Below are 57671 nucleotides of genomic sequence, written 5' to 3'. Positions count from 1 at the left end.
CGGCGCGCGCACGCTCTTGCAGGTGGTCGATCATTGCGCCGTCTACCTGCTGATCGCCGGAACGTATACGCCGCTGTGCCTGCTCGGCCTCGGCGGCGTCGCGGGCTGGTCGATCTGCGGGTTCGTGTGGCTGCTGGCACTCTTCGGCGTCCTGCTCAAGCTGTTCTTCGGCGGCCGCATGATGCTGTTGTCCACCGCCACCTACCTAGCCATGGGCTGGGTCGGCGTCCTTGCCGCGCGTCCGTTCCTCCATGCGCTGTCACCGGAGGCGGTGGCGTACGTCGTGGCGGGGGGGCTGGCCTACACGGCGGGCACCATCTTCTTCGCGTCCCAGCGCATCCCGTATGCGCATGCCCTCTGGCATGTGTTCGTCTTGCTGGGCAGCGCTTTGCACTACGTCGCGATCGCTTCGCAGGTCGTCTGACGGGGGCGGTCTGCGCTTTTTGCTTGCCCTGACCAACCAGAGCGGCGTTTGCGGCTGAGCGGGCAGTTGATATCTCCGGTTCTGCGGGACCATGCAGACTCAGGAAGCGAAGAGCCCTGCCGCCAAGCGCCGGCGTCGGCGGCTGGCGCCGGACGTCCGGCGCGCCCAGCTCATGGAATGTGCGCTGCGCGTGTTCGCCAGGCGCGGTCTTGGCGAGGCGCGGCACGCGGAGATCGCCGATGAAGCCGGCGTGGCCGTTCCCACCGTCTTCTTCTACTTCCCGACCCGCGAAGCGCTCGTCGATGCCGTGCTGCAGGAGGTCGACCGCTTCCTCATCGACATGGCGCTGAAGATCCACGCCAGCGATGCGCCGGCCGACAAGGTGATGCTGGACCACATCGTCGCCTTCACCGACTCGGTCGAGACCCATCCCGACCATGCGCGGGTGTGGCTCGACTGGAGCACCGCGATTCGCGACGTGGTTTGGCCGCGGTATCTGGACTTCCAGGACCGCATGTTCGACATCATCACCACCACGCTGCAACGCGGCCAGCTCCAGGGCGACATCTCGCGCCAGTTCGACGCGGCCGATCAGGCGCGTCTCCTGGTGGGGTCGGCGCACATGCTCGCGCAGATGAAGTTCGCCGGTCAGCCGCGCGAGAAGCTCGAGCAGTTCTTCCGCACACTGGTCGGCGCCGTTCTCGGCCCCGCTTCGTCCTGATGCGGCCGGGTCGCTTCGCGTCGCGCTCGGGTTGCGCGTCCGAGCGCAACGGCGCGCGCGCGCCTGAGCCGTGCCCCATTGCTGATTCCCGCGCCTGATCCCGCCCCGCTTCTCCGGCCTCCCGGTGCCTGACGCGTTCGTCTCCCCGCTGGCTCCGTGCACGCACCGGCCGACGTGTCCGGGATGCCCGCGCTATGGAGAAGGCGGCATCGCGCCGGCTTCGCTCGCGCTTCTTCGTGAAATTGCCGGCGCGCACCGCGCCGCTCTCGACGACGTCGTCGAAGGCGCCGCCAGTGCCTTTCGCGTGCGTGCACGGCTGGCGGTGCGTGGACGCCCCGCGTCTCCGAAGATGGGCATCTTCCAGGAGGGAACGCACCGCATTGCCGACATCCCGTCGTGCGTCGTGCATCATCCGCGCATCAACGAGGCCGCGGCTGCGGTGCGTCGCGCCATTCGCCGCTGCGGCATCGCTCCCTACGCCGAAGGACCGCATCGCGGGCTGCTGCGCTACGTTCAGGTCGTCGTCGAGCGCGGCAGCGGGCGCGTACAGATCACGCTGGTCGCCAATGACGATGCGCCGGCATCCCTGTGCGCGATGGCCGATGAGCTCGTGACCGATCTGGGCGCCCTCGTGCACGGCATCTGGTGGAACGGCAACACCGAGCGCACCAATGTCATCTTCGGTCCGCGCTGGCATCACGTTCACGGTCGCGAGGCCGTTTGCGAGCGCATCGGCGGAGCCGACGTGTTCTTTCCTCCGGGCGCGTTCGGCCAGAGCAATCTGGACGTCGCCGACCGCATCGTCGCCGACGTGCACGCGCTCGTGCCCGATGGCGAAGTCGTCGGCGAGCTGTACGCCGGTTGCGGAAGCTTCGGTCTGGGGCTGCTGCAGCGCTCGGTGCAGGTTCGCTTCAATGAGAGCAGCGAGCACGGTCTGCTCGGGCTGAGGATGGGGCTGAATGCGCTGGAGCCGGGCGTCGCCGCACGCGCCGCCATCTTCGGCGGCGATGCGGGCGAGCAGGCCCGCATGATCGATGGTGCACGCGTCGTCATCGTCGATCCGCCGCGCAAGGGACTGCACGCGGATGTCGTCGACGCGCTCTCGGCCGCACGCCCTGCGCTTCTGCTGTACGTGAGCTGCGATCTCGCCTCGCTGGCGCGCGACGCGCAGGCGCTGCAGTCCCGAGCCGGGCTGCACCTTCGACGCCTGCGTCCCTACGCCTTGTTCCCTTATACGGCGCACGTCGAGACCCTTGCGGTCTTTGCCGGCGACGCGGCTCGGGACGATGTGGCGCGCGAGCGCTGAGCGGGACATCGCGAGGCGAGACGCTGGGCTAGACAAGGGCCGTCAGCGGCGTGCGACACCATCGCTGAAGAATTCTTCATCATCTTCGCCGTAGACCTGCCTGTGGCAGTGGGGCATGGTGGCTTCTTCACGCCGGGAGGCTGTCATGCGACACACCTGCACATCGATCGCCGCCGCCGGCCCTTTTCGGAACGCTGCGGCTCTGGTGGCCGCGGCAGTCCTCGCGGTTGCTCCCGCGGTGGCCGGCGCGGCTTCGGCCATTGGCAAGGAATATCCGATCGGCGACCGTGCGGTGCCTGACCGCGGCTGGTGGGAGGGCTGCATCGCATCCGATGGCACCGGCAGCGCCCTCGTCGTCTTCGCCAGCGATGGTCCCGGCCCGGAGCCGGTCGAGTTTGAGCTGGCTCTGCAGCGATACGACGCCGAGGGTGACGAGACGGGCGCGCCGATCCCGCTCAGCGAAGAGCCGATTTCGCCTTCCAGCTATCGCCTCGAGTGCAGCCCCGACGGCTGGATCGTCGCGCAGTGGCGCGATGCCGGAGGCTGCTCGATGCACCGCACCGTCGCGCCCGACGACACGATTCCGGCGCGGCCTGCGGTCGCCGTCCCCGACGACTGCCGGATCCGCGCCAGCTTCGCCATCGACGACGATGGCGGCGTGATCGCCGCCTGGCCTCAGGCTCTGCCGAGCCTCGGCACGCACATTCGGGCGCGCGGGTTCGACGGGCAGGGACAGCCGCTCGCGGAAGGATTCGTGATCAGCGAGCTGGAAGCGGGGTGGCGGCTGCAGCCGAAGGTTGCCATCGACGCCGACGGCCGCGCGATGGTGACGTGGCTGGGGCAGCGCGCGAGCCCGCACCATGCCGAGCCGGTCTTCGGGCGATTCGTGCGCAGGAACGGCAGCGCCAAGGGCTCGATCCTGCAGATCACGAGCTTCGAGTTCGGCAACAATGAGGACGTCGCCATCGCTTCCGCCGGCGGCGGCGTGTTCGAGGTGACGTGGACGAACGTTCTGCAGGGCGGCCGTATCGCCAGGAAGGTTTCGGCGAGCCTGGATGCATCTTCGGTGCTCGCGCCCGAAGCCGGCGCCGGTGAAGCGGCCACGGCGCCGAAGGACGCGCCGGCCTTCGGTGCGCCTCGCTTCGTCGACAGCCATTTCGCCGACCACGGCCCTCGCGGCGTCACCGCCATCACCGACGACATCGTGCGCGGCGCCGGACAGAGCTGGCTCGTGTCGGGCCGCGCACGCGCGTACTGGCGCAGCGCCGACGACAGCCGTTCGTGGACCGGGCCGTCGCTGGCGGCCGAACCGGGGCGCACGCAGGCGTTCGCGTCCAATGGCGCCGGCGCCGCGGTGTGGCTGCAGGTGCGGCAGAACGGCATCTGGATCTCGCGCTCGACCACCGACGCGGTCACCTGGAGCGAGCCGTTGCATCTGCCCTCTCCGGCGCAGGCCAGCGGCTGGAGCCCGCGAGCGGCCGACGTGGCCACGGCCGGCGGGACGTGGGTCGCCGCCGTAGCGTCGTATGGCGGCGTGGCCATCATGCGCTCCTTCGACCACGGCAAGAGCTGGAGCGCGCCCAAGATCATCGGCGACGCCGGCGAGAGCGGCAGCAATGGCTTCGACCTGTCCACCGACGGGAACGGTACGTGGATCGTCGCGCTTGCCGACACCGGGATTCGCTTCCTTCGCTCGACCGACGACGGCAAGAGCTGGAGCGTGCTGCCGCTGGCGGCGTCCGACAGCTTCTGTGTGGCGGGGTGCGGCAACGCCTGGCGCCATTCGCGGATCGGGCTGACGGCCAGCGATGACGTCTGGATGGCCGTGTTCAGCTCCGCGCGCGTCAAGAGCGCCATCCACGGCCACGACGGGGACATCTTCGCGGTGCGTTCCACCGACGGCGGCGCGACCTGGTCGCAGCCGATGCGCGTCAACGCCTACGCCAGGCAGGATGCGTCTCCCGATTCGGCGCCCTCGGTGGCGACCGACGGAAGCGGACGCTGGACGGTCGCATGGACCTCGCATCATCCCGTCGGCGATGGCGACGACCTGGACGCCGACATCGTCGTTGCCACCTCGACCGACGACGGCGCGAGCTGGAGCGCGCCGGCGCCGCTGCGCGAGGAAATGACGACGGATGGGGCTGCGGACTCGGACGTCCTGTTGGCGCAGCACGCAGGCACGTGGCTGAGCGTGTGGCAGCGGCGTCCGTTCACGCCCTCGGCCGGCAGCTTCGAGGAGCACCTTGTCGTGGCTGCGGCCGACGCGACCTGCGCCAACGAGCAGCTGGACGTCGGCGAGAGCTGCGACGACGGCAACTCCGTCAGCGGCGACGGCTGCGACTCCGATTGCACGACCACCGGATGCGGCAACGGCATCGTCAGCGACGGCGAGGAGTGCGATGACGGCAATCGCAACGACGCCGACGAATGCGTGGCCGGCTGCCGGCGCCCGCGCTGCGGCGACGGAATCGTTTCGCCCTTCGAAAGCTGCGACGACGGCAACCAGGTCGACACCGACGAATGTCCGAACACCTGCGGCGCCATGGCTTTCTGCGGCGACGGCAGCCTCTGGCATGGGCACGAGGAATGCGACAGCGGCGGCGTCTCCACCGCGACCTGCACGCCCGACTGCAAGCTGGCGCGCTGCGGCGACGGCCATCTGGCTCCTCGCATCGAAGCCTGCGACGACGGCAACAGCGTCGACGACGACGCCTGTCCCACCGACTGCTCGGAGGCCACGTGCGGCGACGGGACGACCAGCCTCGGCTTCGAAGAGTGCGACCGCGAGGATGCCATGTATGCGGGCGTGTGCACGGACGACTGCCGGCTGATCACGCTCTGCGGGGATGCCAACGGAGATCGGCAGGTGACGGCGGCCGACGCTCGACAGATCCTGGCCACGGCGGTCGGACTTCCCAGAAGCTGCCCGCGACGCGCCTGCGACATGGACGGCAGCGGAAGCATTCTCGTCAGCGACGCGCAGATCGATCTGCGCAAGGCCGTCGGGCTGCCGGTCGGAGAGAAGTGCTCGATCGGCACCGGCGACATCGTGTTCTGGATCGACGAGACGCGGCCGATCGGTTCGTTCCAGATCGCGGTCGAGTATGCCGGCACCGGCGGAGATTTCGCCGGCTCAGGAGGCCAGGTCCAGTGCAGGGCCCTGATCGGGGAGCCGGCCATGATCTCGGCCTTCAACGACGACGAGGAGATCGGGGTGCTCCACGCCGGCTTCGTGTCCCTGGACACCTTCAGCGGCCGCACGGACCTGTTTTCCTGCCGCTTCGACATGCCGGAGGAGCGCGCAGGCGTCCACTTCCTGATCCGCGTGATCGACGTGGCAGGGCCGGACTTCGAGCAGCTGACGCCGGTGCCGCTGATGGGTTACCGGGTCGAGTGAACGCCGCCGCAGCGGGCGCTCACAATACGCCGGCGTCGTAGACGGTTTCTCCGCCGAGCAGCGTTCGCAGCACGCGAGTGGACGCGATCTGGTCGGTCGGGCACGCCGCCTCGTCCGTGATGTCGCGGTCGACGATGAGCAGGTCGGCGTGGCTGCCCGGCGCCAGCGTGCCGATGCCGTCCCAGCCAAGCACCCGCGCCGCATCACGCGTCCACATCCGCACGGCCTCGATGCGGTCCACCTTGTGATCGTCGTCGTCGTTGCGCCGGCCGCTTCCCCAGAACTCGTGCGTCTGCGCCAGCGCGATGTGCTCGAAGATGTTCTTGGGTCCCCAGTCGCTGCCGGCCGAGACCAGCAGTCCGGCGCGCAGCAGGCGCTTGAGCGGAATCAGGTCGCGCCAGACGTGCGCGCCGATGCGGCGCTCGAACAGGTCGCCCTTGCCGCACGAGAACGACATCGATGTCGTCACGCAGAAGCCGAGTGCGGCGTAGCGCCGCGCGTGCTCGGGCGTGCAGAGGTAGTTGTGCTGCAGGATCCAGCGGCGGTGGGCGATCGGCGTGGTCGCGGCGAACGCTTCGGCGCGCGCCAGGAAGTCGTCGTGGTCGGCGTAGCCGGCGCCGATGAAGTTGAATCGCACGTCGTGCGCCGCGCAGTATTCCATCGCCAGCGTCTCGCGATGCGCCGGCACGAACTCGCGGCCGCGCGTCAGCTCGCCGTATGGGCCGATGTACGGCTCGCGCATGCGCAGGAAGCCGGGCGACAGCGGCCCGCCGCGCGACAGCGTCACGCCGTCGTGGCGCAGCAGGTCGTCGTCACGGGAGGTCATCGCTGCGGCGGCGGCGAGGTTGGCGAGAAACTCCTCGTCGCCGATCGGTCCGTGCCACGGCATCGCGTACTGCTGCGACTCGAGCGACGTCATCACGCGCATGCGAAGCTGGTCGCTGTCGCGCAGCATCCGGAAGACGCCGATCTCGGCCTCGCCCATGACGTGGCCTTCGTAGATCGCGGTCACGCCCATGCGGTGATAGTCGGCCACGCCCTGCAGCGTCGCGGGGAAGGCGATTTCCGGGTTCAGCAGCGGCAGCCTGCCGAGCAACTCGTCCATGAACGGATCGCCGGTGTAGTAGGTGTTGACCGGGCCGCTCAGGCGTCCGGTCGGATCGCCGTGCGCATCCTTCTCGATCCAGACGTTGCTGATGCGGTCGGGCGTGGAGCGGTCGAGCAGGCCGAGAAGCGCCAGCGCCGCGGTGTTGAAGACGCAGATGTTGGGTGTCGTCGGCCCCCACGCCTGCAGCCACACCGGGTTGTCGGGTGCGGCCTTGTCGAGGACGTGGCGGTCGGGAAGCACGTGCTCGGCAAGATCGCGCCAGGAGCGGCGAAGAAAGTAGTGCGGCTCGCCCACGGGCGTGGCCATGATCCATTCACCGGCCGCCGTCGTGGCGGCGCGCTCGCGGATGCGCCGGGCGATGTCGTCGTGCGACACCGCGTCCCACAGCCTGACAAGCGGGTATTCGAGGACGCTGAAGTGGAACAGGTGCGGGTGCGTGTCGATGAAGCCCGGCAGCAGCGTGGCGCCGGCAAGATCGACGACGCCGGCCCCGGCCCCGGCCGCGCTCCGCATGTCCTCGTCGCTGCCGATGGCCAGGATGCGGCCGTCGTGCACGACCAGCGCCTGCGCCGCCGGCTCGCGGTCGATCATCGAATGGATGCGGCCACCGCGAAACAGCACCGTCTCGCTCACGAGCGTTCTCCTTTTTCGGCCGGCAACAGCGGCGCCAGTTCTGCGAGCTACGGCGGCACGGGTTCTGTCGGCTACAGCGGCGCCGGCGTGAAGCCGCCGCAGACGTCGGCAACGTGGCGCGCGAGCTCGATCGTGGTCTTGTCCTCCAGATACGGGCCCACGATCTGCAGCCCCACCGGCAGGCCGTTGGTCGTGCGGCCGGCGGGAACCGCCGTGGCCGGCAGCAGCGCGGCGGTGGCCGGTGCGATCCAGGCGAACAGGTCCGTGTACGGATGCGTGCGGCCGTTGATCTGGATGGTGCGCGCAATGAACGGGTCGCTGTGATCGTGGGGAATGGCCGGCACCTGGTTGACCGGCATCAGCAGCGCGTCATAGCGCAGGAACAGATCCGCGAAGGCCACGCGCATGTGCTCGCGCACTTCGTTGGCGCCGAGCCAGTCGCGATGCCGGGCCGTGCCGTAGCGCGCCATCAGTGCCACCGGATCGCCGGCGGTGGCGGGGAACGTCGTGGCCAGGCGCGACATCTCTTCGAACACTTCGGGCGGGAAGCCGGCCAGCAGGATCGGCCACAGGAGCTGCTGGTAGACGTCGACGATCTCGCGCAGCGGGACTGTCGGGCGCGCCTTCTCGTCGATCTGCGCACCCGCCTTACGAAGCAGCTGCACCGCCGTCTCGAGCACGGCCTTCACCTCCGGATCGACGGGGTAGTCGGCATCGTCGAGCCACGCCGCGATGCGGAAGTCGGAGAGCCTGCGATGTCGCGGCGCCGGCAGCTCGAGCTTCCACGCCCTGGCGTCCTGCGGTGATGGACGCGCCATGACATCGAGCAGCAGCGAGAGGTCGTCGGCCGAGCGCGCGATCGGTCCCATCACCGCCAGGTCGACGCCGGCCAGCGCGCCCGGCGGGCCGGGAATGTGCCCGCGCTGCGAGATGATGTCGTGGGTGGGCTTGTGCCCGAGCACGCCGCACCAGTGCGACGGCACGCGAATGGAGCCTCCGATGTCGCTGCCGATCTCGAAGGAGGTGAAGCCCGCGACGACCGCGGCCGCGCTGCCGCCGCTGGAGCCGCCGGGCGTGCGCTCGGGGTTCCACGGATTGCGCGTGACGCCGAAGACGGGGTTGTAGCTCTGCCAGTCGCCGGCCAGCACCGGCGCATTGGTCTTGCCGAAGACGATGGCGCCCGCCTGCACGACGCTTTCGACGACGTCGGCGTTGCTGGTGGGCACGTGGTCGGACAGCGGTGGGTAGCCGGCGGTCGTGCGGATCCCTCTGGTCTCGAGCGTATCCTTGACCGTGAGCGGAAGGCCGTGCAGCGGTCCCCAGCTCTCGCCGCGCGCAGTCGCTTCGTCGGCCGCCTTCGCCCTTGCGCGCGCGCCATCGGCGTCGAGCGTGACGACGATGTTGTAGGCCGGATTGAGCCGCTCGATGCGCTGCAGATAGGCGTCGAGCAGCTCGGTGGAGGATACCTCGCGCCGCGCGATCGCGGAGGCGAGAGCGGTAGCCGACGAATGCACGAGTTCGCTCATCGGCGCGACCTTAACGATCCGGCCCCGGGGCTGCAAAGCAACGGAGCCGGCCGTGGTTCCGGCGACCCGCCCGTCGCGAGCACCATGTGCTCGACTGGTGAGAGCGGAGCACCTGCGCGGCGTCGCGTTCCAATTCCGGCGAAGACCGACGGCGGCGATCGGCGGTCAGCGCAGGAACGCGTTCGCGAAAGCCTCCAGCCCCTGCGTCAGCCCTTCCTTGTCGAAGGCGGGCGGGGCAAGGATCAGACGCTGCACGCCGAGGTCTTCCTGTCGTTTGACGAAGTCGGCATCGGGAGAGAGCATCGCCGCCGTCACTTCGATGGCGTCGGCGTCGCGGCCGACGCGCTCGCACTCGCTGCGCATGACGCCGAGCAGATGCGTCAGTCCCTTCTCGCCGCCGCGGCCGGGGAAGAAGCCGTTGCCGTAGCGCGCCGCGCGCTTGGCGGCCAAATCGGTATGCCCGCCGATGACGATGGGGATGCCGTCCTTCTGCACCGGCTTCGGGTTCGACTCCACGTTCTTCCACGAGAAGTACTTGCCGCTGAAGCTCGAAGCGCCGGGCGACCACAGGCTGCGCATCGCGTCCACCGATTCGCGCGTGCGGCTGGCGCGGTCCTCGAACGGAATGCCGAGCGCGTTGAACTCTTCTTCCAGCCAGCCGACGCCGATGCCGAGAATCATGCGCCCGCCCGACAGCACGTCGATGGAAGCGGCCTCCTTGGCGACGTACGCCGGATGCCGCTGTGGCAGGATGAGCACGCCCGTTGCCAGCCTGATCTTCTTCGTCAGCGCCGCCGCGTAGGCCAGCGAAATGAACGGGTCGGGAATCGGCGCATCCTCGGGCGCCGGCATCCTGCCGTCGGGCGAGTACGGATACGTCGACTCGTAACCGCGCGGCACGAGCACATGTTCGACCGTCCACAGCGACTCGATGCCGACGGCCTCGGCCGTGGTGACGAGGTGGGCGAAGGTGTCGGGGTGGGCGAAGGGCCCGGCGTTGACGAACATCAGACCGTACTTCATCAGAGCTAGCTCCTTTCGTCTCAGGTGGCGGACACGCGCGGAGGCATCCGCTGCGTTGGACGTCGGGGCGCGATGCTCAGCGGGCCTCCAGCCCGCCTCCGCTCGCTCCTCCGCCGTGCCCCGCTGCGCGCGGTCCGACGCGACGTCGCGCAGGGGTGCTTCAGACCGCGCGAAAAGGAAAGGCACAGGTCGCTTCGCGACTGTCTACTACATCGTCATGTGGAGCGGAGCCGCTGATGGAGGGACCCGTTGCGAAAAGTAGATGCGGATGGATCAGCCGGGACGCCACGGCGGCGACCCCGAAGGGCAGCCGACGCCACCCGTCGATCCACCACCCCTGATCAACGCCCCAACGGACCGCGCGCAACGGTCTGGATGCGAGGCGGGTGCCGGTAGAGCGAGCGCAGGCGTACTTCCTGTACGGCGGAGCGAGCGATCCGGCACCCAACGAAGCAGCCAGGCCGTTCCGCGCGTGTCCGAGATGATCTACCAGCGGGCCTTGCTGCCGCGGGTATCGACATGCACGAACGGCCCATGCGCGGCGTTGGCCTTGTAGACGGCCAGGCCGCCATGCATGTGCGAGGGAGAGCCCGGCTCGAGCACCGTCTCGACCAGCTCGTAGAGGATCTTCGCGTCGGCGTTGTCGATGCGGCCGTCGCGGTTGATGTCGTCCATGTTGCCGTCGCCGTCGTTGTCCACGAAGACGTCGGCGGCATCGCCGTAGGCGTGGCGGCTGTAGCTGGTCTCGTTGCCGATGGTCGAGTTGTAGTGAGGCGTGCGGTAGCCGCTCATCACGTGCAGCGTGTCCGCCTTGATGCCCTTGCGCTCCATCTCCTCGAGCAGGCGCTCGAGCTTGACGAGCAGCGCCGTCTGCAGGGCCAGGTACTTCGGAAAGGGGCCCTGCTGCTTGCACAGGAACTGGCCGAGCTTGAAGTGCGGCGACACCTGGGCGTCCACGTTCTCGGCCGTCACCTGCACGAAGCCGCGCGGCGGGAGGTAGGCCGGGTTGCCCTTGAGCGGCTCGCGCTCGTAGCGGCCGATCCGATAGCTGCCCATGCTGTCCTCGCCCGCATACGGCTGCAGCACAAAAGCTCGCACCTCGACCGATTCCCCCGCCGTCTTGTCGGTGACGCGGATGCGGTGCGAGCCCGGACGCGAAGGCGCCGTCCAGTGCCAGGAATGAGGGCCGGTGCGGGCCAGCGAGCCGGCGCTGGCGTTGGCGGCGAAGCTGGATTTGGCGTCGGCGTCGGCCGTCTCCACGGCCAGGGTCTGGCCGGGCAGAACGAAGGCCGACATGATGCGGTAGGGCGATTCGACGCCCGCGATGCGCAGGGCGAACTTGGCGCGCGTCTTGTCGGACTGCGTCACCACGCGAGGCGCCTCGTAGGCATCGTTCGCCGCGACGTCGGCCGCCGATGCCTCGGCTGCCGCGGTCGCCGCGGTGCACATGGGAGAGGCATCGCAGATCGGATCCGACCGCCGAGCGGAGTGGCCCGACGAACAGCTGGTAAGAAGCGTGATGGCGAACAGAGCCGCCAGAATCCCCCGGTCCCCCTTGCTCATGGACATGTCTAATAGCATCGGAACAAGCGTTTTGCGCGCGCCACTGTGTATAAAATCACGTACCTCCACCATCATGCGGGGCAGTCGCTCGTCCCTCGTCGATTGCGCGGAACGGCGTAGGCCCGCGTCTGGGTGTCGAACATGAGCACTGCATTGATCACAGGAGCATCCGCCGGGATCGGACGCGAGCTCGCGCTCGTGTTCGGCGAGAATGGATACGACCTCATCGTGGTCGCGCGAACGCGAGCCCGGCTCGAGTCGGTTGCCGATGAGGTGCGGTCGCGGTTCGGGCGCAGGGTCGACATCCTCTGCGCGGACCTCGCATCACCCGGGGCAGCCGCATTCGTCCACGAGCAGGCGGCGGCGCTCGAGCATCCGGTCGACGTCCTCGTCAACAATGCCGGCATAGCCGTGCCGCGGCCGTTCGTCGAGGCCGACCGCGCGGACCTCTCCATGATGGTGCAGCTGAACGTGGTCGCGCTGACGGAGCTGATCCGGGCATTCCTTCCGGACATGGTCGCGCGCGGCGCCGGCCGCATCCTCAACATCGCCTCGATAGCGGCATTCCAGCCCACGCCGATGCTCAGCGCATACGGTGCGACCAAGGCCTTCGTCCTCTCGCTCACCGAAGGCCTTTCGCAGGAGCTCGCCGGCTCCGGCGTGACCGTGACCGCCAACTGTCCGGGCTTCGTCGACACCGACCTCGTCAGGAACGCGGCGCATTCGCTCGGGACCCCCAACCTCGTTCCATCTTTTCTGCTGCTCGATCCCGCGGCGGTTGCGCGCGAAGCCTTCGACGCCTGCATGAAGGGCGAAGTGATTCGCGTCAGCGGATGGACCTACGAGCTGCTCGTGCAGCTGGGGCGCCTGTACCCGCGCTGGCTCGTTCGCAACGTTGCGGGGCTGGTCGCGCGGCAGTACATGAGCGGAGCGCCCTGAAGCGGCGCAACGCCTCATCCTGTCGCGGCAGGTTCACCCGATGGTGCGGGCGCGTGCGTCCCAACGGCTGGCGGGCATGTGCGCACCTCCGCCATTGCTCGGATGCAGCAACAAAAAGGTCGGGAGAAAGGCCCCGCCAGAGCGGTCGTTCGTGTTGCTGACGCGTCTCGGCGTTGTAGCCTCCATGGTACAGGCTGCATGAACGACGATCTGATCGGCATTGTGCGAAATCTCGCGACCGTCACGGTCTTCCCTGCCTTCCTGGTCAGGCGATTGCTGACCGACGGCCAACGCCACAGCCACAATGGAGGTGCGTCCACGATGAAAGTTCGCGACATCATGACGACCGACGTCCGAGCTTGTCTGCCCGAGGAGCCGCTGAGCGCGGCGGTGCGCATCATGTGGGACTGCGATTGCGGCATCGTGCCCGTGGTGGACCGCAGCGGCCGCGTCGTCGGCGCCATCACCGATCGCGACATCTGCATCGCGTGCTGGTCGCGCGATTCCAAGCCCAGCGACCTCATCATCTCCGACACCATGACGCGCGAGGTGCAGTGCTGCGGCCCCGACGACACCGTCAGCGAGGCCGAGCGGGCCATCCGCGCCTGTCAGGTGCGGCGGCTGCCGGTGGTCGACGACAACGGGCACCTGCAGGGCATCATCTCGCTGGCCGACATCACGCGCGCCGCGGAGCGCCAGCTCGGCGGTGGACATCAAGCGGGCGAGCTGCGGCCCGAGGAAGTCGTCGAGGCCATCGCGGCCGTCTCGCGCCCGCATCACGGCGGCCTTGCCGCCGCAACGATAGCGGCAAGCACGGCCCAGGCGCGCACGGCGCAGCAAAGGCCGGTGGAGTAGGAGCCATGACTTCTGAGCATCCCGAGCTCGACCGCATCACCCTCGAAGAGCTGGAGGAAGAGCTTCTGCAGGCGCGGCACGACCTGTTCGTCGAGCACGGCAGCGGCGAGCTGGAGCTGAATTCGATCGAGGCCGAGCGCGAGATCGAATGGGAGGAGCTGGCGCAGGAGGAACATGCGGCCGACGTCCGCACGCGCCTGAGCGAGCAGCAGTACTCGCAGCTGCGTCAGGTCGACGGTGCGCTCGAGCGCATGAGCCGCGGCACCTACGGGATGTGTCTGGACTGCCGACAGCCGATCGCCGTCGAGCGACTTCGCGCGCAGCCGTCGACGCCGTATTGCGCCGACTGCGCGGCAGCCAACGAGGTTCGAAGCCAGCAGCCGCCGCAGGGGCACCCGCAGGACCGCTCGCAGGATCATCCGCAGGACGTTCCCGAAGTCGCCGCCGAAACCGACGATCACGTCGCGGGCGCTCCGCTGCCGCCGGAGCTGGCGGCGCTCGACGATGTCGAGGTCGCGCAGACGATTCGCGAGGCATTCCGCAACGAGGTCGGTGACGAGCTCGACGACGTGCGCATCCTCTGCCGCGACGGGGTCGTCATCCTGGCGGGCGAGGTGCCCAACGAATCGATGCCGCAGATCGCCAGACGCATCGTCGAAGACGAGGTGGGCTACGAGGTGATCGATCGGCTCCTCATTACCGAGTTCGCCGGCGAGCCGGGCCCGACGACGTCGCGCCGACGCCGGCCGCACCAGATCCCGGACGGCACCATCGACAAGGAAGACTTCGAAAGCGACATCTCCGAGGACATCCTGGAGGTCGAGGAAGAGGGACTCACGTTCGTCCCTCCTACGCGGCCGGTGCCCGAACGGTGACGCTGTCGACAATATTTTCAGCATGATGCCGTCGAACCTCTGACCGCATCGACGGGCGAGGGCGCTTCTCGTCCCGTCCGCATGCCTCAGGAGGAGATGACGATGGCCACACCTCAGAACCAGTCGGCGCGGCGCGATGAGCATCGCGGCATGCGTGCTGGAGAGTCTCCATCCGACGCAGGACAGGTACGCGATCCGGCTCCGCAGAAGGAGCCGATGCCGCCGTTTCCCGAGCAGCACCAGGACAAGCCGGGCGTCGAGGCGCGGCTCGAGCCGCGGCCGCGTTATCACGCGCCGCACTACCGAGGCTCGGGGAAGCTGCAGGACAAGGTCGCCCTGATCACCGGCGGCGACTCGGGCATCGGGCGATCGGTGGCCGTGCTGTTCGCGCGCGAAGGCGCCGACGTCGCGATCGTCTACGCCTCCGCCGAGGCCATGGGCGGCAGCGACGGGCAGGGCTCGCCCGAGCAGGTCGACGCCGAGGAGACGCGTCAGGCCGTGCAGGCCGAAGGGCGGCGCGCGGTGCTGATTCCCGGCGACGTTTCCGATCCTGCGTTCTGCAAGGAAGCCGTCGAGCGCACGGTGCAGGAGCTGGGCAAGCTCGACATCCTGGTCAACAACGCCGCCTACCAGCAGAACCAGCCCACGCTCGAGCACATCACCGACGAGCAGTGGGACCGCACGTTCAAGACCAACATCTACGGCTACTTCTACATGGCGCGCGCGGCGATCCCGTATCTTCGCCGCGGCAGCGCCATCGTCAATTGCGGCTCGATCACCGGTTTGGAAGGAAGCAAGAAGCTGCTCGACTACTCCTCGACCAAAGGCGCGATCCACGCCTTCACGAAGTCGCTGGCGCAGAACCTCATCGAGAAGGGCATTCGCGTAAATTGCGTTGCGCCGGGGCCGGTCTGGACGCCGCTGAATCCGTCCGACAAGGACGCCAAGCAGGTTGCGCATTTCGGCCAGGACGTGCCGATGAAACGGCCGGCGCAGCCCGAGGAGATCGCGCCGGCGTTCGTCTTCCTGAGCTCCGCCGTCGACTCCAGCTACATCACCGGAGAGGTCCTCACGCTGCTCGGTGGCGAGACAACGGCCGGCTGAGCCAAGGCTCGCGGCAAAGGCAGGTACATGACATGCGACACGAAACTCAACCCATCCAGACCATCGATCCCGTTTCCGCAGACGCCGGCGTCAACACCCGCACGCTCGCGCACATGATCGCCATCATTGGCGGCGTCGTGTTCCTGCTCATCACGGTGCTGGGGTTCGTGCAGCCCGGGTTCCTGGGCGCACACCTCAGCATGACGCACAACCTCATCCACCTGGTCTCGGGCGCCACCTCGCTCTATTTCGGCCTGTACGGAACGATCTCGGGCGCCAGGCTGTTCTGTTTCGTGTTCGCGGTCGTCTATGGCGGCCTCGCCCTTGCCGGTTTTGCGCTCGGCGGCGCCGGCGAGCATTCCTTCGCCGACATCCATCACGGCGGCGACTCGCTCCTGCTGCGCGTGCTGCCCGGCAATCTCGAGCTCGGGCTGCACGATCATTTGATTCACGTCGTCATTGCCGCGATGTATCTGGCGGCTGGAATATGGACCAGCACGAAAGGAGCCTCCACTGAGCCACCACGGTCCTGATCCTTTTGGCGCGTGTGCAACCCTGAGCGTCGGCGGCAGGGAACACACCTATTATCGACTGACGGCACTCGACGAACGCGGGATCGGACGCGGCGTTTCCACGCTGCCGTTCTCGATCCGCGTCCTGCTGGAGTCGCTGCTGCGCAACCTCGACGGCTTCGTCATCACCGAGGACGACGTCCGCGCCCTTGCCGGCTACGACATCGAGAACCTGCGCGCCCGCGAGCTCCCGTTCATGCCGGGGCGCGTGGTGCTGCAGGACTTCACCGGCGTGCCGTGCGTCGTCGACCTCGCCGCGATGCGGGATGCGATGAAGCGCCTGGGCGGCGATCCGAGCGAGATCAATCCGCCGGTGCCCTGCGACCTGGTCATCGACCACAGCGTCCAGGTCGACGAGTTCGGCACCAGGCAGGCGTTCCTCTACAACGCCAAGCTCGAGTTCGAGCGCAACAGCGAGCGCTACCGCTTCCTGAAGTGGGGCCAGCAGTCGCTGTCCAACTTCCGCGTGGTGCCGCCCGCCACCGGCATCGTGCATCAGGTCAACCTGGAGTACCTGGCCAAGTGCGTTCTGCTGAGCGCCGGCCGCCTTCCTCCCAAGACGGCGACCGCCGTCGATCCGGCGCCCGTCAAGGCCGAAGAGCCGTCGATCGCGTACCCGGATTCGCTGGTCGGGACCGACTCGCACACCACGATGATCAACGGTCTCGGCGTGGTGGGCTGGGGCGTGGGCGGCATCGAGGCCGAGGCGGTCATGCTCGGCCAGCCCGTTTACATGCTGACGCCCGAAGTGGTCGGCTTCCGCCTGACCGGCAAGCTGTCGGAGGGAACCACCGCCACCGATCTGGTGCTGACGGTGACCGAGATGCTGCGCGCGCTCGGCGTCGTCGAGAAGTTCGTGGAGTTCTGCGGGCCGGGCGTGGCGGGGCTGTCGATTCCCGACCGCGCCACCATCGCCAACATGGCGCCCGAATACGGCGCGACGATGGGTTTCTTTCCGATCGACCAGCGCACGCTCGACTACCTGCGCTTCACCGGACGCGACGAGCAGACCGTGGCGCTGGCCGAGGCGTACTGCAAGGAGAACTCGCTGTTCTGGACGCCGCAGATGCCCGAGCCGCGCTTCCCCTCCGTCGTCGAGCTCGACCTGTCCACGGTGCAGCCTTCGCTGGCGGGCCCCAAGCGACCGCAGGACCGCATCCTGCTCTCGGCGATGAAGGCGCAGTGGCGCAAGGATCTGGTCGACACGTTCGCGAAGAAGGCCGCCGGCGAGAGCGTCAACCTCAACACGTTCGTCGGCGAAGGCGGCCAGACCAGCGGCGCGCAGGTCAATCCCGAAGAGGCCGCGCAAGGCAGCGAGAGCGTCGAGGGCGTGCGCGTCCAGCTCTCGGAGGCCGCGCATCCACCCGACGGACAGACCGAAGTGACATTGGCGGATGGCAGCGTGGTCATCGCCGCCATCACCAGCTGCACCAACACGAGCAACCCCGACGTCATGCTCGCGGCCGGCCTGGTGGCGAAGAAGGCCAACGAGAAGGGCCTGAAGCGCAAGCCGTGGGTCAAGACCAGCCTGGCGCCCGGCTCCAAGGTGGTGACCGAATATCTCGACCGCGCCGGCGTGACCGACGACCTGGAAGCGCTCGGCTTCCACACCGTCGGCTACGGGTGCACGACGTGCATCGGCAATTCCGGACCGCTACCGCCCGAGATCGACGAGGCGATCCGGCGCGGCAACCTGGTGGCGGCCAGCGTCCTGTCGGGCAATCGCAACTTCGAAGGGCGCGTGCATCCGTCCGTGCGCGCCAACTATCTGGCCAGCCCGCCGCTGGTGGTCACCTACGCGCTGACCGGCACCGTCGACGTCGACTTTGCCTCCGAGCCCATCGGCCGCGGCATCGATGGGCAGGACGTCTACCTGCGCGACATCTGGCCGACCCAGGAAGAGGTCGCCTCCGCGCGCGACGCCAACGTCACGCCCGAGCAGTTCAAGTCCCGCTACGCCGACGTCTTCAGCGGCGACGAGACCTGGCAGGCCGTGCCCGTCAGCCGCAGCGAGCTGTATCCGTGGGACGAGAAGTCCACCTACATCCAGAACCCGCCGTTCTTCGAGAGCATGACGGTGGAAACGCCTGGCGTGCAGCCGGTGCATGGCGCGCGCGTGCTGTGCTACTTCGGCGACTCCGTCACCACCGATCACATCTCGCCCGCCGGCAACATCGCCGAGAACAGCGCCGCGGGACAGTATCTGCTCTCGCTCGGCGTCAAGAAGTCGGACTTCAACTCGTATGGAAGCCGGCGGGGGAATGATCGCGTCATGACGCGCGGCACGTTCGCGAACGTGCGCGTGCGAAACCGGCTGGCGATCGAGAACCCGGGCGCCGCCATCACGGTGGCCAAATACCGCGAGGGCGGCTGGACGCGCGACTTCACCAGGATCGGCGCCGACGAGGAGCCGTGGACCGCGCCGATCACGTTCATCTACGACGCGGCCATGAGCTACAAGCAGCAGGGCACGCCGCTGGTCGTGCTGGCCGGCAAGGACTACGGCATGGGATCGAGCCGGGACTGGGCGGCCAAGGGGCCGTTCCTTCTCGGCGTGCGCGCGGTGATCGCGCAGTCCTTCGAGCGCATCCACCGCAGCAACCTCGTGTTCATGGGCGTGCTGCCGCTGCAGTTCGAGGCTGGGCAGTCGGCGGACTCGCTGGGCCTGGACGGCACCGAAGTCATCGACATCGAGCTGCCCGATCCCATCGTGCCGCGTGGCCCGGTCAAGGTGCGCGCGCGCCGCAACGGACACGAGCAGCAGTTCAGCGTGCGATGCCGCATCGATACGAAGATCGAGATCGAGTACTACCGCAACGGCGGGATCCTGCCGACGGTGATTCGCAAGAAGCTGCAGGAGAAGGGCAGGACCCTCTAGCGCTCAGGCGAGCACGAAGCGCGTTCCGCAGATCTCGACGGCATCGGCGCCGGCCGGGAGGTTGCGGCGCGCCGCTTCCTCCACGATCGCCTGCCGGTCGTTGACGGCCACGTGCACCGCCGACACGCCGTCGCCGCGCCCGTCTTCGGCGCGAACGAACTCGACGAAGCTGCCGTCGGACAGCGTCATGCGCCGGCGCGCGAAGTCGAGCTCGTACCCGAGCACCTCGCTCCAGCGTTCGGCCACCGCCTGCGGCTCGAGAGCCTGGATGGTCACGCCCCGAATCGCGCGCACGCGCTCGGTGCGGACGCTGTCTTGCCAGCCCGGGCCCGCCCAGCGCCACGAATCGTACGGCTGCATCGCATCGATCGAGACGATCGCGCCGCCTACCGCGCGCGGGTCCAGGTGCACGGTCTGCGCGTCTTCGAGCGCGGCCTCCCAGACGACGCGAACGCCGAGGGCACCGAGACGCTCGCGCTCGGCGGCGACGTCCTCGCACTGGAAGATGACCATGTAGCCGCCATCGCCGCCGCGCCGCTGCAGGTAGCGCGCCGCCGAGGCCGATTCGTGCGTGGGCGAGACGACCTCCAGGAACGTATCGCCGATCGGCATCACGCCGTTGACCAGCGAAAATACGGCAACGCCGGGATCGCGGAAGGAAACCTCGATCCCCAGCACGGCCTGCAGCGTCTCGAGCGTCGGCTCGAGATCCCTGGCAACCAGGGCTACCTGGCGTAGGCGAAGGCTCATGGCACTGCTCCTTTCGAGTTCACGACACGCGGCCTAGACTCGGCATCGCATGGGCCTCGCCGAGACGCGCTCGGCGCGATAGCCGCACGCGGCCTTCCCATTGCCGGGGTTATCCATGATCCACAAGACACGCGCCATCGTTCAGACCGGACCGCGACAGCTCGAGATGCGCGACCTGCCCGTGCCCGACATCGACGCCGACTCGGCCATCCTTCGCCTGGAGGCATGCGGCATCTGCGGCAGCGACGTCGAGCAGTACGACGGGCTGCTGCCGGTGCGCTTCCCGCTCATTCCCGGGCACGAGCCGCTCGGCGTCATCGAGCGCATCGGCGACCGCGCCGCGCGGCGCTGGGGAGTGGACGTGGGCGACCGGGTGGCGGTGGAGACGCTGATACCGTGCGCGCACTGCCGCGACTGCCGCAGCGGCAACTACCAGCTCTGCCGCGGACGCGGGACGATGTTCGGATACGCGTATGTCCCGCTTTCGCATGCGCCGGGCCTGTGGGGCGGCTACGCCGACTACATGTACCTGGATCCCAACTCGATCCTCCACAAGATCGATACAAGCGTGCCCGTGGAGACGGCGGTGATGTTCAATCCGCTGGGCGCGGGCTTTCGCTGGGCGGTCGAGGCAGGCGGCGTCGGCCCCGGCGACACCGTGCTGATCCTGGGGCCGGGGCAGCGCGGCCTGGCCAGCGTCATCGCCTGCCGCGCCGCCGGTGCCGACAGGATCATCGTCACCGGGCTGACGCGCGACGCTCCCAAGCTCGCTCTTGCGCGCGAGTTCGGCGCCGACGCGACCATCGACGTGGAAACCGAAGACGTTCGCGTGCGCGTCAAGGAGCTGACCGACGGGCGTGGAGCGGACGTCGTCGTCGAAGTCTCGGCCAATGCGTGCGAGCCGGTGGCGGAGTCGCTGCATTACGTCGCGCCCGGCGGCCGCGTCGTGCTGGCCGGCGTGAAGGGCTTCAGGAGCGTGCCCGACTTCGTCAGCGATCTGATCGTGGTCAAGGAGATCAGCATCCGCGGCGTGCTCGGCGTGACCAGCGACGCGTATCGCAGCGCGATCCGGCTCATCGAATCCGGCCGCGTGCCGCTGGCCAGGATGCACACGCACGACTTCCCGCTGGAGAAAACCGAAGAGGCGATCCTGACGCTGGCCGGCCGCACCGACGGCCCCGCGTCGATCCATTCCTGCCTGCGCTTCTGAGCTTCAGCTTCCGCTGAAGCGAGGTGGCCGCTTCTCGACGAACGCGCGCACGCCTTCGGCGCCGTCGGCCGTGCCTCCCATGGCCGCGATCGCTCGCGATTCGAGCTCCATCTGCGTCTCCAGCCCGTTGTCGAAAGTCGCGAGCAGCAGGCGCTTCACCTCGCCGTAGGCGCGCGTCGGGCCCTGGGCGAGATCGAGCGCGAGCTTGCGTGCCTCGTTCTGCAGCTCGGCGGCGGGCACGACGCGATCGATCAGGCCCCACTCCAGCGCCTGCGCCGCGGTGAGCACCGGGCTCAGGATCATCAGCTCGCGAGCGCGCGCGATGCCGACGCGGCGCGGAAGGAAATAGGAGGAGCTGCCGTCGGGCGCCAGACCGATGCGCGTGTAGGCCATCGTGAACTTTGCGCTGTCCGCCGCCAGCACGAAGTCGCCCGCGCACGCCAGGCTCATGCCACCTCCGGCTGCCGTGCCGTTGACCGCGACGACCACCGGCGCGTTCATCCGTGCCAGCCGCGAAATGCCCGCGTGCAGATACGTGGTCATCTCCTTGAGCAGCGCGGGCATGTCGGCCGCGCTGGCGAACGCCTTCACGTCGCCGCCTGCGCAGAACATGGGACCTGCGCCGGTCAGCAGAACCGCGCGCACGCTGGCATCGTGGTCGCAGGCAATGGCGACCTCGGCGAGCTCGCGGGCCAGATCGAGGTTGATGGCATTGGCCGCGTCGGGCCGGTCGAGCGTGACGGTGGCGACGTTGTCTTCGATCGAGACGCGCATGCAGCGGTAACGCATGAGGGCGTGCTAGCCGAGGATCGGCGGCGAGGCGAGGGCGGCCGGTTAGCCCCCTGGTTTCGTTGACACTCCCACTGCGAGGGCATAGTTCCGAGCTAGATGAATTTCAGATTCAATTTCGTCGGATGTTCGCTGGCCGTGCTCGCCTCGCTGGCAACCTGCGGCGCCGCGCTCGCGGCCATTCCGGCAGCATCAGCGAACCGCGCCGGCAACGCCGAGGCAGCGGCGGTCGCCGCCGCCGCCGCCGCCGAGCAGGCCGACACCGCGCGGCGCACCGTGCTGATGATCGACTACATCGGCATCGACTATTCGGGCGCCATCCAGGACGGCAGGATCATCAGCGATCTCGAGTACGGCGAGATGCAGACGTTCGGCGGCCAGCTCGCTCCGCGTCTGCGTGAGCTCGGCATCCCGGCCGCCGATCCGCTGCAGCAGGCGGCCGAGGAACTGAGCAAGGCCATCGACGACAAGGCGCCGCCCGAGCGCGTGGCCGAGCTGGCATCGGCGCTGAGTGCGTCGGTACGACAGCGCTTTGCCGTCTCGGCGCTTCCGCCGCGGCTGCCTTCGCTCGAGAACGGTGCGCGCCTCTTCGCCCAGGCATGCACGCCGTGTCACGGCGCCAGCGGCCGCGGCGACGGTCTCTTCGCCTCCCACCTGGAGCCGAAGCCGGCCGATCTCACCGACCGCGAGCGCATGCTCACGCTGCGCCCGGCGACGATCTTCAGCACGATCACCTACGGAATCCCCGACACCGCCATGGCCTCGCACGCCGAAGCCTACGACGACGCGCAGCGCTACGACCTGACGCTGTACGTGGCATCGCTGGCGTTCACGCCCGAGGAAGTCGAGCGCGGCATGGCCCTGGTCACCAAGGATCCATCGCTGCTCGTCGAGCGGGTGCGCGGGCTCGGTGCGCTCATCGAGCGCTCGGCCAACGACCTGTCGGGCGGCACCGAGGACGGCACGGCCATCGTCGCCTATGCGCGGACTCACCCCGAGGCCCTGCGCGCGCGCTCGCACAGCCTGGAGCTGGCGCGCCGGCGCATGAACGAGTCGTGGGAGGCGCTCGGCAACGGCAACGCCGCGCTGGCGCAGGAGCTGGCGGTGTCGGCGTATCTGGACGGCTTCGAGCCGGTGGAGCCGGCGCTGACAGCCGTCGACGAGACGCTGCGCCTGCGCGTGGAGCAGAACTTCCTCGATTATTCGCAGGCGCTGACCAAGGGCACGCCGCAGGACCGGCAGGCCGCCTACGACGCCATCACGCAGGCGCTGGCCGAGACCGAAGAGGCGCTCAGCACCGATCTCGGCGCCGGCGCGGCCTTTGCCGGCGCGTTCGCGATCGTGGCGCGCGAAGGCTTCGAGGCCGTTCTGCTGGTGCTGGCGCTGTGCTCGCTGCTGATTCGTGCGGGGCGGCGCGAGGCCCTGCGCTACGTGCACGCCGGATGGATCGCAGCGCTGGCGGCCGGCGTGGCGACCTGGCTGGCGGCGCGCTCGCTCATCGAGCTCAGCGGCGCCGAGCGCGAGATCATCGAAGGCGTGGCGGCGCTGACGGCTTCGGCCATCCTGTTCTATGTGAGCTATTGGCTGATCGCGAAGTCGGCGGCGGATCGCTGGCAGGCCTACCTGCGACAGCGCATCCACACCGCGCTCTCGCGCGGCAACCTGTGGACGCTGGCGTTCATCTCCTTCGTCGCCGTCTATCGCGAGGTGTTCGAGACGATCCTCTTCTACCAGGCGTTGTGGAGCCAGGCCGGAGAGGGCGCGGGCAGCGCCATCTTCGCCGGCACCGGCGCAGGAATGGCCGCTCTGCTCGTGCTGTGCGTCGGCGGCCTGCGGTTTGGCCTGAAGCTGCCGATGGGCCGGTTCTTCACGGTCAGCTCGGTGCTGCTCTACGCGCTTTCGGTGATGCTGGCGGGCAAGGGCATCGCCGCGCTGCAGGAAGCGGGCTATATCGGCCTGACGCCGGTGCCGTTCGTGCGCATCGAATCGCTCGGCGTGCATCCGACGCTCGAGGGCCTGCTCGCGCAGGGGCTGCTCCTTGCCGCTGCGGCCGTCGCCGCCGTCGTGCTGCGGATGCGCACGCCCGACGACGAAGTGCGCGCGGTGGCCAGCGTCGGAAAGACCGAGACCGGCGCCTGAGCCGCGCCGGCCCATCCTCCCTCGCGCGCTACTGCTTGCAGATCAGGCGCGTATCGTCGGACTGGCAGTCGCCGGCGGTGCCGCTTCGCACGACCGCGCTGTCATGCACCAGCGTCACCATCGCCGGCCCGGCAAAGGGCCCGGAGATCGACTGTCCGCGCAGCGAGATCTTGAACGCCATTGCGCCGTCGCCCTTGGGCTTGAAGCTGGCGCGGTTGTCTTCTTCGCCGTCTTCGTCGCGGCACGTGATCTTGCCGCTCGCCTTCGTCGTGCAGCTCTCGAACGTGTGCGAGACGTCGAGCGCCAGCGCGTCCTCGACGCGCACCGTGAACGGCGGCGGCGCGCTGAAGTTGGGCGGCACGCTCATCGCGCCCTTGACGTCGGCGCGGCCGTTGCCCGCGCCTTCGCTCTTCTCGGCCTGCGCCTTGACGCTGCTCAGCGAGAGGCCGAAGTCGGGGAGCGTCGTGGTCGTCGTCGTGACGGTGGTCGTGGTGGTCGGCTCCTCGGTCGAAGTCGTCACCGTCGTGGTCGTCGCCGGCGCTTCGGTCGTGGTGGTCACGGCGCCCACGCACGTATCATCGACTCCGACCGTGACGTCGGCGGCCAGCTCGTAGCCGGGCGGCAGGACCTTGGGCGAGCGCGCGTGCACCAGCGTTCCGTCGGGCGAGTCGACCACGGGCAGCTGCAGGCGCAGGTTCGTGATGGCGATCGGCGCCTGGCCGTTGGAGTTGCGGCCGTAGGGCTGGTCGGCCGGCAGCAGCTCGAGCTTGATGATGTGCCCTTCCTTGAACGCGTAGCCGTTGGGATGCAGCTGGAAGACCTGGCACGACGCAGTCGTGCCGACCTCGGGCCGGTAGAGCCCGCGTGCCACCAGCGTCTGCTGGCCGGTTGCCGGATCGACGTCGAGAAGGCGCGCGGCGATCTGCGACGTGGGGCCCGGCGACAGGATGTCGGCGATGATGGTCGGCGATCCCATCAGCGTGACGCCGCCGGCCGGCATGGGAGCGCTGCGATACGTCGCCGCGCCTGCCTGATCCGCTGCGCTGGCGGTGGCACAGGCGCCCGAGCCGCTGATGGGATCGAAGGCCCGACCGACTTGCGCATCGGTCGCGACGACGGTGGCGATGATCTGCTGCGCGGCGCTTTCGATGCGCACCTCGCCCGCCGCCAGCTCCTCCCACGTCGCCGCCTGGTACGGACCGGCCGAGGGGCCGCCGCAGACCTGCGTGAACGTGTGCACGCCCTGATACGGCTCGGCGCCGATGCCGCGCACGTAGTAGTCGAACCACGCATGCTGGAGCGCGTTGCGGTAGGCGGCTTCGGGCGCCTTGTTCTGCGCGCGCTGATGGCCGTGGTCGCTGAAGAACAATGCGATCGGCGATCCGGGATGGCGCGTGCGCGTGCGGTTGTAGAAGCGCAGCGCCTCGTCGACGGGGAAGATGTCGTCAGTGAAGCCGTTGGAGATCAGCATGGGCGCCGGCGGCACCGAATCATCGATGTAGTAGCTCGAGTGATGGCGCGAGAGCTCGTCGACGATGTCGAGCGCGACCGGATTGTCGTCGTAGGGCTCGCCGGCATTTCCCACGGCGAACCACGTCGGCAGGTTCGCGTCCGGATCGGTGCCCGGCGGCGCGTAGTTGCTGGTGGCCTGCCCGAGCGCGTAGAGGCCGGCGACGAAGGACTGCTTGAGGATGCCGCCGCGGCCGCGCCTGTCGTAGGGCGCGTCGGCCACGTAGTCGAGAGTGTGGCCGTTGGGCTGCAGCGAGTAGGGCATGTCGGTCCAGGGAATGTCGGGCTGCACCGCCGCCATCGACATGGCCTTGCCGCCGTCGCTGACCCACGGAACCAGGTAGCCGTCGAGGTTGGGCGAGCCTTCGTGCGCGCCCATCATCTTGCGGTTGCGCAGCGCACCGAGCGCCATCGAGATGCCGCCGCCGTAGGAGCCGCCGGTGGCGGCGATCTTCTGCGGATGGATGAGGCCTTCGCCGGCCGCGGCTCCGGTGGCGGCCTGATCGGCCAGCGCCTCGAACGCTTCCTGCGCGTCGCGCACTTCGTAGCGCGTGTCCATCAAGTGGTTGTAGCCGTTGTCGCACACGCCCGGCTGCAGGCGCTTCGGATCCAGGCCGCCGCACGAGCTGCCCCAGCCGCGGTCGCTCATCGAGAAGACCGCGTAGCCCTTGTCGAGCCACTGCTGCGCCGAGGAGCTGGTCAGCGAAATCTTGGCGCCGCCCCAGCCATGGAAGATGCCGACGACCGGATAGTCGCCGTCGACGCCCGCGGCGGGCGCGGGCGGAAAACCGACGTTGACGTCGATGGGAGCGCCGTCGAACGTCGTGAAGATGCCCGAGCAGTGGCGCTCGCCGGCATTGCCGCCAGTCTGGACCGTGCAGGGTACCGAGCCGCCAAGGACGCTGGTGATGTCGGCATGGACGAACGACGGCGCTGCCAGCGCCGCAACGGCGAGCCAAGGAGCCAGGTTTTTCATGTGCTCTCCCAGCGCGCGGCGCGTGGCACGCCGCGGATCATGATCAGGTCTGCACTGCCTGGGTACTGACAGCAATGGCAGTCGGTCGAGGCGCACGAGGTCCTGCGCGCTTTGTGCCCTGCGGGGGGCGTGCAGGCGGCGAGGCGCGAGCGCTGCGGCGGCCCATCCGCTAGATGGGAGCGGTGAGCGCGACGGTGGTTCTGTTCGTGGCGCTGGCGGCGCTGGCCGTTGCGTTCTGCGCGGCGTGGCTCGTGGTCGAGCGCCGGCGGGACGTCGCATGGAAGGCGGCGAGGCCGCGGCCGGTCCACCTCGGCATCGGATTCGTCACCGACTTCCTGGACACGCTCGGCATCGGCTCCTTCGCGGTCACGACCTCGATGTACAAGCTCGCCCGTCTGGTCGACGACGCCAGGATCCCGGGCACGCTCAACATCGGCCATGCCGTGCCTACCTTTGCCGAAGCGTTCCTCTTCATCGCGGTCGTCGAGGTCGACGCGCTGACGCTGATCTCGATGATCGGGGCTTCGGTCCTCGGCGCCTGGCTGGGCGCGGGAATGGTTGCGCGCTGGCCGCGCCGGCGCATTCAGATCGGCATGGGCGTGCTGCTGCTGGTGGCGGCGGCGATCATCGTCGTACGGCAGACCGGAGCAGCGCCCGCCGGAGGCGATGCGCTGGGGCTGCGCGGCGCGGCGCTCGTCGCGGGCATGGCGGGCAACTTCATGCTCGGCGCCCTCATGACGCTCGGCATCGGGCTGTACGCACCGTGCATGATCCTGGTCACGCTGCTCGGGATGAATGCGCGCACCGCGTTTCCGATCATGATGGGCTCGTGCGCTTTCCTGATGCCGGCGGCGTCGCTGAGCTTCGTGCGCGAAGGCCGTTACGATCTGCGCGCTGCACTCGGACTGACCCTCGGCGGCGTGCCGGGAGTGCTGGTCGCGGGGCTGATCGTCAAGTCGCTGCCGCTGCAGGCGGTGCAGTGGCTGGTGGTCGGCGTGGTCGTCTACACCGCCATCGCCATGCTGCGATCGGCGTGGCAGGCAGGCGGGCGCCGGCTGTAGCAGAGATCCTCTACGTTGACGCCGACAGCGCGGGCTCGTGCATGTGCAGGAACCAGCGCTCCAGGAGCACGCGGCGGGAGAACCAGCGCGTGCCGACGAGAGCGGCGGCGAGCGAGCGCTGCAGACCGCGCGGAAGCAGCCGCTGCGAGTCCATCATCGATCGGCGGCGAGCGCCGAAGCGCCTGTCCAGCGCTTCGGCATACGGTGCGAGGTCGCTCGCGTCGGCGCGTCCGCGTCGGAGCGCACCGGCAACGACGCTGGCGGCCACGATGCCGGATTCGACCGCCGGACGGATTCCTTCGCCGCTACGGTCGTAGGCCAGCGCCGCCGCATCGCCGACGAGCACGTAGCCGTTGCCGAACACGCGGCGCCCGCCATCGGGCCGAAGCACGTAGGCGTGGCCCTTCATCCGCGCGGCAGGCTCGCGCAGGAGGCGGCCGCTGCGAACCAGAAACGACAGGAACTCGCCGATGCGAGCCGAGAGCGCGGGGCCCTCGCTGCCGGCGCGCACGCCCAGGCCGACGTTGAGGAAGTCGCGCTTGCGGAAGACCCAACCATAGCCGGTCAGGTCGCGCGTGAAGTACAGCTCGGGAACCCGGGCATCGATCGGACACAGGCGTGTCTCCTCGGCGTCCAGCGCGTATTCGACCTCCTGCGCCGCGACCACGGCCGCATCGCCGGCGCCGGCGATCTGGCGCGCCACCGGGCAGAAGTGGCCGCCGGCGCCCACGAGCACGCGCGCGCGAACGCCGCCTGCGCGCCACCAGCCATCCGCGCCGCGCTCGATGCGATCGATGCGGCAGCCGGCAAGAACGCGCGCGCCGCTGCGGGTGAGCAGATAGTGATCGAACTCGCAGCGCCGGATGCCGTAGCTGACCGGCGTGTCGTAGCGGTGGACGTGCGCCGCATCGCCCATCCTGGCCACGAGGAATCCGTGGAGCGGCTGAAGCGTTCTTCCGCTGCCGTATTCCTCCAGGTCGATTCCCAGCTCGTCAACGACGGCAGGCGTGACCCAGCCCGCGCAGGTCTTGTCGCGCGGAAAGGCCGCCTTGTCGGCGATGACGACGTCGAAGCCGGACCGCGCCAGCTCGCGCGCGCAGGTGGAGCCGGCGGGTCCGCCGCCGACGATGAGCACGTCGCAGGAGGCGGTTGCAGCCAGGCTCATTCGCGCATCTCCATGGGCTCGTGGTGAGTACGGCTTCTCCTGCGCCGCCGGCGTCAGCCTGGCGCGTAGATGTCGTCGCGCGTCCACGGCGTCGAGTCGCTGCCCGAGCGATCGAACAGGATCTGGTACAGGTGCATCGAGCCGGTGCGAAAGGCGGCGGTGCTGCCGGCAAGATACAGGCGCCAGGTGCGGACGAACTTCTCGTCGAACATCCGCCGCACGACCGGCACGGCCTGCTCGTAGCGAGCCGTCCAGTGCTCGAGCGTCAGCGCGTAGTGCCGGCGCAGGTTTTCCATGTCGAGGATCGCCAGGCCGTTGGGCTCGAAGATCGCGCTCATCTCGCTCGGCGCCGGGGTGTAGCCGTCCGGAAAGATGCGGCGGCGGATCCAGGCATTGGTCGGCATCGGACGGTAGCGGCCGATGGAGTGGATGAAGCCGCGCCCGTTCGCGGACAGCAGGCGCCGGATGACCGAGCCGAGCTCGCGGTACTGGCGCAGCCCGACGTGCTCGAGCATTCCCACCGAGACGAAGGCGTCGCAGGTTCCGGTGGCGCTGCGGTAATCATCCTCGATGAACTGGACGCGGCCGGAGAGTCCGAAGCGGTGCGCCTGCTCGCGCGCGTAAGCGATCTGCGTGCGCGAGACGTTGAAGGCACGCACCCGCACGCCGTACTTCTGCGCCATGTGCAGCGCCAGCGCGCCCCAGCCGCAGCCTGCCTCGATCACCTCCTCGCCCGGCCGCAGGCGCAGCTTGCGGCAGACGTGGTCGAGCTTGGCCAGTTGCGCCTGCTCGAGCGTGGCATCGGGCGTGGGGAAATAGGCGCACGTGTAGACCATGCGTTCGTCGAGCCACAGGCGGTAGAAATCGTTGCCGATGTCGTAGTGGTGATGGACGTTGCCCCGAGCGCGCACCGGCGAGATGCGGCTCAGCCGGCTGCAAACGGAGTCGAGAAGGACGCGCAGGCCGCGCGGCTCTCCGACGCCCGCATAGACGGCCGTCATGGCATCGGCGAGGCTGCCGCCTTCGACCTCGATGTCGCCGGCCGTGTAATGCTCGCCGAACTGAAGCTGCGGGTCGGTCAGCAGGCCCGCCAGCGCCGCGCGTGTGCGAATGAGCACACGGTAGGTCGCCGCCGCGCCGGCGGCCAGCGCCCTGCTTCCATCCCACAGCTCCAGGCGGATCGGCGCATCGCCCAGCGCCCTGGCCAGGGTACGGAGCATCGTGCGGTCGATCGTGTTGGCGCGAAGGGCCTCCATCGAGGCGGGGCGGGAAATCGAACGCTCGGTGCCTACGTTCATGGGCGGCCTCCGGTCGTGGTTCGGCCGCGCGGCGTCGAACGAGCGTGGCACTCGAACGAGGGCCGGCTCGACAGCGAGAAGGCGCGTCCTCAGGGATCGTAGCAAGCGGCCGCTTCGCCGCACAGGGGGTGCGAGGGCGGATCCGAGATTCCGCCCGGTCAATCCTCGAGCGAGAAGGGGGTGAAATTCGTCTTCGCGTCGAAGTAGTCCTCGTTCTCCGCACGCTTGAGAAAGTTGACGATCACGTAGGTGATGGGCGTGTTGACCGCTTCCCAGATCACCTTGATCGCATAGTTGAAGGTGATCACCTCGAGCATCTTGTCGGGCGTCCACACGCCCCAGAAAGCCAGCGGATAGAAGATGACGCTGTCTACCGCCTGTCCGGCCGCGGTCGAGCCGATCGTGCGCGTCCACAGATAGCGGCCGCCGGTAAGCAGCTTCATCTTGGCGAGCACGTAGGAGTTGGCGAAGTCGCCCGCCCAGAACGCCAGGATGGAGCCGGCCACGATGCGCCAGGTGTTGCCGAAGACCGTCTCCAGCGCCGGCTGGATCACCGCATTGTACGGCTCGCCCGGATCGACGGGCATCCGGATCACGATCTGGCTCATGATCGTGGCGAAGATCATCGCCCCGAAGCCGGCCCAGATGACCTTGCGCGCGCGAGCATAGCCGTACACCTCGGTCAGGATGTCGCCGAAGATGTAGCTGATCGGAAAGAACAGATTGCCGGCGCCGAACGTGAAGCCGCCGATGTTGCAGACCTTGCCCGGCCCGATGATGTTCGAGCACAGCAGCACGGTGACGAAACCGGCCATCACCAGGTCGTAGTACTTGTAACGGCGGCCGGAGCTTGTCGCGACGCCGGACGGTGCCTCGGCCGTCACGCCGGCACGCCCCAGCGCCGCGCGATCTCCGGATCGGCCTCGCGCCAGACGCGCCAGTGGATCGCATCCACCACGTCGGGATCCGCCAGCAGCGCCTTGCGTGCCTGCAGGGAAGCGGCCTGCGGCCCGAGCGGCACGATCTCGTTCATCAGGGTCGTGCGCTGGTCGCGGATGCGCGCATGCAGCTTTCGGCGCCGCCCGAGCAGCGTGCGGTGAAGCGCGTTGGTGCAGGGATGGGTGACGGCGCGCGTGAAGCCGTCGCGCAGGCGCTCGGGCAGCGACTGCGAATGGGCGGTGGCGCGCTCGAGATTCTCGGCCAGATCGACCAGCTCGCGCGGCGGCTGCGTCTCCTCGGGAATCAGGAACAGACCGATGCGGCGCACCGAATCGCCCAGCCCGATCTTGCTGACGAGCACGGAGATGGGAACCGACAGCACCAGCGCGGCGGCCACCGGAAGCACCCAGAAGAAGTAGCCGGGGCTGAGCCAGTACAGCAGCACCGCCCACATCGTTGCCAGCACGGTATCGAGGCCGTGGTGCTGGACCGCCTCGTGCCACGAAGTCTCGGCGTCCTCGCGCGGCTGCGATTTCCAGCCCACCGTGCGGCCCATCAGGTTGGTCAGCACGAATCGGGTATGAAACACCATGCGGATCGGCGCGAACAGGCTCGAGAGCAGGATCTCGATGGGCACGCTCAGAATCAGGCGAATGGCGCCGCCGTACGGCCGTGCGCCGCGCATGATGACGAGCACGACGCTCAGCACCTTGGGCAGGAACAGGATCGCGCCCGTCACCGCCAGCAGCGCGTAGCCGAGCGCCGGCTTCCATACCGGCCACTGCGGGAACAGGCTCGGGCGGTCTCCGAAGTATTCGGGCGTGCGGAGCGCGGTCTGCACGGCCTCGGTGGTGCACAGCAGCAGGAAGCCGAACCACAGCAGCGCCGACATGTACGAGAGCGCGCCATTGAGAAACAGCGCGCGATGCGCGCCGAACAGGCCTTCCGTGAACAGCAGCCGCACGTGCTGGAGATTGCCCTGGCACCAGCGCCGGTCGCGCTTCATCTCCTCGAGCAGCGAGGAGGGAGTTTCCTCGTAGCTGCCGCCCAGGTCGTAGGCGAGCCACAGCTGCCAGCCCGCGCGTCCCATCAGTGCCGCCTCGACGAAGTCGTGACTGAGGATGTCGCCGCCGAGCGGCGGCTTGCCCGGAAGCGGCGGCAGGCCGCAGTGATCCATGAACGGCTCGACGCGGATGATGGTGTTGTGGCCCCAGTACTGTCCGTCGCCGAGCTGCCAGAAGTGCAGGCCCGCGGTGAACATCGGGCCGTACACGCGCGCGGCGAACTGCTGGACGCGGCCGAAGACGGAGCGGCGATGGATCGCGACCGGCACCGTCTGGATCATGCCGACCTTCGCGTGCTTCTCCATCATCTGGACCAGGCGCACCAGCGTCTCGCCGCTCATGACCGAGTCGGCATCCAGCATGATCATGTAGCGGTAGCGTCCGCCCCAGCGCCGGCAGAAGTCGCCGACGTTGCCGTTCTTGCGCTTCAGCTTGATGTTGCGGCGCCGGTAGAAGATGCGGTCGTGGCCGCCGGTCTCCCGGCACCACGCCAGCCACGCTTCCTCCTCCTGCACCCACACCGACGGGTCGGAGCTGTCGGAGAGCACGAAGAACTCGAACGCCTCGATCTGTCCGGTGCGCTCGAGCGACTGGTAGATCGCCCGCAGCCCGGCAAAGACGCGCTCGACGGGCTCGGAGGCGATCGGCATGACGATCGCCGTCTTGACCGACGGATCGAGCGCGCGCAGGACCTCGCCGTCGTCGATGCGCGTGATGGCGAAGCGGTCGCGGCCGCGCAGCAGCACGAAGAAACCGAGCAGCGCCGTCCAGAAGCCGATCGAGATCCAGCCGAACAGCGCGCCGAAGCTGACCACGATCGCCATCTCCACCCACGTTCCGCCCTTTTGCGGCAGCACGTCGAGCATGAACTGGCTGGCGATGATGCTGGGGATCAGCACGAGCAGGCCGAGCAGCATGCGGCGGCGGCGCGCCACGCGCGTCCATGGCAGATGGCGGCGGCCCTGATAGACCTCCTCGTGCGAGACGCTGCGGCGTGCGCGCGCGCCCGCCGCCGATTCGTCGGCCGGCTCGGTGCGCGGGCGCGAGAAACGCCGCACCAGCTTGGCCAGCGGCATCCATCGCCTGGCCAGCGGCGGCGTCGCGCGCGGAAGCGATCGGCCGGAGCCGCGCTCGGCTCCGCCGCCAGCGCACGCTGCGGCGTTCATGCGCCAGGCCACGAACGGGTCGAGATCATCGGCAACCGGCTCGCTCAGCGGATGGCGCGCGAGCACGATCTCGCGCATGGCGCGCAGCGCCTCCGAGAGCGAATCCCCGCCGCTCTCCCAGCTCTGCCGCGTCACCGCCGTCTGCACGGCTTCGGCGGCGATCGACTCGGCCTCGGCGGCATCGACGTCGAGCATGGTCAGGTAGGCCACGCAGCGCTTGTGCGCCTGCTTCCAGTCGTGAAGAAGGCGGTCGGGCGCACTGCCGATGGCATCGGAGACCGACCGAGGCCCGCCGCGCGGCGACGCCGCGTCGTGCTCGCGCAGCCCGGCATCGTGGTGCTCGCGCACCTTTGCGGTCCCGTCCTCGTTCAAGGGATCAGCGTGTACGACCAGGTCTCGGTCAGCGCGCTGCCGGCCTTGTCGAGATAGGCGCGCAGCTCGACCGGCTCGCGCACGGCGACTTCGACCTGGAAGCCGAGGCGCCAGGCATCGGTCGGTCCGACCTTGATGACGTACTGGTCGATGATCCTGCCGACGGCATCGCCGCCGGTGACGGTGACCGCCGCGCGCAGCACTTCGTCGGCGGGCAGCTTGGCCAGTGCCTTGCCTTCGAAGTCGACGACGAATCGGTAGCGGTTCTCGGCGGTTCCCTTCTCTCGCCGCGTGGCGGTGGCGCGGCCGGCGGGCGGCCGCGAAACGTCGTCGCCGTACCAGAAGATCTTGTAGGCGAAGTTGATGGGCTGCCCGAGCGGCGGCAGCTGGTCGAACAGCCAGTAGGCGACGATGTTGTCGTGAATGTCCTGCGGCGTCGGGATCTCGACCAGTTCGACGCGGCCCGGCCCCCACTGGCCCTTGGGGACGATCCACGTGCTCGGCCGCCGCTCCTGGTGCGTCTCCAGGTCCTGGTAGCTGGCGAAGTCGCGATCGCGCTGCAGCACGCCGAAGCCGCGCGGGTTGGTCATCTGGTAGCCGTGCACCTGCAGCGTCGTGGGGTTGTCGACCGGCCGCCACAGCCACTCGCCGGTGTCGTTGTAGAGGAGCAGGCCGTCACTGTCGTGGACCTCGGGGCGGTAGTTGTCGAAGCAGCGGATCGAATTCTCGCCGAACATGAACATGGACGTCAGCGGCGCGATGCCGAGCTTGGCCACATCCTTGCGGCGGAAAATGCGGCCTTCCACTTCCACCACCGTCTGCTGGCCCGGATAGATGACGAACTTGTAGGCGCCGGTCAGGCTCGGGCTGTCGAGCAGCGCATAGACGGCCATGTCGGTGGCGCCTTTGGTCGGCCGCACCAGCCAGTACTCGCGGAAATAGGGGAACTCCTCGCCCGACGGCGAGGCCGTGTCGATGGCCAGGCCGCGCGCCGAGATGCCGAACACCTCGTCCTTGCCCACGGCACGGAAGTAGGTCGCGCCGACGAAGACGATGACCTCGTCCTTGTAGGTCGCGTTCTTGATCGGGTAGTGCAGGCGGAACCCGGCAAAGCCGAGGTCCTGCGGCACGCGGCTGGCGAAGTCGTTCTTGCCGTAGTCGAACATGCTCGGCGAGAACGTCACCGGCGTCACGCCGCCGGCGTCGACTTCATTGATCGCGACGATGCGGTCGTAGAAGAGGCCCGGGTGGAAGAACTGCACTTCGAACGGGAGCGCGCGGTCCTTCCACAGCGCGCGGTCGGCGCGGAAGCGCACGTCGCGCCACTGGTCGTAGCTCATGTCGATGAGCCATTGGGGCACCTGGCCCGAAGGATCCTGATACGGCTCGGCCGCCAGCTTGGCGGCCTTCTCGGCGACATCCTCGATGGTGAACGCAAGGCTGCGGACGGGAACGGCGAAGATTGCGACGGCAAGGATCGCGGCCGTCAGCGCGGCTGGCCAAACGATGCGCCCGCGTGCGCGAACGGTCTCGTCCGCGGCCGCGACGCTGGTGCGTCCGACCCTTGCTCCTGCTGGCATCCAATCCTCCTGGGCGTTGCAGCCGGCGGCGACGTGCCACGGCGAAGGTGGCCACCGGTTCGTTCAGGGATTATCCGGCATGCTTGCTGAGCAGACAAGGAAGCCCGAGCCAGGGTGGGTGGCGCAGGCAGCGCGCAGGCAGCGGTTTGAACGGCAGGTCGCATGCGGATAGCAGGGCCGTGATGTCCGTGCGGTTGGCCGCTTGTGTGCTTGCGGCGACGCTGTCGCTGCCGGTGGCCGCGGCGCGTGCGGAGCTGAGCGACGGCATCGATCCGTCCATCCTTGCCCCTGGCCTCGTCCAGGCCAGCGAGGCCATCGCGCGCCTCGAGAAGCTGACCGACGAGGCCGAGGCCATCGCCACCGCCATCTTTCGCGTGCAGAACGAGTTCGGCGAGCGCCGCCTGAGCCTGGCCGGCGCCAGTCCCAGCTGCGAGATGCCCTGGGTCAACGATCTTGGAGAGCGTGCGCGCGAGCTGGGGCGCGCCTTCCGCGACGCGGTCCAGAGCGCGCGAGTGCAGGCGCAGCGAGTGGAGGCGCTGACCGTGCAGCCAACGGTGCGGCCGCTGCTCGACGCCGAGACCAATCACAAGGTTCTCGATTTGCTGGCCAGGGTCGATGATCTCTCACGCAGCTATCCGGAGTCGGCGTCCTGGCACGAGCGCTACATCGAGCCTTCCATTCGAGGATGCCCTCTAGCTCTCGTGCCCACCTACGGAATTCCGCCGGCGGCGGCCAGCGCCGCCACCGACGAGGACGCCGGCGCGGCGGCGCGCAAGCCGGCACCGCTGGTCGCAATACTGGCCTTCGGCGGCGGCTTCCTTTGTCCGGGCGCGGTCCCCGCCGCCGGCGTGATGCTGGTGCGAGGAAAGGTCTGCTACTCCGAGAGCGAGAGCTGCTCCTGCGAGCCGGTCGAGGTCGATCCCGCCACGGTCCTTGGCCCCGAGACGAATGCCGGGTCGGCGAACTGAAGGCGCTCGCGCGCCTTGACCGCCTCCTCCCACCTGCCGAGCTTTTCGAGCGCACGAACTTCCAGCGCGATGGCCTCGACGCGGAACCGGTCTTCGCGCAGCAGCGCGCGCACCTGCTCGAGCGTGCGGTCGGGATGGCGCGCCAGGTTGAGCTTGGCCGCCAGCAGCCGCGCCTCGAAGTCGGAGGCCGATGCGAGCTGCGCCGATGGATCGCGTGCGCCGCGTTCGATGGAGGCGCGCAGGCGCAGGCGCGCGGCCAGGGAATCGCTGCCCATGACCGCCGCCTGCTTGGCCGCTTCCTCGTAGCGTCCGATCTCCGCGCCGAGCGCGATCATCAGCTGCTTGGCTTCGGTGGCCGCGCCGCGCGCCTCCAGCTTCTCGAGCAGCTCGAACGCTTCGGCCAGTCGCCCGTCGCGAAGGCGCAGGGAAATGTGACGGCGCACCGGCTCCGGATCGTACGGCGCCGCGTCCTCCCATGCCGTGACCAGCGCTTCGTAGTCGGGACCCGGACCGACAGCCTCGGCGATCTCGACGCGCAGCCGCGCGACCGTCGGATCACCGTTGAAGCGGTCGGGCAGCTCATCGAGAATCGCCTTGGCTTCCGCGGGTGCGCCGGCCTTGACGTAGGATTCCACGCGAGGTGCCGCGAAGCGGCTGTCGGCCGGCCAGCGGGCGTCGAGCGCATCCCACCGCTTGCGCGCCTCGGCCCATTGCCCCGCGTTGGTCACGGCGGCCGCCGCGGCAGCCTCGAACACGAATCGCCCGGGCTGGTTGGCCAGCGCCCGCTCGAAGGCGCGCGCGGCCACGTCGTTGCGGCCGATCTCGAGCGCGCGGCGCGCCACGCCGTAGTGCGCCAGCGCCATGGACGGATCGATCAGAACGGCGCGCGTCATCGGATCGCGCGAGGGCACGCCTCGCTCCTCGGCCTCCACCGGCTGCTCCAGCCCGTACCAGATCGCCGCTGCGCGCCCGAGCACCAGAACCGCGTAGCGATCGGCCGACAGCGGCCGCGACCACGTCTCGACCATGCCCGCAGGCACGGGCGCTCCGAACTGTCCCGCGCTCCAGACCAGCAGCTCGGTGATCGCGCCCTCGGGAGCTTCGCGCGGGCCGCTGGCCGCCGCGCCTTTGCAGGGGCCGTCGGACGGGCAGATGCGAAGGACGATCTGCACGCTCTCGCGGTCGTACGCGAAGGTGAAGCGCGCTCGCCAATGGGTGCTCGCACCCGAGAGCCAGCGGTCGATCCCCGGCGGCGCAGAGTGGTTGTAGTAGTGCGGAACGACCGGAGTCAGATCGGCCAGGCCGGTCTCGTAGAGCGCGAGCACCAGCCCGGCCACCTCCTTGGCGTAGCGATGGGTGCCGAGCTCTTCGACGGGCTCGATCAGGACGTCGATGGCCGGCAGGTAGCGCTCCTGCCCGGTCAGGCCCCATCCGTCCGTATCGGCTTTTTCACCGGTGCCGGAGCGGGATCCACAACCCGCAACTGCTATAACGGCGGACATGGCCAAGAAGGCGGCAGCGCGCAAGCGCAGGAAGCGGCGGCGGCCGTTTGCCCGGTCTCTACTGATATCGCTCACCGTCGTTGCTGCAGGGGCGGCCGCGTGGGGACTCCACTGGCTCAACCTGAACGTGCTCTCCACTTTGCCCGAGAACCTCGCGCATCTCCAAGATTATCGTCCGCCATCCAACGTCGTCATCTATGACGCATCGGGAAATGCCATCGACGAGTTCTACGTCGAGCGCCGTATCTGGGTGCCGATCAAGGACCTTCCCGACATCGTGTGGCAGGCGTTCGTGGCCGCCGAGGACCGCAGGTTTTTTGCGCACAGGGGCGTAGACCCTGCCGGCATGATGCGTGCGTTCCTGGCCAACATGCGCTCGGGAAGGGTGCAGGGCGGCTCCACGATCACGCAGCAGATCGTCAAGAACCTGATCGTAGGCAACGAGAAGAGCTACACGCGCAAGCTGCGCGAAGCGGTGCTGGCGCTGCGCCTGGAACGCGAGCTGAACAAGAAGCAGCTGCTCGAGCTGTACATCAACTACGTCTATCTCGGCTCGGGCAATTACGGCGTCGAGGCCGCCGCCCTCGACTACTTCGGCAAGCACGCCGCCGAGCTCGATGCCGGACAGGCCGCCACGCTGGCCGGCCTGGTGCCGGCGCCGTCGCGCTACTCGCCGCATCGTCATCCCGAGGACGCCATCGCGCGGCGCGCCTACGTGCTCGAGCGCATGGTGCAGGAAGGCTACATCACGCTCGGCGACGCACGCCGTTACGCGCAGGCGCCGGTGGTGCTGCCGGTGGAGCATCCCGAGAAGACCAGCGTCGGCATCGCCTACGTCACCGAGGTGCGGCGCGAGATCCGGCGGCTGTTCGGCAGCGGCACCGCCAACGCCCACGGCTTCCACGTCTACACGCCGCTCGATCTGGACGTGCAGGCGCGCGCCGAGGAGGCGGTGCGCAACGCCCTGCACGCGCTCGATGACCGGCGAGGCCGTCGCGGCGTGCTCGGGCGCCTGAGCGATGCCGAGGTCGGCGAGTTCCTCGAAAAGGCCAGCGGCCTGCTGCCCGACATCCAGACCGGAGAGCCGATGCCGCCGAAGGCGGGCCAATGCTTCGAGGCGGTGGTCGGCAAGAAGGGCCTCGATACGGTGCTGGCGGGCCCGTTCACGTTCTCCATGCGCAAGGAGGACAGGGGCCTGATCGTGCGAGGGCGCACCGACGAGGCGGGAAAGCGCGTGCTGTCTTCGGAGGCGCGCAGCAACGACATGCTGCGGGTGTGCGCGACCGACGTCGAAGGCGTGGTCCAGCTCGATCCCAAGCCGTGGGGCGAGGGCGCGGCGGTGGTCATCGACAACTCCAGCGGCCGCGTGCGCGCGCTGGTGGGCGGTTACCAGGACGTGCTCGAGGGCTTCGTGCGGGCCACGCAGGCGCGGCGGCAGCCGGGCAGCACATTCAAACCGTTCGTTTACGCCACCACGCTCAAGGCCGGGAAACATCAGCTCGACAACGTCTACGACGGGCCCATCAGTCTGCCCGGCGGCAACGGCAAGATCTGGAGCCCCGGCAATTTCGACAACAAGTACTTCGGCAACATCCCGATGCGCAACGCGCTGGCCAAGAGCCTCAACACGGTCTCGGTGCGCATGACCTACGAGCTGGGGCCGCGGCGCGTGATGGAGACGGCGCGCGCCATGGGCATCCGCTCACCGCTGCGCGGCGACATGTCGATCGCGCTCGGCAGCAGCGAAGTGACGCCCATGGACATCACGCTCGGCTACGCGACGATCGCTCGCATGGGAGCGCCGACCGATCCGGTCTTCATCGATTCGATCCGTGACGGCGAGGGCAAGCTGATGGGCGTGGCCGGAGGCAGCGTGGTCGTCGAGGACCAGACGCTCGGCGTGCTGCCGGGCGGGCCGCTGCCGCGGGCGCTGCCGGCGGGCGTGGCCTACGAGCTGGCCGACATGATGCGCGAGGTGGTGCGGTCGGGAACCGCCCGCAGGGCGTTCAAGGAAGGCTACGACCGCGCCGGCAAGACCGGCACCACCAACGACTACATCGATGCGTGGTTTTCCGGATTCGACCGCCGCCATACCGCCACCGTTTGGATCGGCTCGGACGGCACGCGCAGCCTCGGCGATCGCGAGACCGGCGGAGTGGCGGCGCTGCCGGCGTGGATTCACATCATGGAAGTGCTGGAGGGATCGGGCGTCGATCGCCTGCCGATTCCCGACGAGGCGCTTCTCGTCAACGTCGGCGCCAACTGGTACGGCTTCCCGCGCGGCGACGTGCCGCCGAAGTACCTGCCGCGCGATCGCATCGGGTCCGAGCCGTTGCCGCGCTTCCCCGATTCGTAGGGCTCGACCTTGCGCCGCGCCGGCGGCTCGCGGCCGTGCCGCAGGCGCCGTCATCGGAAGGCTTTCCGGCCGGCGCGTTCACGGCACGCTTGGCCGGATGTCGATGATGACGTGCACGACCTCGAAGGTTTCGGTCGGAGTCGCCGGCACCGGGTACTCCACCACGAACGTCATCTTGCCGACGCCCTGTCCGTGCTCGCCCGGGTTGGGCGTGAACTTGAAGTAATAGCCTTCGTGGAAAATGTCCGCCGAGTTCGGGAGCGGCTTGAACGTCGGTTCCTCACACCGAGCCTGGCGCTGGGTCGAGGCGCTCAGGCCGGCCATGTCGGTGATCTTCCCGTCCCCGTCGAAGTACTGGTGCTGCGTATTGTCTCCCGGGAGGAGAAAAGTTCCGCGCGAAGCGTCGCATTCGGCCACGTAGGGCTTGTGGGCCGCACCGGCCGGATAGAGGCTCCTGAAGTTGATGTAGAAAAAGACGTCGGTGTCCTGGTCGCCCACCACGTTCAGCACCGTATTGCGATAGGGCGGGCTGCCCTCGGCGCCGCCGTGCATGAAGCGGCACGAGCTGCGGTGCGCTTCGGCGACCAGCGCGCACGGCGGAGTCGTCGGGAAGGCCGGAACGCACATGGCGCGGCCCACATGGCACTGGCACGAACCCTGAGCGCACACCTCGCGGACGTCGCAGCTTCCGCCACAGTCTCCGCACTCGGGCGTGGCGTCGGTCCTTGGCTGACAGGCCGTGGCGCAGATCGTTCCCGCCTGCTCGTCGGCCATGGCGGGGAAGGGGCCGTCGATCAGGTCCAGGCAGGACCCCTCGCAGGTGCAGCTCGTGTCGAGGCAGCTGTCGTTGTCGGCGCCGTCGTCGAACGCGTCGCAGTCGACGCTCAGGGCGTCGACATCGTTGATGCCCTGACAGGCGCGGCACGCGACCCGACGCTCGATGCAGGCGGCCAGCGCGGCGCCGCTCAGGCTGCCGCAGGCGCCGCGTGCGAAGGCCTCCGACGTCACGCCCGCCGCGTCGCATTTCCGCTCGATCGACCGCGCCATCTTGGCGGTTGCCCTCTCGATCTTCCCCTTGGCATCGGCAGCGATCGAACCGGGTGTGGCCTCATCGCCGACGCAGCCTGCGATGTCTTCGCTGCGGCGCGCACCCGCCTCCACGACCTTTTTCTTGCAGTCGACGAAGGTCTTCCACGTGACGCTCGACATTTTCTCGGCCGCTTTCGCGACCGCCTGCTGGCACTTGCACGCGGCCGCCTCGGCTGCGCAGGGCTCGACGGCCGCATCCAGGTCGGGCCCGAGCAGATCGGTGATGCCGCGCCGCCGGGCGACCCTCGCGCCGGTGTTGGCGAGCTGCGCGTCGGAGGGGACGATGGTAGGGGGCTCCGCGCACTTGCTTGCTGCGGCCGCCTCGGTCTTGGCCATCTTGTCGGCGATCTTGTCGCCGTCGTCGGTGACGAGGCAGGTGTGCGCGCTGCCGGTCAGCGTACCCTTCGCCGCCGCAGTCAGACAGGCCAGGGCAAGGCTCGCCTGCTTCTCTCCGACATTGCGCGCGGCGTTGTTGATGGCCTTGATGCAGGCCTGCTGCGCCGGCGTCTGCACCGGCGGCTCGATCTGTGCGGCGGCGTGGCGCGCGATGGCGACGGCGGTTGCGCACACGACGACTGCGATCTTGCGATTCATGGTGGCCCCCGGCGAATCCTCAGGAAGGATAGTTCGACTGGTACCATTATCTGCCAGTCGCCGGTGTGTACAGGGTGCGTTTCGCGAGCCGTTGGCAAGCGGCCGCGTTGACGGGGTCGAACGATCGCGTGCTCAGGCGAGAGTACGGCGCAGGTACCAGATCGACCACGCGCCGACATGGACGGCGACGATCGCCCACAGGATCATCTGGTACTCCATCTTGCGCGTCTTGTGACGAAGTCCGGCCTGCGCCAGGAGCGCTCCGGGCCAGCCGCCGAGGGCTTCGAGCACGTGCAGCGTGGTTTCGGTCAGGCGCCACTCCTCGCGCTCGGCGCGCTTCTTGTCGGCGAAGTAGAAGCCGTAGGTCAGGATGCTCATCACCATGTAGGCGAGGATCGGCCCGGAGAGGCCGATCAAGCCGAACACGAAGAGAAAGAAGATCCCGAGGCACATGGCCGCCACGCCGTAAGCCAGCCAGGTGGTGTCGGGGAGCGGAAGAACGTCGAGGCGTACGCTGGCGGCCTTGGGCCGACGGCCTGCAGGCTCGATGGTGAAGAAGACGGTGTCTCCTTCCTTGGGCCGGCGCTGGCCGCTGGCGAACGCCGAGATGTGCGCGAACACGTCATCGCTGCCGTCGTCGGGGTGGACGAAGCCGTAACCCTTCGAATCGTTCCACTTCACCAGCGTGCCACGCTTCCGCGGCGGCGCCTGCGCGTCCGGCTCGGGCGTGCGCGTCGCGCGCGCCTGAGTCCCCTGTGCCTGCATAGCCATCGACGGAAAGGTAACGCGTGCAGGCTGCGCCGGGAAGCGCCTGATTGCAGGATTTCGCTGTGTACGCGCCGCTCGCGACAGCTGCGTTCCTGATGATATTCGAAGTCATGAGCCAACCGCCGCGCGTCGCTCGACGACCCCTCTGTCTCCGCCTCGGCCTGCTCGTCGTTCTTGCCGCCGCCGGCGCGTGCGATCGTGCACCATCGCTGCCGCCGCCGCCGCCCGCCGGCAGCCCGCAGCCGCGAATCGATGCGGAGCTGCACGAGCATACCAGGCTGTTCGAGAAGAAGATCTACAAGATTGGCGAGCACGTGTGGTCGGCCGTCGGCTACCAGATCGCCAACACGATCCTCGTCGAGGGGCCCGAGGGCGTGATCCTGTTCGACGTCGGCGGGGCGCCGAGCGAGGGGCGCGAGATCGCCGCCGAGTTCGCGAAGATCACGAGCAAGCCGGTGGTGGCGGTGGTGTACTCGCACTTCCATCCCGACCACTGGACGGCGGTGAAGTCCTACATCAGCGAGAGTCAGGTTCGCGACGGCACGGTGCAGGTGTGGGCGCACGAAAGCCTGGTGCGTCACGTCGCCAATCAAGGCGTGCGCATCGGCCCGATCCTGGCCGTGCGTTCCGGCTACACCTTCGGTGCGCTGCTTCCGGCCGTCGACATGGAGGGCATGAACTCGGGGCTGGGACCGCGCCCCGGCTTCGATCCGCGCACCTCGGAGGGGGCGACGTTCATCGCTCCGACGCACACCGTCGGCGACCGGGTCGAGACGAAGCTGGCAGGCCTCGACGTCGTCTTCGTGCACGTTCCGAGCGAGGCGCCGGACGAGATCGCGATGTGGCTGCCGCAGAGCCGCATCCTGCTGTCGGCCGAGGTGATCCAGGGACCGACGTTTCCCAACGTGCACACGCTTCGCGGCACCAGCTTCCGGGATCCGGTGGCGTGGTTTCAGAGCATCGACCTGCTGCGGTCGCTCGAGGCCGAGCACATGGTCCCGTCGCACGGGCCGCCCGTGATCGGCGCGGCCGAGGTCGAGCGCGTGCTGCAGGTGTACCGCGACGGCATACAGTACGTGCACGATCAGACGATCCGCCACATGAACGCAGGAATGACGCCCGACGAGCTGGCCGAGACGGTGCGGCTGCCGCGGCATCTGGCCGAGGTCAAGCCGTGGCTTCGCGAGTACTACGGCACCGTCAAGCATTCGGTGCGGCAGATCTACCAGGGCTATCTCGGCTGGTTCGACGGCGACCCGGTGGGGCTGAATCCCGTCGAGCGCGTGGAGAGGTCGCGGCGTTACGTCGAGATGATGGGCGGGCGCGACAAGGTGCTGGCGGCCGCGCGCGAGGCCGACGAGAGGGGCGACGCGCAGTGGGCGAGCGAGCTGGCGACGCATCTCATTCGCATCGATCGGGGCGACGAGGATGCGCGTGCGCTCAAGGCGCGCGCGTTTCGGCGCCTCGGCTACGACCAGCGAAACATCAACTGGCGAAACTGGTATCTGACGGCGGCCACCGAACTCGAGGGAACGCTCGACGGCGTGCAGATGGCGCGGCTCGCCACCAGCGCGCTGGCTTCGCGCGACGTGGTTGCGGCGCTGCCCACGCGCACATTCCTCGAAGGCATGACGGCGCGCCTGAAGGCCGAAGATGCGCTGGATGCGCACGTCACGACCGGCTTCCGCTTCATCGACACGCAGCAGAGCTACGCGCTGGAGGTGCGGCGCGGGGTCGCTCAGCTTCACGAAGGCATTCCCGAGCATGCCGACGTCGTGCTGGCGCTGCCGCGCACGATCCTGGAGCGGATCGCCATCGGCGAGATCGGCGTGGTCGGTGCGGTGACTTCGGGCGAGATCTCGCTGGAGAAGGGCGGGGTGGTGGAGGCGGGGCGCTTCTTCTCGTACTTCGAGACGCCCGAGCACCGCGCCATTCCGCTGGTCGTGCGGTGACGGGACGATGGGAGCGGCGGTTGCGCTGTACGGGCGCGCGAGACAGAGCAGGCCCATGAGCCTGCAACTTCGTCCCGGGCGGCCCGAGGACGCATCGGAATGCGGCCGCATCTGTTACGAGGCTTTCGCCACCATCAGTGCCGAGCACAACTTCCCGCGCGATTTTCCCGACGCCGAGGTCGCAACCGGAATGATGGGCATGCTGCTGGCCAACGAGGGCTATCACGTCGTCGTGGCCGAGAGCGACGGGCGCATCGTCGGCAGCAACGGTGTCGACGAGCGCGGCATCATCGCCGGCATCGGCCCGATCACGGTCGATCCGCGCCAGCAGAATGCCGGCGCGGGGCGCGCGCTGATGCAGTACGTGCTCGATCGCGAGCGGCGCCGGGAGGCGGCCGGCGTGCGCCTGGTGCAGGCGGCCTACCACAACCGCTCACTGTCGCTCTACACCAAGCTCGGCTTCGACACGCGCGAGCCGTTGTCGTGCATCCAGGGCGATCCACCCGCCAACGTCACGACGACCTGCCAGGTGCGTCCGGGTGCGGACGTGGACATCGTTGCATGCGCCGAGCTGTGCCTACGCGTCCATGGCCACGAGCGCACCGGCGAGGTGCGCGATGCGCTCGCCATGGGAATGCTGATGGTCGTCGAGCGCGAAGGCCGCATCGGCGGGTACACCACCGGCGTCGGCTTCCTCGGACACACCGTCGCCGAGACGAACACGGAGCTGAAGGCGCTGATCGCCGCCGCGCCGGGATACTGGGGCCCCGGGTTCCTGCTGCCGACGCGCAACTCCGAGGTGCTGCGGTGGTGTCTGCAGCACGGTCTGCGCGTGGTGCAGCCGATGACGCTGATGAGCATCGGCCTGTACAACGAGCCGCGCGGCGCGTGGCTGCCGTCGATCGGGTACTGAGGCTGCGGCCATCTCGCGCTCCGCAGCGATGGCCCTACGCCGCCGTCGCCTCCTCCGGCAACGTCAGGAAGAACGTGGCTCCCTTTCCGACCGAGCCTTCGGCCCACACCCGGCCGCCGTGCCGCTGCACGATGCGCCGCACGATCGACAGGCCGACGCCGGTGCCTTCGAACTCGTTCTCGCCGTGCAGCCGCTGGAAGACGCCGAAGAGCTTGTCGGCCTGCGCCATGTCGAAGCCGGCGCCGTTGTCCTTGACGTAATAGATCGTCTCGCCGGCCTCGTGGCTGCAGCCGATCTCGATGACGGGGCGGGCGGTGTTGCGCGTGTACTTGAGCGCGTTGGAGATGAGATTGACGAACACCTGCTTGAGCAGCGCGGTGTCGGCAGTGCAATCGGCAAGCTCACCGACGACGATCTCGACGCTGCGGCCTTCGGTCTCCTTGCGAAGCTCGGACAGGATGTCCTGCACGAGCGACGACAGCTGGACCTGCCTGCGCGACAGGGGCTGCCGGCTCAGCCGCGAGAAGCGCAGCAGGTCTTCGATGAGCTGTCCCATGCGCATGGCGCCCGAATGGACGAGGTCGACGAGTTGACGCGCATCGTCCGGAAGCTGTTCCCCGTGCTTCTTGACCAGCACGCCGATGAAGCCATGGATGTGCCGCAGCGGCGCGCGCAGGTCGTGCGAGACGGAGTAGGCGAACGCCTCGAGCTCGGCGTTGGCCTCCTCGAGCGCACGCGTGCGTTCCTGCACCTTGGTCGCCAGCACCGCGTTCTCCAGTCGCAGCCTGCGCAGCGCCATCGCGCGCGAGAGCACGGGCAGGATCACGCTGAGCTTGAACGGCTTGAGGATGTAGTCGAAGGCGCCGATCTTCATCGCCTCGACCGCACTGTCGATGCTGCCCTGACCGGTCATGATGATTCCGATCAGTTCCTCGTCCTTTTTCATCGCCTCGTGCAGCAGATCGATGCCGCTCGTCTCGGGCATCATGAGGTCGGTCAGCAGAAGGTCGAAGCGCTCCTTGTCGAGCAACGCCAGCGCCTCCCGTGCCGAGGCCATGCCGACGGTGTCGTAGCCGTAGTCGCGCAGCGTCTTGCACAGCGCCGATCGCTGCGATGCCTCGTCGTCCACGATCAGAATGCGCGCCGATACGGCTTCAGCCACGACCTCCCTCCGCCCTGCTCGGGAATGAGGCCTCATCTTGAGAAGGCTGCGTGAAGCGAGCAAGCGCTTCGCGGAGCTCGCGCAGCTTGGGGGGCTTGCTGAGGACCAGATCGATCTGCTCGGGCACTTCGCCTTCACTGGCGAGCCGCTGGCCCCAGCCCGTCAGCAGGATCACGGGCGTGCGCGGCGACATCTCCTTGACCGCGACCGCGACCTTGCGGCCGTCCACATACGGCATGCCCAGATCCGTGATGACGACATCGATCTGCTCGCTGGTTTCCAGCGCCGCTCGGAACGCTTCGATGCCGGACTGGCCGCCGCCGGTGCGGGTGACGACGTGCCCGTCGGTCTCGAGCGCATCGCCGAGCGACTTGATGAGAAGCGGATCGTCGTCGACGATCAGCAGCCGCAGGCGGCCGGGCGAGCGCGGCTCGGCAGGGGCGCCTGCTGCAGTGCCGCTGCCGGCGGCGGGAACCGGGAAGCTGATCCGGATCGTCGAGCCTTTGCCGACGCTGCTCTCGATCTCGATGTTGGCGCCGTGCCTCTTGACGAAACCGTAGACCATCGCCAGCCCGAGGCCGGTGCCGCGCTCGCCTTTGGTCGTGAAAAACGGCTCGAGGCAGCGGCGGCGCGTGTCCTCGTCCATGCCGATGCCGGTGTCGGCTATCTCGACGAACACCTCGCGCTGGAGGCCGCCCTCGCCGGCGCCCCAATCCCGCTCGACCTCGCCCGTGCGCAGCGTCAGCGTGCCGCCGTCGGGCATCGCGTCGACGGCGTTGAACACGAGGTTGATCAGCGCCTCGCGGATCTCGCTCTCCACGCCCAGCACCTGGTGCAGTGACTCGGCGAGCTCGGTCTCGAGGTTGATGACGATGCCCTTCTGCAGCGGCATGTCGCTCCAACGCGCGCGCGTCAGGTTGAGCACCTGCTCGACCAGATCGTTGAGCTGGACGCGCGCAAGGGAGAGCTGCGGCTCGCGCTGCCGGTAGAACTCCCGCATGCGCGCGACCGTCGCCGCGACGTCGTCGATGGCGTGCTCGATCGTCTTCAAGTAGTCGCGTGCGCGCGGGCTGAGGTTGGTCTCGGTTTCCAGCAGCGATTCGGTGTACAGAGCCACCGGCGAGATCGCGTTGTTGATGTCGTGCGCGATTCCGCTGGCCATCTGCCCGAGCGCCCGCAGCCGCTCCTGCTGCATCACCGCCTGCTGGGTCTGGCGCAGGTCCTCGTATGCCTGCTGCAGCGCCTGGTAGAGCTGCACCTGGTGCGTGGCCAGCGCGACGTGCTCGCTGAGCTGACGCAGGAACTCGCATTCGCCGCTGCTGAACGCCGAGGTCTGCCTGCGCGCGGCGACGAGGATGCCGAACACCCGGCTCTCGACCAGCAGCGGCGCGGCAACCATCGAGCGCATCCCGCCGCTGGCCAGCCGCTGCGGGAACGGAAAGCCGACGACCGAGACGTCGGGCTCGTACACCAGGTGGCCTCGCACGCAGCGGCTCAGCCCGTTCTCGTCCACGGCGATGCGGGCCTTCTCCTCCATGCCCATGGCCGCGGCCATCTCCTTGCTGGCGTTGCCGAGCGCGGCGACGACGATGCAGCTTTCGCCGGGCTCGTAGTTGCAGACGCAGCAGAAGTCGACCGGCAGTCTCTCCTCCAGGCTGCGGATGAGGACCGCGTAGATGCTGAACAGGTCCTGACGCTCGCCCACCGCTCGGGTGATCTGATTGAGCAGTTCGAGCCGGGCCAGCTGCGACTGCACCCGGTCCTCGGCAGCCTTGCGTTCGCCGATCTCGCCTCGCAGCGCCTCGTTAGCCGCGCGCAGCGCGCTCTCGCGCTCCTCGATCCCCGTGAGCATCTCGTTGAACGCGCGCGTCAGCACCGCGATCTCGTGCTCGCCTTCGGCTTCGGGCGCGCGGGCGGCAAAGTCCTTGCGTTCGGCGATGACCCGGGCGGTGGCGGCCAGCGCAAGGATGGGCGCCGTGATGAAGCGCTGCAGCCGCTCCGACAGCGCGAACGCCACGAGCACCGAGCCGATCAGAACCAGCAGCGCGATGCCTGCGAACAGCCGCAGCCGCTCGTAGAGGCCGACCAGCTCGGCCTGCACGTAGATCGTGCCGATGCGCTTGTCGTTGAGCAGCACCGGGCGGAACAGCACGAGATGGCCGCTTTCGAAACGGGCTCCGTCGATGGCCGGACCGTCGGGAAGCGACAGCTGTTCGCCCGGCCGCACGTATTCCGCGAACAGCTCGCCGCCGTCGTCGTAGAGAGCGGCCGCCGTCACGTACGGCTCCACCTGCAGGGCGCGCAGCATGTCGCGCGCGAACGCGTCGTCCTCGAATGCCAGCGCCGCCTGCGTGTTCTTGGCCAGGACGTCGGCGAGTACGGTGGTGTCGCGGGCCATCGCGCGGCGGAAGTCGTAGAGCTCGTAGGCCGCCAGAACCGCGCACGCCAGCAGCAGCACCGCCGAACAGGTCAGCAGGATGACCATCGTGAGCTTCTGCTTGACCGGCAGGTTCTGCAGCCGACCCATCTCAGAAGCCTCCGCCCGCTTGGGCGATGCGCGCGAAGTGGAAGAGCCGCGAGCCGTTCTTCCGCCCCTGCCGTCGCGCAACCGAGGGATCGGCGGGGCCGCGGCGGCGGCGATGCGGGCGCGGCGACATCAGGATCGTCCGCCGGCCCGGTTGCCGTCGCACGCAGAGCGCGGACGAACGCGCTCAGGCCCGCGCAGCGCGCGCACGAATCCGACAGTCTGTCCCGCTCCCATCCTTTTTCCGTCCGACCCGTGGGCGCATCACGCCCCCGTGGTGGCGAGTTTGTACCTGGCCGAACCGGCGGGCAAGGCGGCTGGCCGTTCGACGAGCCGGCGTGCCCGCGCTATCGGCTCTCTGATGGGTGGGTTGCGCGGACGGCAGGCGCATCGCGTCGGGCGATCCTTTGCATCCATCGCCCGCTTCGTTCCGGTATTGGCGGTGTTCGCCGCCGCTCTGGCCTACCTGCTGGCCCTGCGCGGCTACGGCTTTCAGCTCGAGGACGAAGGCACCGTCCTCTTCCATCTGACGCGCGCACTTCGCGGCGAGCGGCCCTATTTCGACTTCCATACCGGCTACACGCCCGGCTTCTTCGCCATCCACACGCTGTTCATGAGCGGCTCCTCGGCCGTCCCCGGCGTGCGGCTGGCGCTGGTGTGCATGAACGCGCTTTCGGCCGCCGGTCTGTGCGAGATCACGCGACGGATCGCGGGGCCGCGGCTGGCGGCGATCCCCGCCCTGCTGTGGCTGGCTTTCGTGCCGGTCTACGTCGGCGAGTTCGCGGCGTTCAACGTTCCGTATCCGACATGGGCAGTGACGCTTGCCTGGATCGCCTCCGCACTGGTGCTTTCGTCGTGGGTCGAACGCCCCCGCATCGACAAGGTCGTTGCGGCAGGCCTGCTGGCGGCGTTCGCGTTGTGGCTGCGGCCGAACTCCGGCGCGTTCCTGCTTGCCGGCGCGACCTGGGTCGTCTGTGCCGTGGCCACGCGCGAGACGCTGCTGGATCGTCTGGCCGCGGTCGGCGGCGCGGCCGTGATGGCGGTCGGCACGTGGTTCACCTTCCAGTTCCAGTGGAGCGGCATGGACGCTTTCGTCCATCTGCTGCCCGTCCTGGCGGTCACGGTGCTCGTCGGCGGACGCGACTCGCATCTGCAGGGCACCACGCCCGCTTCGTGTGCCGGCGCCATCGTGGCGCTGGCCGCCAGCTTTCTGCTGCCGACGCTTGCGTGGATGGTGCCGCTGTACACGGAGCTCGGCCATTCGCGCTTCCTGTTCGACGTGCTGCTGATCGGCGCCGACTACCAGAGCATCTATCACGTGGCGCATCCGCCGCCTCAGCCCTACGCCGTTCTGGTGATGGCCGGCTGCCTGTCGTTCGCGATGGCGGGGCGGCTCGTGCGCGCCCAGCTCGTGCCGGCGCTGGTGCCGGCGGTCGTGTTCGCGTGCGCGATCGCGGGCATCGGCTGGATTGCGCTGACCTCCGGCCTTGCGCCCGAAGGAACCGCCGCCGCGGTCTCAAGCCAGCTCGAGAACGCCTCGTTCTGGCTCGCGCTGATGGCCAACTTCACCGGCCTTGCCTACCTGGTCGTGGCTCCGGGCTTCGATCCCCGCCGTTCCGGCCGCGGTCGGACCTTCGTCGTGTGCGCGCTCATGGCGGTGGCGATGTACATGCAGATGTTCCCGCGCTCCGACTTCATGCACCAGATCACGGCGGCTCCGCTGACGATCGTGGTGGCCGCGGCGTTGCTGGCGCGAGTCGTGCGATGGTGGGCGCGAGGCGTGTGGCCGCAAGGCATCGACGGATCCTCGGTCACGCACGCTGCGGTTTGGACGATGGCCGCGCTGGTGCTCTCGGTGGAGCTGTACACGAACCTGGTGGGACCATGGAATGCATGGCTGGACCCGGGGCCGGAGCGTGCGATGCCGCTGACGCTGCCGCTGCGAGTGGAACGCGAGTCCGACGATGAGCTCGACGCCATCGCTGCCGTGGTCGAGCATCTCCACGCGCACACGCTGCATGGAGATCCGGTGTGGTCGTTCCCCGCCACCAGCGGGCTCCTCTACGCTGCGCAGCGCGCGAACCCGCTGCCGCACGACTACTGGTTCGCCGGCCGTCCCGATCATCAGGAGGAACGTCGCGTGCTCGAGCAGCTCCAGAAGGAACCGCCGCGCTACGGCGTGACTCTCAACGCGGGCTGGACCTTCTTCGAAGAATCGCCGGCATACTTCTCGGAGCTGCGCCGCTTCTTCGTCGAACGTTACGTGCTCGACGCCCGTCATGGCCGCTTCGACGTGATGGTGCGCCGCGACGTGCGAGAAACGGAAGAGCAGGCGCGCGCCAGCCCGGCCGCGGGCGGGAACGCAGCGGCCGCCGGCGGGACGCGGGCGACCGACGGTGCGCCTTCGCCGGCAGGCGTCGCATCGCCGGAGGGGCAGTCCCCGCCGCGACCGCTCGCATCGCCGGAGGCGCAATCGCCGGCCGATGCTTCTTCGCAGCATGCAGCGGTCGCCGCCGACGCGATGCGCGCCGCCATCGAGCCGGACCTGCAGGCGCGGCGACAGGCGGCGCGGCGGTGGATGCAGGTGCTGACGCCGGAGCAGGCAGCCGCAGCGGCGCTGCCGCAGGACGACGTGGACGCCGTACGGCTCCTTCGCGCCTTGCGCGATGGCGGCGACATGCGTGCCGCCGGCTGGGCCATCCTCGGCTATTCGTCGACGAACGCGCGCGTGCGGCGCGAGGCGGTTGACGCCATGCTCGCGATGGAGACCTCCTTGCGCATGCATCGGCTGCGGCTGGCGAACGACTTCGACCGGCGGCTGTATCAGCCCTACCTGGCGCCGTGGGCGACGGCGGCGCGCGAGCTGCTGGCGATCACGCTGCTGCAGCCCTTCGCGCAGGCCGTCATCGAGCTGGCCGCGCCAGTTCCCGCCGACGCCGATGCGCGCCCGCGGGATGAATCGGCTCCGCAGCGCAGGAAGGCTGTTGCGGAAGGCGGCGCGTCCCGTACAACGGGAAAGTGAAAGAGGCCGCTTGATGCTTTCCGCGCACGATCTCGAAGATCTGGAGCTGGCGCACAACCTGCTGGAGAATCCCGGCCTTGCCGCACGCATCAGCGCCGCCGTGGGCACTCCGCTGGAGGCGGGCTTCGACCTGCTGCCGCAGAATGCGCGCGAGCTGATCGCCCAGGCCACGCGCCAGGCACTCGATCGTGCGCTGACGTTCGCCCTCGTCACCCTCGACGACCGCCCGCGCAAGGAATCGACGGAGTGGGTGCACAAGCTGATGGCGGCGACCACCGGTGCGGCGGGCGGATTCTTCGGCCTGCCGGCGCTCGCCGTGGAGCTGCCCATCTCCACCACGATCATGCTGCGCTCGATCGCCGACGTCGCACGCAGCGAGGGCGAGCACATCAAGACCGCGCAGACCAAGATGGCGTGCCTGGAGGTGTTCGCGCTTGGCGGACGCCGTCCCGGAGACGATGCCTCCGAGTCCGGCTACTTCTTCGTACGCGGCGCGATGGCCAAGGCCATGGCCGAAGCGGCCGAGTTCGTCGCGCAGCGCGGGCTGACCCAGGAGACGGCGCCGGTAATGGTGCGCTTTCTCGTGCAGATCGCGCAGCGCTTCAGCATTCCGGTGACGCAGAAAGTGGCGGCGCAGATGCTGCCGGTGGTGGGCGCCGCCGGCGGAGCGCTGCTCAACACGCTGTTCATGGACCATTTCCAGAACATGGCGCGCGGGCACTTCATCGTTCGCCGCCTCGAACGCGTGCACGGCAGTCAGATCGTGCGACGGGCGTACGATTCTCTGCCGCAGCCGTAGCCGCTGCGACCGGCGGTCCGTTTTGGGGCTGAATCGGTCGGCAATCCCGCGCGCAGCACGCGAGCGGAATCAGTACACGCCGATGGAGATCGACAGGGAATGCGACAGCGGCTGGGCCACGTGCCACATGCCGCGCGGCAGATAGAGCCAGTCGCCGGGCCACAGCGTGCAGCTCATGAGCGGCGTGGTCTCGGCCCGGATCGTCGAGAAGTCCGGCTGCGCTCCGAAGCGCGGATCCGGGTCGATGGTGTTGTAGCGGAAGTAGTACTCCTTCTCGCCCGCCGTCTGCACGATGAACACTTCCTCGGCATCGTAGTGCCAGCCGAATCCGTGCACGCCGCGGGGCGTGGCGAAGATCAGCACGCGCTGCCGCCCCGGCATGTCCCGCGCGAGCTCATCGCAAAGCGCCGCCAGCTCCCGGCATTGCCGCTGGGGGTGACGCACGACGATGCCGATGCCGCGCGCGAACATCGCGCGCATCTCCTCGAGCGACCGCGGCGGCGGCTCCTCGACGAGCTTGCCGCGCGAGATCACCAGGATGTCGGGATCGATGGCGGTCGAGAGGTAGCGATCCAGGCTGATCCAGTCGAACGCGTGCGCCGCGCGGCGCGCGACCGACGCGCGGGAGTAGGGGGCGCGGCCGAGATAGGTGCGTCGGAACCCGTCCAGCCCGAGCTCGGGTAGCCATTCGTGCAGCATGGACAGCGCCGCAGGTGCGCAGCGGCACGTCCAGGATACCGCCAGTCGTTCCGGTCAGACAGACCGTGCGGCGGGTCCGAGGCCGGCAACGAGGCGAATGACGCCCGGCAGCAGCCGTATGCGTGGCTGCCGCTGCCACGCGAACCGCCGTGACTCGGCCCGAAGGCGACACCCTCACTGGCGACAGACGATCTTGCTGAGGCTGCGGCACGGCGCCGGCACGAACGTGTGGCAATCGTCGGTTGCGGGCTCGCTGCCGAACAGCAGCGACATGCCGAGCTCCCCCGCCGCGGCGGCAGCATACAGCCCGCTGCGGCGGATGCTCAGCCGCACAGTGGCGCTGCCGTCGTCCTCGAGGGCGACGCGAGCGCGGATCCGCACGTCGCCGACGGTGGTGGCGGCAAGCCACGCCTGCTCTTCGTCTTCGCTCGGATCGAAGAAAACGGCCGGGATGGTCTCGTGGAAGTAGACCGTCCCATCACTGTCGAAGAGCGCGGCCGTCAAGCCGGTGACCGTAATGCTCTGCCTGAGTGCGTCCGGCTGCAGCCGGAACCGGCCAACCAGGCGGTCGCTCGAATCCTCGCGCGGCGAGATCGTGATGACGCCGCCGGTGGCGGCGCGCGTCTCGTCGCTCGTGCACCGCGCATCGGCGTCGCAGCTGCTGGCGGCGGTGCAGATATCCCCGTCGTTGCACTCGCCGTCGACGAGCGTGCCATGCACGCAGCCGGTGTCGGCGTTGCAGAGGTCGGTGGTGCACGCGTTGCCGTCGTCGCAGGCGGCATCGACCGGCGTGACGTCGCAGGAATCGCCCTCGCACGTCTCGACGGTGCAGGAAAGGTCGTCGGCGCAGCCGGCCTCATGCACGCAGGTGCTGGTCAGCGCATCGCAACGGTCGGTCGTGCATTCGGTGCCGTCGTCGCACAGGGCGGTGCCGGGGTATCCGGCCGTGTGCGCGATGCAGCCTTCGTTGACGCAGCCGGCACTGCAGCCGTCACCGTCGGTGACGTTGCCATCATCGCAGGTCTCGCCCGGCTCGATGCGGCCGTTTCCGCAGGGTGGGCAGTTCGACGCGTGCCATGCGCCGTACGCGATCTGCGGCGGCGGCTCGATCTCCCCGAGCAGGACCGGCGGCTCGGACTTCGAGGTCCCGTTGATGTGGTTGGAGCCTTCGGTGGCGGTGATCTTGCTGCCCGCCTCGGCGATGAAGCTCTCCTGGAAGTCCAGCGAGGTGTAGCTGTATTCGGCGGTGATGCTGGCGGTAGGCTCGAGCCGGACGCGGCAGCCGCCGACGTTGACGCCCCAGCCGCCTTCGGGACCGCCGCCGCGCACCTTTCCGGCGATCGCGACATCGTCGCCTTCGGCGTAGAGCTCGCCGCCTTCGCCATAGACGCCGTAGTAGTCCTCGAGGCGGTCGGCCCGCACGCTCATCTCCCCGTCGATGAAGAAGTTGCCCTCCGTACGCAGTTGCACGTCGCCGGCGCGCACGGCGGTGGCCGTGACCTTGCCCGTCGGCCCGACCGCTCCATCACCATAGGCATTGAGATAGATGTCGCCGCCGACGCCGCAGCGACCCGAGGCGGTGACGGAGAAGAGGCCGTCGATCTCGAAGCCGCCCGAGGCGTAGACGTCGAACTCGCCCGCATACGGTACGCCGTCCTGGCAGTCGTCGCGCGCCGTGTCGGCGGAGACGACCGCCTTCTGCTCGATGCGGAAGTCGCGCCCGGTGGAGATGCGCGTATAGCCGCCACGGCCGGCTTCGAAGCCGCCATACCCGCCATAGCCGGGATAGTTGTAGAAGTAGTGCCCGCCGTTGGCGGAGAGGAACGTCAGGTCGTCGGTCGGCCCGTGCGGCTGCACCTTCATGTCGCGCCCGGCCTGGAAGCTGCCGTCGCCGCCGTCGCTTGAGTAGGTGCCGTTGATGCCGTCGCGCAGGACGTTGTGTCCGACGATGATGTCGCGGCCCGCCTGCACGTGAACCTCGCCGCCGTTGAAGTGGCCGGTCAGGTCGACCTGGCGTTGGAACAGGACGTCGCGCTCGGCGTCGATGGTGAGATAGCCGGCATAGCCGGGCGGAAAGGGCCGGCCGTAATAGTTCCCCTGCGGCAGCGACTGCCGGATGTTGACCGGACCATCGATGAGCACGTCGCCCTGCAGCGCATCGATCGTCAGCTCGCCGGCATCGCCCTCCTTGCCGGAGCCGTTGAGCGAGACCACCGCGTGAATGGCCACGCTGTCGGCCGCGCGCAGCAGCACGTCGGTGCCGCGGTTGTGATCGCCGTCGAGGCGGGCATCCAGGCGGATGACGCCGCTGCCGCCCGTGCACGCCGCCGGCCCGTGCCCGGCACACTGGCTGTCCTCGAGGCAAGGCACGTTGGGGGCACCCGAGCACGACCGGCGCGCGGTGATCTTCAACGAGCCCGCCTCTTCCTCATCGAGCACCTGCAGGCCGATGCGCGATGCGGGGCCCTCGACGAGAAAGGCGCCGCACAGGATGCCGGCGCGCTTGAACCGGATCTTGGCGCCCGCGAGCACCCGCACCGTGCGCAGGCCGAAGTCGAGATCGGTCGGCGAGTCGATGATGACGTTCGAGGAGATGTCGCAGGGGTTGGCGTTCGGCGAGCACACCTGGTTCGGCGACGTCACGCGCATCTCGACGGCGGAGGCGGGCGCGGCGGACAGGATGGCCGCCGACAAAGCGGCGGCCGCGCATCGGCGTGCATGCCGGCTTGCCGCGATGCGGGCGCCTCGGCCGCTCGCGGCGGTCACGGAATGCGCTCCGCGCGGCCGGTGTACCGGACGTCGCGGCGCCCGTTGCCGTCGCTGACGATGCTCTCGACGGCGGCGGCCGCCCCGCCGCCTTTGCCGACGACGGCCCGCGGTGCGACGATTCCGACGCCCTTGTTGAATCGCGCGCGCACCGACTGCAGCGTGGCGCGCGGTGCCCGCACGACGATGCCATGCTTCCGGTTGTGCTCGGCCACGCCGTCGACGAGGACGCCGGCCGCGAACAGGCTCAGGCCATTGCCGTTGTTGGCGAACGCCTGCACGCGCACCAGCCGGCCGCCGTAGCCGTCGACGCGCACGCCGTCGCCGCCGTTGTGGCTGGAGGTGACGTCGATGAGCACGATGCCGCGGCCGCGCAGCACCAGCCCGTCGCCGCGCGCGCCCTTGACCTCGACGCCTTCGACACGTGCCACGGTGCCGAAGCGCGGCGTGGTGATCCCGGCCGAAAAGCCGACGATCTCGGCGTGACCGCGTCCGTTTCCGGCGCCGCGGATGACGGTGCCGCTGGCGCCGCCCGACTCGACGCGAATGCCTGCGCCGTAGCGCTCGCCGCGAAGGGTCAGGCCGTTGAGATCCAGCGTGATCGAATCGGCCAGCAGCGGCGCAGCCACGATCAGACCTTCCAGAGGGCACCTACGCCCGACGATCGGGTCTCCGGGCTGCAGCCGCGTGTCGCTGACGACGATGTCGCCGCAGTCACAGGCAACGCGGCCGCCGTCGACGAGGTCGCCGCAGTGCTTGGCGCCAGCCGTCCCGGCGCTCACGGCGAGAATCGTGAGCGCGGCAAGACACGCGGCCGCCAAAGCTTGCCTGGACACGCGGCGACTCTACGTTCGCGGCCAGCCCATGGTCAAGGCGGCAGTGTGAGGGAAAAAATATGACCGGCGTGCAGTTTGTGTTCGATCAGGTCGGCTGACGCTTCACTCGCGCCCGAACCTGCGTCGATGGTCGAACCGGAAGAAGCCGGCGGCTTCCTCCGAGGCGAGGATCTCGGCTTCGGCGCCGAACATCCGCTGCCGAAGCTGCGCCAGTGCCGCGGTCTGCTCGCCGCCGCGTCGCAGGAGCTCGGCGCGCTCCTCCATGTATCGCTGGCCCGTTTCCCAGGCCGAATCGCGCATTTCGTCGAGCCGATCCCACCGCTCCAGCGCGGCATCGTCGAGCCCCATCCTGGCGCGCAGGTCGCGCAGCTCCTGCCGGCGTTCCTCCGGCGACAGCGCGTGCAGGTCGTCCTGGACGGCATCGACCGACAGGAAGTGGTTCATCAGCTCGGTCTGGCGCCTGGCGATGAACTCGTGAGATTGATCACCGTAGGCGCTGTCGATCGCGCCCAGGAACGTATCGAGCTTCTCGTCGACGCTGGTGTCGGTGGATTCGGAGATCGTCTGGAGCGCGTCGGTGATCTGCTCGCCCTTGCGCGCCGCCTCCCAGATCACGTCCGCGTCCTCGCCGAACAGCTCGCGCCGCATGTCCCACAGAGCCTCGCGTCGCTCCTGCGGCGACATGCCCATCAGCTCGTGGCGCTTCCCGGCGAGCCACTTGTTGTAGTCCATGAGGCTTTCGTACTTGGCGTACATCTGCGCGGCCAGCTCGGGGA

At 68.8% G+C, this 57671-nt stretch carries 40 protein-coding genes and 1 pseudogene (2 of these 41 running past the window's edge); 19 read left to right on the top strand and 22 right to left on the bottom strand.

Features of this window, described 5'->3' with window-relative positions; genetic code table 11:
- The 4 genes from VEC57_06595 to VEC57_06580 form a co-directional block, all read left to right on the top strand.
- On the top strand, window positions 1–424 hold the 3' portion of the coding sequence (locus VEC57_06595) for a hemolysin III family protein (protein HYB98789.1). Its footprint begins 215 nt before the window's first position; only the last 424 of its 639 coding nucleotides appear in the window; its start codon lies beyond the left edge, outside the window; its stop codon occupies window positions 422–424.
- Between the two features lie 91 nt (window positions 425–515).
- Entirely contained in the window at window positions 516–1145 is a 630-nt protein-coding gene (locus VEC57_06590; protein HYB98788.1) for a TetR/AcrR family transcriptional regulator, read from the top strand.
- A 124-nt stretch (window positions 1146–1269) separates the two neighbouring features.
- On the top strand, window positions 1270–2451 hold the full coding sequence (locus tag VEC57_06585; GenBank protein ID HYB98787.1) for a hypothetical protein: 1182 nt from the start codon (window positions 1270–1272) through the stop codon (window positions 2449–2451).
- A 205-nt stretch (window positions 2452–2656) separates the two neighbouring features.
- The gene (locus tag VEC57_06580) at window positions 2657–5851 is read left to right on the top strand and encodes a DUF4215 domain-containing protein (GenBank protein HYB98786.1); all 3195 of its coding nucleotides are present in this window, start codon (window positions 2657–2659) and stop codon (window positions 5849–5851) included.
- Window positions 5852–5870: 19 nt separating this feature from the next.
- Here VEC57_06580 and VEC57_06575 read toward each other — a convergent pair whose 3' ends face one another.
- From VEC57_06575 to VEC57_06560, 4 genes are all read right to left on the bottom strand, one after another.
- Window positions 5871–7592 (bottom strand): amidohydrolase family protein, encoded by a 1722-nt coding sequence (locus VEC57_06575; protein ID HYB98785.1) that lies wholly within the window; start codon window positions 7590–7592, stop codon window positions 5871–5873.
- Between the two features lie 71 nt (window positions 7593–7663).
- Window positions 7664–9118 (bottom strand): amidase, encoded by a 1455-nt coding sequence (locus tag VEC57_06570; protein HYB98784.1) that lies wholly within the window; start codon window positions 9116–9118, stop codon window positions 7664–7666.
- Between the two features lie 165 nt (window positions 9119–9283).
- On the bottom strand, window positions 9284–10141 hold the full coding sequence (locus tag VEC57_06565; protein ID HYB98783.1) for an LLM class F420-dependent oxidoreductase: 858 nt from the start codon (window positions 10139–10141) through the stop codon (window positions 9284–9286).
- A gap of 486 nt (window positions 10142–10627) precedes the next feature.
- Entirely contained in the window at window positions 10628–11704 is a 1077-nt protein-coding gene (locus VEC57_06560; protein HYB98782.1) for a D-Ala-D-Ala carboxypeptidase family metallohydrolase, read from the bottom strand.
- Between the two features lie 141 nt (window positions 11705–11845).
- Between VEC57_06560 and VEC57_06555 the strand changes: the two genes are divergently transcribed.
- The 6 genes from VEC57_06555 to acnA all read left to right on the top strand — a co-directional run bounded on the left by VEC57_06555 (window position 11846) and on the right by acnA (window position 18927).
- Complete coding sequence (locus VEC57_06555) at window positions 11846–12643, top strand: SDR family oxidoreductase (protein ID HYB98781.1); 798 nt, start codon at window positions 11846–11848, stop codon at window positions 12641–12643.
- A 321-nt stretch (window positions 12644–12964) separates the two neighbouring features.
- Window positions 12965–13498: a CBS domain-containing protein gene (locus VEC57_06550; GenBank protein ID HYB98780.1), complete on the top strand. Its 534-nt coding sequence runs from the start codon at window positions 12965–12967 to the stop codon at window positions 13496–13498.
- 5 nt (window positions 13499–13503) lie between these two features.
- On the top strand, window positions 13504–14373 hold the full coding sequence (locus VEC57_06545) for a TraR/DksA C4-type zinc finger protein (GenBank protein ID HYB98779.1): 870 nt from the start codon (window positions 13504–13506) through the stop codon (window positions 14371–14373).
- Between the two features lie 102 nt (window positions 14374–14475).
- On the top strand, window positions 14476–15477 hold the full coding sequence (locus tag VEC57_06540) for an SDR family oxidoreductase (GenBank protein HYB98778.1): 1002 nt from the start codon (window positions 14476–14478) through the stop codon (window positions 15475–15477).
- Between the two features lie 32 nt (window positions 15478–15509).
- On the top strand, window positions 15510–16010 hold the full coding sequence (locus tag VEC57_06535) for a hypothetical protein (GenBank protein HYB98777.1): 501 nt from the start codon (window positions 15510–15512) through the stop codon (window positions 16008–16010).
- Window positions 15937–18927: an aconitate hydratase AcnA gene (gene acnA, locus VEC57_06530; GenBank protein ID HYB98776.1), complete on the top strand. Its 2991-nt coding sequence runs from the start codon at window positions 15937–15939 to the stop codon at window positions 18925–18927. The genes VEC57_06535 and acnA overlap by 74 nt, the downstream gene beginning before the upstream one ends.
- Window positions 18928–18930: 3 nt before the next feature.
- Here the strand turns inward: acnA and VEC57_06525 are convergent, their stop codons facing one another.
- Window positions 18931–19677, bottom strand: coding sequence for a VOC family protein (locus VEC57_06525; protein HYB98775.1), 747 nt, complete (start codon window positions 19675–19677; stop codon window positions 18931–18933).
- Between the two features lie 115 nt (window positions 19678–19792).
- On the opposite strand from VEC57_06525, the gene VEC57_06520 reads away from it, so the two are divergent.
- A complete protein-coding gene (locus VEC57_06520) occupies window positions 19793–20887 on the top strand; it encodes an alcohol dehydrogenase catalytic domain-containing protein (protein HYB98774.1) in 1095 nt (364 codons plus the stop codon).
- A 3-nt stretch (window positions 20888–20890) separates the two neighbouring features.
- On the opposite strand, the gene VEC57_06515 is transcribed toward VEC57_06520, so the two are convergent.
- Window positions 20891–21661, bottom strand: a complete 771-nt coding sequence (locus VEC57_06515) for an enoyl-CoA hydratase (GenBank protein HYB98773.1) — start codon at window positions 21659–21661, stop codon at window positions 20891–20893.
- A gap of 114 nt (window positions 21662–21775) precedes the next feature.
- Here VEC57_06515 and VEC57_06510 point away from each other — a divergent pair, with 114 nt between their 5' ends.
- The gene (locus tag VEC57_06510) at window positions 21776–23815 is read left to right on the top strand and encodes a cytochrome c/FTR1 family iron permease (GenBank protein ID HYB98772.1); all 2040 of its coding nucleotides are present in this window, start codon (window positions 21776–21778) and stop codon (window positions 23813–23815) included.
- Between the two features lie 28 nt (window positions 23816–23843).
- Here the strand turns inward: VEC57_06510 and VEC57_06505 are convergent, their stop codons facing one another.
- Complete coding sequence (locus tag VEC57_06505; protein HYB98771.1) at window positions 23844–26300, bottom strand: CocE/NonD family hydrolase; 2457 nt, start codon at window positions 26298–26300, stop codon at window positions 23844–23846.
- 182 nt (window positions 26301–26482) lie between these two features.
- On the opposite strand from VEC57_06505, the gene VEC57_06500 reads away from it, so the two are divergent.
- The gene (locus VEC57_06500; GenBank protein ID HYB98770.1) at window positions 26483–27361 is read left to right on the top strand and encodes a sulfite exporter TauE/SafE family protein; all 879 of its coding nucleotides are present in this window, start codon (window positions 26483–26485) and stop codon (window positions 27359–27361) included.
- Window positions 27362–27371: 10 nt separating this feature from the next.
- Here VEC57_06500 and VEC57_06495 read toward each other — a convergent pair whose 3' ends face one another.
- The 5 genes from VEC57_06495 to VEC57_06475 all read right to left on the bottom strand — a co-directional run bounded on the left by VEC57_06495 (window position 27372) and on the right by VEC57_06475 (window position 34945).
- On the bottom strand, window positions 27372–28526 hold the full coding sequence (locus VEC57_06495) for an NAD(P)/FAD-dependent oxidoreductase (GenBank protein ID HYB98769.1): 1155 nt from the start codon (window positions 28524–28526) through the stop codon (window positions 27372–27374).
- 53 nt (window positions 28527–28579) lie between these two features.
- The gene (locus tag VEC57_06490) at window positions 28580–29824 is read right to left on the bottom strand and encodes a cyclopropane-fatty-acyl-phospholipid synthase family protein (protein ID HYB98768.1); all 1245 of its coding nucleotides are present in this window, start codon (window positions 29822–29824) and stop codon (window positions 28580–28582) included.
- 158 nt (window positions 29825–29982) lie between these two features.
- Window positions 29983–30708 carry a queuosine precursor transporter gene (locus VEC57_06485; protein ID HYB98767.1) on the bottom strand — a complete coding sequence of 242 codons (726 nt, stop codon included), beginning with the start codon at window positions 30706–30708 and terminating at the stop codon, window positions 29983–29985.
- The gene (mdoH, locus tag VEC57_06480; GenBank protein HYB98766.1) at window positions 30705–33365 is read right to left on the bottom strand and encodes a glucans biosynthesis glucosyltransferase MdoH; all 2661 of its coding nucleotides are present in this window, start codon (window positions 33363–33365) and stop codon (window positions 30705–30707) included. Before mdoH ends, VEC57_06485 begins: the two co-directional genes overlap by 4 nt.
- Window positions 33362–34945, bottom strand: a complete 1584-nt coding sequence (locus tag VEC57_06475; GenBank protein HYB98765.1) for a glucan biosynthesis protein G — start codon at window positions 34943–34945, stop codon at window positions 33362–33364. Before VEC57_06475 ends, mdoH begins: the two co-directional genes overlap by 4 nt.
- A gap of 182 nt (window positions 34946–35127) precedes the next feature.
- On the opposite strand from VEC57_06475, the gene VEC57_06470 reads away from it, so the two are divergent.
- On the top strand, window positions 35128–35913 hold the full coding sequence (locus tag VEC57_06470; protein ID HYB98764.1) for a hypothetical protein: 786 nt from the start codon (window positions 35128–35130) through the stop codon (window positions 35911–35913).
- Here VEC57_06470 and VEC57_06465 read toward each other — a convergent pair.
- A complete protein-coding gene (locus tag VEC57_06465) occupies window positions 35820–37415 on the bottom strand; it encodes a tetratricopeptide repeat protein (protein HYB98763.1) in 1596 nt (531 codons plus the stop codon). The two genes, VEC57_06470 and VEC57_06465, sit on opposite strands and share 94 nt — an antisense overlap.
- Before the next feature lie 127 nt (window positions 37416–37542).
- On the opposite strand from VEC57_06465, the gene VEC57_06460 reads away from it, so the two are divergent.
- On the top strand, window positions 37543–39771 hold the full coding sequence (locus VEC57_06460) for a PBP1A family penicillin-binding protein (protein ID HYB98762.1): 2229 nt from the start codon (window positions 37543–37545) through the stop codon (window positions 39769–39771).
- A gap of 78 nt (window positions 39772–39849) precedes the next feature.
- On the opposite strand, the gene VEC57_06455 is transcribed toward VEC57_06460, so the two are convergent.
- From VEC57_06455 to VEC57_06445, 3 genes and pseudogenes are all read right to left on the bottom strand, one after another.
- The gene (locus VEC57_06455) at window positions 39850–41454 is read right to left on the bottom strand and encodes a hypothetical protein (protein HYB98761.1); all 1605 of its coding nucleotides are present in this window, start codon (window positions 41452–41454) and stop codon (window positions 39850–39852) included.
- 132 nt (window positions 41455–41586) lie between these two features.
- Window positions 41587–41832 carry a DUF1294 domain-containing protein gene (locus tag VEC57_06450; GenBank protein HYB98760.1) on the bottom strand — a complete coding sequence of 82 codons (246 nt, stop codon included), beginning with the start codon at window positions 41830–41832 and terminating at the stop codon, window positions 41587–41589.
- A 141-nt stretch (window positions 41833–41973) separates the two neighbouring features.
- Window positions 41974–42138, bottom strand: a pseudogene (locus VEC57_06445) (cold shock domain-containing protein).
- Between the two features lie 194 nt (window positions 42139–42332).
- Between VEC57_06445 and VEC57_06440 the strand changes: the two are divergent.
- Both VEC57_06440 and VEC57_06435 read left to right on the top strand, forming a co-directional pair.
- The gene (locus tag VEC57_06440) at window positions 42333–44174 is read left to right on the top strand and encodes an alkyl sulfatase dimerization domain-containing protein (protein HYB98759.1); all 1842 of its coding nucleotides are present in this window, start codon (window positions 42333–42335) and stop codon (window positions 44172–44174) included.
- Window positions 44175–44229: 55 nt separating this feature from the next.
- Window positions 44230–45087 (top strand): GNAT family N-acetyltransferase, encoded by an 858-nt coding sequence (locus VEC57_06435; protein ID HYB98758.1) that lies wholly within the window; start codon window positions 44230–44232, stop codon window positions 45085–45087.
- 34 nt (window positions 45088–45121) lie between these two features.
- Here VEC57_06435 and VEC57_06430 read toward each other — a convergent pair whose 3' ends face one another.
- Together VEC57_06430 and VEC57_06425 are read right to left on the bottom strand one after the other, a co-directional pair.
- Window positions 45122–46249 carry a response regulator gene (locus VEC57_06430; protein HYB98757.1) on the bottom strand — a complete coding sequence of 376 codons (1128 nt, stop codon included), beginning with the start codon at window positions 46247–46249 and terminating at the stop codon, window positions 45122–45124.
- Window positions 46242–48776, bottom strand: a complete 2535-nt coding sequence (locus VEC57_06425) for an ATP-binding protein (protein HYB98756.1) — start codon at window positions 48774–48776, stop codon at window positions 46242–46244. The genes VEC57_06430 and VEC57_06425 overlap by 8 nt, the downstream gene beginning before the upstream one ends.
- A 433-nt stretch (window positions 48777–49209) precedes the next feature.
- Between VEC57_06425 and VEC57_06420 the strand changes: the two genes are divergently transcribed.
- Together VEC57_06420 and VEC57_06415 are read left to right on the top strand one after the other, a co-directional pair.
- Window positions 49210–51795, top strand: a complete 2586-nt coding sequence (locus VEC57_06420; GenBank protein ID HYB98755.1) for a hypothetical protein — start codon at window positions 49210–49212, stop codon at window positions 51793–51795.
- Window positions 51796–51808: 13 nt separating this feature from the next.
- Entirely contained in the window at window positions 51809–52594 is a 786-nt protein-coding gene (locus tag VEC57_06415; GenBank protein ID HYB98754.1) for an EcsC family protein, read from the top strand.
- Window positions 52595–52663: 69 nt separating this feature from the next.
- Here the strand turns inward: VEC57_06415 and VEC57_06410 are convergent, their stop codons facing one another.
- The 4 genes from VEC57_06410 to VEC57_06395 all read right to left on the bottom strand — a co-directional run.
- Entirely contained in the window at window positions 52664–53293 is a 630-nt protein-coding gene (locus VEC57_06410; protein HYB98753.1) for a cupin domain-containing protein, read from the bottom strand.
- A 174-nt stretch (window positions 53294–53467) separates the two neighbouring features.
- Window positions 53468–56059, bottom strand: a complete 2592-nt coding sequence (locus VEC57_06405) for a hypothetical protein (GenBank protein ID HYB98752.1) — start codon at window positions 56057–56059, stop codon at window positions 53468–53470.
- Window positions 56056–56841 carry a right-handed parallel beta-helix repeat-containing protein gene (locus tag VEC57_06400; GenBank protein HYB98751.1) on the bottom strand — a complete coding sequence of 262 codons (786 nt, stop codon included), beginning with the start codon at window positions 56839–56841 and terminating at the stop codon, window positions 56056–56058. Before VEC57_06400 ends, VEC57_06405 begins: the two co-directional genes overlap by 4 nt.
- 156 nt (window positions 56842–56997) lie before the next feature.
- Window positions 56998–57671, bottom strand: partial view of a hypothetical protein gene (locus tag VEC57_06395; protein HYB98750.1) — the 3' portion only. Its footprint extends 373 nt past the window's final position; 674 of the gene's 1047 nt are visible here — the last part of the coding sequence; the start codon falls outside the window, past its right edge — the gene reads right to left on this strand; it ends in the stop codon at window positions 56998–57000.

The sequence above is a fragment of the Candidatus Limnocylindrales bacterium genome (assembly GCA_035626395.1).
In the GTDB taxonomy this organism is placed as follows: domain Bacteria; phylum Desulfobacterota; class Binatia; order UBA1149; family CAITLU01; genus DASPNH01.
The sequence above is the reverse complement of the archived record's forward strand: the minus strand, read 5'-3'. Positions and strand labels throughout refer to the sequence as shown.

Coding starts and splice junctions, on each gene's coding strand:
- VEC57_06490 (HYB98768.1), bottom strand. CDS start 29,824: ATGAACGTAGGCACCGAGCGTTCGATTTCCCGCCCCGCCTCGATGGAG.
- VEC57_06505 (HYB98771.1), bottom strand. CDS start 26,300: ATGAAAAACCTGGCTCCTTGGCTCGCCGTTGCGGCGCTGGCAGCGCCG.
- VEC57_06545 (HYB98779.1), top strand. CDS start 13,504: ATGACTTCTGAGCATCCCGAGCTCGACCGCATCACCCTCGAAGAGCTG.
- VEC57_06560 (HYB98782.1), bottom strand. CDS start 11,704: ATGAGCAAGGGGGACCGGGGGATTCTGGCGGCTCTGTTCGCCATCACG.
- VEC57_06435 (HYB98758.1), top strand. CDS start 44,230: ATGAGCCTGCAACTTCGTCCCGGGCGGCCCGAGGACGCATCGGAATGC.
- VEC57_06410 (HYB98753.1), bottom strand. CDS start 53,293: ATGCTGCACGAATGGCTACCCGAGCTCGGGCTGGACGGGTTCCGACGC.
- VEC57_06515 (HYB98773.1), bottom strand. CDS start 21,661: ATGCGCGTCTCGATCGAAGACAACGTCGCCACCGTCACGCTCGACCGG.
- VEC57_06465 (HYB98763.1), bottom strand. CDS start 37,415: ATGTCCGCCGTTATAGCAGTTGCGGGTTGTGGATCCCGCTCCGGCACC.
- VEC57_06520 (HYB98774.1), top strand. CDS start 19,793: ATGATCCACAAGACACGCGCCATCGTTCAGACCGGACCGCGACAGCTC.
- VEC57_06470 (HYB98764.1), top strand. CDS start 35,128: ATGTCCGTGCGGTTGGCCGCTTGTGTGCTTGCGGCGACGCTGTCGCTG.
- VEC57_06455 (HYB98761.1), bottom strand. CDS start 41,454: ATGAATCGCAAGATCGCAGTCGTCGTGTGCGCAACCGCCGTCGCCATC.
- VEC57_06450 (HYB98760.1), bottom strand. CDS start 41,832: ATGAGCATCCTGACCTACGGCTTCTACTTCGCCGACAAGAAGCGCGCC.
- VEC57_06525 (HYB98775.1), bottom strand. CDS start 19,677: ATGAGCCTTCGCCTACGCCAGGTAGCCCTGGTTGCCAGGGATCTCGAG.
- VEC57_06425 (HYB98756.1), bottom strand. CDS start 48,776: ATGGGTCGGCTGCAGAACCTGCCGGTCAAGCAGAAGCTCACGATGGTC.
- VEC57_06565 (HYB98783.1), bottom strand. CDS start 10,141: ATGAAGTACGGTCTGATGTTCGTCAACGCCGGGCCCTTCGCCCACCCC.
- VEC57_06510 (HYB98772.1), top strand. CDS start 21,776: ATGAATTTCAGATTCAATTTCGTCGGATGTTCGCTGGCCGTGCTCGCC.
- VEC57_06570 (HYB98784.1), bottom strand. CDS start 9,118: ATGAGCGAACTCGTGCATTCGTCGGCTACCGCTCTCGCCTCCGCGATC.
- VEC57_06590 (HYB98788.1), top strand. CDS start 516: ATGCAGACTCAGGAAGCGAAGAGCCCTGCCGCCAAGCGCCGGCGTCGG.
- VEC57_06415 (HYB98754.1), top strand. CDS start 51,809: ATGCTTTCCGCGCACGATCTCGAAGATCTGGAGCTGGCGCACAACCTG.
- VEC57_06540 (HYB98778.1), top strand. CDS start 14,476: ATGGCCACACCTCAGAACCAGTCGGCGCGGCGCGATGAGCATCGCGGC.
- VEC57_06475 (HYB98765.1), bottom strand. CDS start 34,945: ATGCCAGCAGGAGCAAGGGTCGGACGCACCAGCGTCGCGGCCGCGGAC.
- VEC57_06535 (HYB98777.1), top strand. CDS start 15,510: ATGCGACACGAAACTCAACCCATCCAGACCATCGATCCCGTTTCCGCA.
- VEC57_06555 (HYB98781.1), top strand. CDS start 11,846: ATGAGCACTGCATTGATCACAGGAGCATCCGCCGGGATCGGACGCGAG.
- VEC57_06440 (HYB98759.1), top strand. CDS start 42,333: ATGAGCCAACCGCCGCGCGTCGCTCGACGACCCCTCTGTCTCCGCCTC.
- VEC57_06550 (HYB98780.1), top strand. CDS start 12,965: ATGAAAGTTCGCGACATCATGACGACCGACGTCCGAGCTTGTCTGCCC.
- VEC57_06495 (HYB98769.1), bottom strand. CDS start 28,526: ATGAGCCTGGCTGCAACCGCCTCCTGCGACGTGCTCATCGTCGGCGGC.